Source organism: Chitinophaga pollutisoli, from assembly GCF_038396755.1.
Lineage (GTDB): Bacteria > Bacteroidota > Bacteroidia > Chitinophagales > Chitinophagaceae > Chitinophaga > Chitinophaga pollutisoli.
This window is the reverse complement of the sequence record NZ_CP149822.1, coordinates 2,478,458-2,536,128: the sequence shown is the minus strand read 5'-3', so window position 1 is coordinate 2,536,128 and position 57,671 is coordinate 2,478,458. Positions and strand designations below refer to the sequence as shown.

51 protein-coding genes and 3 pseudogenes (2 of these 54 running past the window's edge) are annotated in these 57,671 nt (G+C 54.9%); 30 read left to right on the top strand and 24 right to left on the bottom strand.

Going from position 1 to position 57,671, the window contains the following annotated elements; translation table 11 throughout:
• The 6 genes from WJU16_RS10300 to dnaA form a co-directional block, all read right to left on the bottom strand.
• Positions 1-1,076: the 5' portion of an alkaline phosphatase gene (locus WJU16_RS10300; protein WP_341838231.1), read on the bottom strand. 736 nt of this gene lie to the left of the window's left edge; only the first 1,076 of its 1,812 coding nucleotides appear in the window; the start codon lies at positions 1,074-1,076; its stop codon lies beyond the left edge, outside the window.
• Between the two features lie 71 nt (positions 1,077-1,147).
• On the bottom strand, positions 1,148-2,662 hold the full coding sequence (locus tag WJU16_RS10295; protein ID WP_341838230.1) for a RagB/SusD family nutrient uptake outer membrane protein: 1,515 nt from the start codon (positions 2,660-2,662) through the stop codon (positions 1,148-1,150).
• A gap of 21 nt (positions 2,663-2,683) precedes the next feature.
• Positions 2,684-6,061, bottom strand: coding sequence for a TonB-dependent receptor (locus tag WJU16_RS10290; protein ID WP_341838229.1), 3,378 nt, complete (start codon positions 6,059-6,061; stop codon positions 2,684-2,686).
• 120 nt (positions 6,062-6,181) lie between these two features.
• Positions 6,182-7,075: a FecR domain-containing protein gene (locus WJU16_RS10285; protein WP_341838228.1), complete on the bottom strand. Its 894-nt coding sequence runs from the start codon at positions 7,073-7,075 to the stop codon at positions 6,182-6,184.
• A 65-nt stretch (positions 7,076-7,140) separates the two neighbouring features.
• Entirely contained in the window at positions 7,141-7,713 is a 573-nt protein-coding gene (locus tag WJU16_RS10280) for an RNA polymerase sigma-70 factor (protein WP_341838227.1), read from the bottom strand.
• Between the two features lie 166 nt (positions 7,714-7,879).
• Positions 7,880-9,313 carry a chromosomal replication initiator protein DnaA gene (dnaA, locus tag WJU16_RS10275; RefSeq protein WP_109694592.1) on the bottom strand — a complete coding sequence of 478 codons (1,434 nt, stop codon included), beginning with the start codon at positions 9,311-9,313 and terminating at the stop codon, positions 7,880-7,882.
• 543 nt (positions 9,314-9,856) lie between these two features.
• Here dnaA and WJU16_RS10270 point away from each other — a divergent pair.
• The 5 genes from WJU16_RS10270 to WJU16_RS10250 all read left to right on the top strand — a co-directional run bounded on the left by WJU16_RS10270 (position 9,857) and on the right by WJU16_RS10250 (position 14,996).
• Positions 9,857-10,252, top strand: coding sequence for a DUF3127 domain-containing protein (locus WJU16_RS10270; protein WP_298707207.1), 396 nt, complete (start codon positions 9,857-9,859; stop codon positions 10,250-10,252).
• 112 nt (positions 10,253-10,364) lie between these two features.
• Complete coding sequence (locus WJU16_RS10265) at positions 10,365-11,951, top strand: FAD-dependent protein (protein ID WP_341838226.1); 1,587 nt, start codon at positions 10,365-10,367, stop codon at positions 11,949-11,951.
• A gap of 66 nt (positions 11,952-12,017) precedes the next feature.
• Positions 12,018-12,944 (top strand): ABC transporter ATP-binding protein, encoded by a 927-nt coding sequence (locus WJU16_RS10260; RefSeq protein ID WP_341838225.1) that lies wholly within the window; start codon positions 12,018-12,020, stop codon positions 12,942-12,944.
• Between the two features lie 5 nt (positions 12,945-12,949).
• Positions 12,950-13,714, top strand: a complete 765-nt coding sequence (locus WJU16_RS10255) for a hypothetical protein (protein ID WP_341838224.1) — start codon at positions 12,950-12,952, stop codon at positions 13,712-13,714.
• Positions 13,707-14,996 (top strand): ABC transporter permease, encoded by a 1,290-nt coding sequence (locus WJU16_RS10250; RefSeq protein WP_341838223.1) that lies wholly within the window; start codon positions 13,707-13,709, stop codon positions 14,994-14,996. Before WJU16_RS10255 ends, WJU16_RS10250 begins: the two co-directional genes overlap by 8 nt.
• Before the next feature lie 480 nt (positions 14,997-15,476).
• On the opposite strand, the gene WJU16_RS10245 is transcribed toward WJU16_RS10250, so the two are convergent.
• Together WJU16_RS10245 and WJU16_RS10240 are read right to left on the bottom strand one after the other, a co-directional pair.
• Positions 15,477-16,427, bottom strand: coding sequence for a DUF561 domain-containing protein (locus WJU16_RS10245; RefSeq protein WP_341838222.1), 951 nt, complete (start codon positions 16,425-16,427; stop codon positions 15,477-15,479).
• Positions 16,428-16,442: 15 nt separating this feature from the next.
• Positions 16,443-17,435: a sugar phosphate nucleotidyltransferase gene (locus tag WJU16_RS10240; RefSeq protein WP_341838221.1), complete on the bottom strand. Its 993-nt coding sequence runs from the start codon at positions 17,433-17,435 to the stop codon at positions 16,443-16,445.
• A gap of 216 nt (positions 17,436-17,651) precedes the next feature.
• Here WJU16_RS10240 and glyA point away from each other — a divergent pair, with 216 nt between their 5' ends.
• The gene (gene glyA / locus WJU16_RS10235) at positions 17,652-18,932 is read left to right on the top strand and encodes a serine hydroxymethyltransferase (protein WP_341838220.1); all 1,281 of its coding nucleotides are present in this window, start codon (positions 17,652-17,654) and stop codon (positions 18,930-18,932) included.
• Between the two features lie 81 nt (positions 18,933-19,013).
• On the opposite strand, the gene WJU16_RS10230 is transcribed toward glyA, so the two are convergent.
• The 4 genes from WJU16_RS10230 to WJU16_RS10215 form a co-directional block, all read right to left on the bottom strand.
• Positions 19,014-19,577, bottom strand: a complete 564-nt coding sequence (locus tag WJU16_RS10230; protein WP_341838219.1) for a PDZ domain-containing protein — start codon at positions 19,575-19,577, stop codon at positions 19,014-19,016.
• The gene (locus tag WJU16_RS10225) at positions 19,562-20,542 is read right to left on the bottom strand and encodes a hypothetical protein (RefSeq protein ID WP_341838218.1); all 981 of its coding nucleotides are present in this window, start codon (positions 20,540-20,542) and stop codon (positions 19,562-19,564) included. Before WJU16_RS10225 ends, WJU16_RS10230 begins: the two co-directional genes overlap by 16 nt.
• A 111-nt stretch (positions 20,543-20,653) precedes the next feature.
• A complete protein-coding gene (locus tag WJU16_RS10220; RefSeq protein ID WP_341838217.1) occupies positions 20,654-20,941 on the bottom strand; it encodes a hypothetical protein in 288 nt (95 codons plus the stop codon).
• Positions 20,942-20,946: 5 nt separating this feature from the next.
• Entirely contained in the window at positions 20,947-21,357 is a 411-nt protein-coding gene (locus WJU16_RS10215) for a hypothetical protein (RefSeq protein ID WP_341838216.1), read from the bottom strand.
• Positions 21,358-21,518: 161 nt separating this feature from the next.
• On the opposite strand from WJU16_RS10215, the pseudogene WJU16_RS26060 reads away from it, so the two are divergent.
• The 5 genes and pseudogenes from WJU16_RS26060 to WJU16_RS10195 all read left to right on the top strand — a co-directional run.
• Positions 21,519-21,656: pseudogene (locus tag WJU16_RS26060) on the top strand (ATP-binding cassette domain-containing protein); the annotation flags it as partial.
• Between the two features lie 35 nt (positions 21,657-21,691).
• On the top strand, positions 21,692-22,354 hold the full coding sequence (locus tag WJU16_RS10210; protein ID WP_341838215.1) for an ATP-binding cassette domain-containing protein: 663 nt from the start codon (positions 21,692-21,694) through the stop codon (positions 22,352-22,354).
• A 12-nt stretch (positions 22,355-22,366) separates the two neighbouring features.
• Positions 22,367-23,227, top strand: a complete 861-nt coding sequence (locus tag WJU16_RS10205) for a hypothetical protein (RefSeq protein ID WP_341838214.1) — start codon at positions 22,367-22,369, stop codon at positions 23,225-23,227.
• Between the two features lie 12 nt (positions 23,228-23,239).
• On the top strand, positions 23,240-23,617 hold the full coding sequence (locus WJU16_RS10200; RefSeq protein ID WP_341838213.1) for a GntR family transcriptional regulator: 378 nt from the start codon (positions 23,240-23,242) through the stop codon (positions 23,615-23,617).
• Between the two features lie 9 nt (positions 23,618-23,626).
• Entirely contained in the window at positions 23,627-24,370 is a 744-nt protein-coding gene (locus WJU16_RS10195) for a hypothetical protein (RefSeq protein WP_341838212.1), read from the top strand.
• 71 nt (positions 24,371-24,441) lie between these two features.
• Here WJU16_RS10195 and WJU16_RS10190 read toward each other — a convergent pair whose 3' ends face one another.
• The 4 genes from WJU16_RS10190 to secA form a co-directional block, all read right to left on the bottom strand.
• Complete coding sequence (locus tag WJU16_RS10190; RefSeq protein ID WP_341838211.1) at positions 24,442-25,617, bottom strand: M20 family metallopeptidase; 1,176 nt, start codon at positions 25,615-25,617, stop codon at positions 24,442-24,444.
• Positions 25,617-26,042, bottom strand: a complete 426-nt coding sequence (locus WJU16_RS10185; RefSeq protein WP_341838210.1) for an SPOR domain-containing protein — start codon at positions 26,040-26,042, stop codon at positions 25,617-25,619. Before WJU16_RS10185 ends, WJU16_RS10190 begins: the two co-directional genes overlap by 1 nt.
• 38 nt (positions 26,043-26,080) lie before the next feature.
• Positions 26,081-26,743, bottom strand: a complete 663-nt coding sequence (deoC, locus tag WJU16_RS10180; RefSeq protein WP_341838209.1) for a deoxyribose-phosphate aldolase — start codon at positions 26,741-26,743, stop codon at positions 26,081-26,083.
• Positions 26,744-26,832: 89 nt separating this feature from the next.
• The gene (gene secA / locus WJU16_RS10175; RefSeq protein ID WP_341838208.1) at positions 26,833-30,168 is read right to left on the bottom strand and encodes a preprotein translocase subunit SecA; all 3,336 of its coding nucleotides are present in this window, start codon (positions 30,166-30,168) and stop codon (positions 26,833-26,835) included.
• A 572-nt stretch (positions 30,169-30,740) separates the two neighbouring features.
• Between secA and WJU16_RS10170 the strand changes: the two genes are divergently transcribed.
• Genes WJU16_RS10170 through WJU16_RS10140 form a run of 7 tightly spaced genes read left to right on the top strand, consistent with a single transcriptional unit; the run spans position 30,741 to position 39,757 of the window.
• Positions 30,741-32,030, top strand: a complete 1,290-nt coding sequence (locus tag WJU16_RS10170; protein WP_341838207.1) for an MFS transporter — start codon at positions 30,741-30,743, stop codon at positions 32,028-32,030.
• Between the two features lie 24 nt (positions 32,031-32,054).
• Positions 32,055-33,218, top strand: coding sequence for a Gfo/Idh/MocA family oxidoreductase (locus tag WJU16_RS10165; protein WP_341838206.1), 1,164 nt, complete (start codon positions 32,055-32,057; stop codon positions 33,216-33,218).
• Between the two features lie 58 nt (positions 33,219-33,276).
• Positions 33,277-34,329 carry a sugar phosphate isomerase/epimerase gene (locus WJU16_RS10160; RefSeq protein ID WP_341838205.1) on the top strand — a complete coding sequence of 351 codons (1,053 nt, stop codon included), beginning with the start codon at positions 33,277-33,279 and terminating at the stop codon, positions 34,327-34,329.
• Positions 34,330-34,378: 49 nt separating this feature from the next.
• Entirely contained in the window at positions 34,379-34,777 is a 399-nt protein-coding gene (locus WJU16_RS10155) for a c-type cytochrome (protein ID WP_341838204.1), read from the top strand.
• A 25-nt stretch (positions 34,778-34,802) separates the two neighbouring features.
• Positions 34,803-35,525 carry a DUF1080 domain-containing protein gene (locus WJU16_RS10150; RefSeq protein WP_341838203.1) on the top strand — a complete coding sequence of 241 codons (723 nt, stop codon included), beginning with the start codon at positions 34,803-34,805 and terminating at the stop codon, positions 35,523-35,525.
• Positions 35,526-35,528: 3 nt separating this feature from the next.
• A complete protein-coding gene (locus WJU16_RS10145) occupies positions 35,529-36,260 on the top strand; it encodes a ThuA domain-containing protein (RefSeq protein ID WP_341838202.1) in 732 nt (243 codons plus the stop codon).
• Positions 36,261-36,295: 35 nt separating this feature from the next.
• The gene (locus tag WJU16_RS10140; RefSeq protein WP_341838201.1) at positions 36,296-39,757 is read left to right on the top strand and encodes a ThuA domain-containing protein; all 3,462 of its coding nucleotides are present in this window, start codon (positions 36,296-36,298) and stop codon (positions 39,755-39,757) included.
• A gap of 369 nt (positions 39,758-40,126) precedes the next feature.
• On the opposite strand, the gene WJU16_RS10135 is transcribed toward WJU16_RS10140, so the two are convergent.
• The gene (locus tag WJU16_RS10135) at positions 40,127-40,537 is read right to left on the bottom strand and encodes a transmembrane 220 family protein (RefSeq protein WP_341838200.1); all 411 of its coding nucleotides are present in this window, start codon (positions 40,535-40,537) and stop codon (positions 40,127-40,129) included.
• Between the two features lie 570 nt (positions 40,538-41,107).
• Between WJU16_RS10135 and WJU16_RS26055 the strand changes: the two are divergent.
• The 6 genes and pseudogenes from WJU16_RS26055 (at position 41,108) to WJU16_RS10100 (ending at position 47,933) form a co-directional block, all read left to right on the top strand.
• A pseudogene (locus WJU16_RS26055) lies at positions 41,108-41,985 on the top strand (EboA domain-containing protein).
• 62 nt (positions 41,986-42,047) lie between these two features.
• Positions 42,048-43,034, top strand: a complete 987-nt coding sequence (locus WJU16_RS10120) for a TatD family hydrolase (RefSeq protein ID WP_341838197.1) — start codon at positions 42,048-42,050, stop codon at positions 43,032-43,034.
• Positions 43,035-43,080: 46 nt separating this feature from the next.
• Positions 43,081-43,989: a UbiA-like protein EboC gene (eboC, locus tag WJU16_RS10115; protein ID WP_341838196.1), complete on the top strand. Its 909-nt coding sequence runs from the start codon at positions 43,081-43,083 to the stop codon at positions 43,987-43,989.
• A 137-nt stretch (positions 43,990-44,126) separates the two neighbouring features.
• Positions 44,127-45,281 (top strand): annotated as a pseudogene (locus WJU16_RS10110) (3-dehydroquinate synthase); the annotation flags it as partial.
• A 40-nt stretch (positions 45,282-45,321) separates the two neighbouring features.
• Positions 45,322-46,530 carry a metabolite traffic protein EboE gene (eboE, locus tag WJU16_RS10105; RefSeq protein ID WP_341838195.1) on the top strand — a complete coding sequence of 403 codons (1,209 nt, stop codon included), beginning with the start codon at positions 45,322-45,324 and terminating at the stop codon, positions 46,528-46,530.
• Positions 46,531-46,571: 41 nt separating this feature from the next.
• Positions 46,572-47,933 carry a nucleotide pyrophosphatase/phosphodiesterase family protein gene (locus tag WJU16_RS10100; RefSeq protein WP_341838194.1) on the top strand — a complete coding sequence of 454 codons (1,362 nt, stop codon included), beginning with the start codon at positions 46,572-46,574 and terminating at the stop codon, positions 47,931-47,933.
• 130 nt (positions 47,934-48,063) lie between these two features.
• Here the strand turns inward: WJU16_RS10100 and WJU16_RS10095 are convergent, their stop codons facing one another.
• Positions 48,064-49,425, bottom strand: a complete 1,362-nt coding sequence (locus WJU16_RS10095) for a DUF1080 domain-containing protein (protein WP_341838193.1) — start codon at positions 49,423-49,425, stop codon at positions 48,064-48,066.
• Positions 49,426-49,702: 277 nt separating this feature from the next.
• On the opposite strand from WJU16_RS10095, the gene WJU16_RS10090 reads away from it, so the two are divergent.
• The 6 genes from WJU16_RS10090 to WJU16_RS10065 all read left to right on the top strand — a co-directional run bounded on the left by WJU16_RS10090 (position 49,703) and on the right by WJU16_RS10065 (position 54,246).
• Positions 49,703-50,284, top strand: a complete 582-nt coding sequence (locus WJU16_RS10090) for a DJ-1/PfpI family protein (protein WP_341838192.1) — start codon at positions 49,703-49,705, stop codon at positions 50,282-50,284.
• A 125-nt stretch (positions 50,285-50,409) separates the two neighbouring features.
• Positions 50,410-51,294: an ATP synthase F1 subunit gamma gene (gene atpG, locus WJU16_RS10085; protein ID WP_341838191.1), complete on the top strand. Its 885-nt coding sequence runs from the start codon at positions 50,410-50,412 to the stop codon at positions 51,292-51,294.
• Between the two features lie 106 nt (positions 51,295-51,400).
• Positions 51,401-52,624, top strand: coding sequence for an SMC-Scp complex subunit ScpB (scpB, locus tag WJU16_RS10080; protein WP_341838190.1), 1,224 nt, complete (start codon positions 51,401-51,403; stop codon positions 52,622-52,624).
• Positions 52,625-52,706: 82 nt separating this feature from the next.
• A complete protein-coding gene (locus WJU16_RS10075; RefSeq protein WP_341838189.1) occupies positions 52,707-53,147 on the top strand; it encodes an antitoxin Xre-like helix-turn-helix domain-containing protein in 441 nt (146 codons plus the stop codon).
• Between the two features lie 15 nt (positions 53,148-53,162).
• The gene (locus WJU16_RS10070; RefSeq protein ID WP_341838188.1) at positions 53,163-53,633 is read left to right on the top strand and encodes an RES family NAD+ phosphorylase; all 471 of its coding nucleotides are present in this window, start codon (positions 53,163-53,165) and stop codon (positions 53,631-53,633) included.
• 133 nt (positions 53,634-53,766) lie between these two features.
• Positions 53,767-54,246 carry a LytTR family DNA-binding domain-containing protein gene (locus WJU16_RS10065; protein ID WP_341838187.1) on the top strand — a complete coding sequence of 160 codons (480 nt, stop codon included), beginning with the start codon at positions 53,767-53,769 and terminating at the stop codon, positions 54,244-54,246.
• 78 nt (positions 54,247-54,324) lie between these two features.
• Here WJU16_RS10065 and WJU16_RS10060 read toward each other — a convergent pair whose 3' ends face one another.
• The 6 genes from WJU16_RS10060 to rny form a co-directional block, all read right to left on the bottom strand.
• A complete protein-coding gene (locus WJU16_RS10060; protein ID WP_341838186.1) occupies positions 54,325-54,933 on the bottom strand; it encodes a DUF1080 domain-containing protein in 609 nt (202 codons plus the stop codon).
• Positions 54,930-55,370 carry a MauE/DoxX family redox-associated membrane protein gene (locus WJU16_RS10055; protein ID WP_341838185.1) on the bottom strand — a complete coding sequence of 147 codons (441 nt, stop codon included), beginning with the start codon at positions 55,368-55,370 and terminating at the stop codon, positions 54,930-54,932. Before WJU16_RS10055 ends, WJU16_RS10060 begins: the two co-directional genes overlap by 4 nt.
• The gene (locus WJU16_RS10050) at positions 55,367-56,380 is read right to left on the bottom strand and encodes a hypothetical protein (protein ID WP_341838184.1); all 1,014 of its coding nucleotides are present in this window, start codon (positions 56,378-56,380) and stop codon (positions 55,367-55,369) included. The genes WJU16_RS10055 and WJU16_RS10050 overlap by 4 nt, the downstream gene beginning before the upstream one ends.
• Positions 56,381-56,493: 113 nt before the next feature.
• Complete coding sequence (locus WJU16_RS10045) at positions 56,494-56,688, bottom strand: hypothetical protein (RefSeq protein ID WP_341838183.1); 195 nt, start codon at positions 56,686-56,688, stop codon at positions 56,494-56,496.
• 34 nt (positions 56,689-56,722) lie between these two features.
• Complete coding sequence (locus WJU16_RS10040) at positions 56,723-56,911, bottom strand: hypothetical protein (protein WP_341838182.1); 189 nt, start codon at positions 56,909-56,911, stop codon at positions 56,723-56,725.
• Between the two features lie 437 nt (positions 56,912-57,348).
• Positions 57,349-57,671, bottom strand: partial view of a ribonuclease Y gene (gene rny / locus WJU16_RS10035; protein WP_341838181.1) — the 3' portion only. 1,240 nt of this gene lie beyond the right edge of the window; the window shows 323 of its 1,563 coding nt (coding positions 1,241-1,563); its start codon lies off the right edge, out of view — the gene reads right to left on this strand; it ends in the stop codon at positions 57,349-57,351.

Below are 57,671 nucleotides of genomic sequence, written 5' to 3'. Positions count from 1 at the left end.
ATGGCCGGAATGGCCACGCCGGTATGATCCACGCCTACCGATCTGTTCTTCGTTTTTTTACCCGACGCCATGGCCGTTCCCCCTGCGGCGGAATCGGTGATGTAACTGTCGGAGGATGCCGTTTTGCTGAAGCCGATGTTCAGCATCCCGAAGAGATTCAACTGTCCGAAATTGGCGGTATAACCCGCGTACACCTGCGCCAACCCCATCCCGTCGCCAATCAGCAGGATAACATTTTTGACTTTGCTTTGCCGGTCGTTATTGCGGTAGGCGGGTTTATAAACCTTGTGCGCCGTATCCCCCTGGAATTGCGACTGTACGCGGTTGCGGAGGTATGCGGCAAGTTCATCGGTTTTGTCGGTATTGATGTAATCTACACCCAGCTTCATCATCGTCTTCCAGGCGTTTACATCGTCGGGTGTGGCCCAGAAGCGGAACTTCTTGCCCGCGGCATGCGCCTGGGCGATGACTTTCTCCATCTTCGCGAGATCTTCCGCTACAGGGATTCCTTTTCCATTCCACTGGCTATAGTTCCGGAAATTGTCGCTGATGAGCGCGACTTTGTTCAATTCTTCCGCGGCATAGGGCACGCCCGGCCGGCCGTCGAAGGCGATGCAGGACGGGTATGAAGGCCATTGCGCCTGCGGTGGACGGTTACCGCTGATGGCGAACGTCAGTTTGGGATGGTTCATCAGTTCCGGGAAATCGCGGAGCTGGCGTAGGAGTGCGTCCATCGTGGGAGCCGCTTCCGTTTTGAAATCGATCAGGATCTGCAATTGCTGTTTCGTTTCTCCGAACACGCCGGCTTTTGCACGGGCTTTTTCGCGGAGCGGTTCCAGGTAGAATTTGCGCAATGTCTTCGCAGTATCGATCTCGCCTGGCGTATGCGCCACATATAGCTCGCCGCCTTTCAGGAATACATCTGCCTCTATCGATCCGAAGTGCAGCGAAAAAGCTTTCTCGAATGGGATGGCCTGCAGGTAATCGTTGTGGGAATGCGCGTTGCCTGCGGTGTACTGCGCCTTTGCACCCGCGAGGCCGCAGCAAAGCAGGAAGCATGTGATAATGTGTTTCATCGGTCTTTTAAAAATAGCAAACTCCCGCTAATAACGGGAGTCTGCAGTAAATGGTAATATTCAGGTTATAGTTATTTCCAACCGGCGTTCTGGAAGATGAGGCCGCCGCTGTTGTCGATTTCGCTTTGCGGAACAGGCCAGATGTGGTGCTTCGCGGGATCGAAGGCGCGTGCCGGCCAGATTTCTACGCCGCCCACGCCATGAAGCGGTTGGGCATATGCGGCCTGTGCATCGCCCCAGCGTACCAGGTCGTAGTGGCGGTTCGCCCATTCGCCGGCCAGCTCCAGCCTGCGCTCTTTCTTAAGGTCGGCCAGGGTAGCGTTATGCAGATCGCCGAGCCCGGTGCGTTTACGCACTGCATTCAGTTCGGTGTCAGCATTCTTTCCCTGCATGAGCCGCGCTTCGGCCTTGATGAGATAAATCTCGGCGTAGCGCAGCAACGGCAGGCAAAGGTCCGTGGTAGGATGGTCGCCGTTGTTGCTGGCGTGGTCGCCACCGGGATAGGAAAACGGTTCCATGTATTTATTAAACTGGTAACCGCTCAGGCTGTTCAGCGAATTGTACGTCATGGAATCGCCCCAGAACTTGAAACGGTCGCCGGGCGCCAGGATGGTAGCGGCGCGGCGCTTGTCTGCCGGGTCATAGCTGTCGTACAGCTCTTTGGTGGGCATGTAATATCCCCAGCCATTGTATTTGCCCCAGCCTTTATTTTCAAGCATCACGCCCGGCAAAATGCTGCCGAAGCCGCCCTGGCCCTGGGATGTGGAGTATGCGCTCCAGATGTACTCGGAAGTCCAGTTGTTGGCAATGGTAAACACATCGGAGAATTTACCGAGCAACTGGTGGCGCCCGCTCAGGATCAGTGAATCGCAATAAGCTTCCGCTTTGGCCCAGTCTTTTTTGTAGAGGTACATTTTGGCGAGATAGCCAAGGGCCGCTGATTTGTGCGGACGGCCGTAATCCGCCGGCTTCAGGTCGGCAAACCAGGGCAGGTAGCCGGAAGCCTGTTTCAGCTCGTTTTCAATGTAATCCCAGTTGGCGGCAATATTGGCGGCCCGGGGGATAGGCTTCTCGTCGAGCGGAACATCGCGGCGTACAATAGGCACGCCCGCCTTATCGTCGGCATACGCATATGCCAGTTCAAAGTACATCAGCCCGCTCATGAAATAGGCTTCGCCAATGACGCGGCGCTTGGTCGTTTCATCCATGGTAATGGCGGGTACGCGGTTGATCACGTCGTTCGCGCGTTTGATCACCGTGTAACGCATGCGCCATTGGCCTTCTGTATATGAACCGCCAATGAAGCTGCGGTTGAAGTTCTTGATGTTGTCGCCTTCGGCTTTGATACGGCCTGTTACCATATCATCGCTGGCATTGATGAACCACCAGTACCCCCGGCCGTAGAAGTTCTCGTCGTCCATCGGGAGATACATGGCATTGGCGCCGGAGATGGCGTCCAGCTCGGATTTCCAGAAGTTGTTGGTGGTGGGTGTGCCTTCCGGCGAGATTTCCAGTTCTTTGGTGCAGGAAGTGGCCAGCCCCAGCACTACAGCCCCTGCGAACATATATCGGATCAATGATTTCATGATAGTCCGGAATTTTTTCGGTTAAAAGTTTACGTTCAGACCAACGGTTACGTTTTTCGCCTGCGGGTAACGGCCTTTGTCGATGCCGTATTCATCCAACCCCACTTCGGGATCGAAGCCTTTGTACTTCGTAAACGTGAGCAGGTTGTTGCCGGTTACGTACAGACGGATCTGGCCGATGCCGTAACGGGTCAGGATATTTTTGGGTACGGTGTAGCCGAGGGTTACGTTCTTCATCCGCAGGTAGCTGCCGTCCTCCACATACCAATCGCTGGTGGTGCCGAAGTTGCCGTTCGGGTCGCCGCCGTTGATCCGGGGGATGTTGGAATTGGAATTCTCCGGCGTCCAGGCGTTGAGGATGTCTTTCAACATGTTATAATTCTGCCCGTTGCCCGCATTCAGCGCGGTGAACTTCAGCGCGTTGAACAGCTTGTTGCCATATACGCCCTGGAAAAACACGTTCAGGTCGAAATTCTTGTACCGTGCGTTGGCACTGAACCCATACGTGAACTTCGGGAACGCATTGCCCACCACCACGCGGTCGTCGTTGGTAATCTTACCATCGCCATTGTGATCGATGAACTTCAGGTCGCCGGGTTTTGCCTTGTCCTGGATCATGTTCCCGTCTTTGTCTTTATACGCGTTGATTTCCTCCTGCGTTTTGAAGATACCGTCGGTGCGCACCACGTAGTACGAATACAGCGGCAAGCCTACTTCCTGGCGGAGCGGGGCGAGCGTGCTGCGAATATTGATATCGTTCAGCGGCATCACTTTTTTGCCGTCGTGCAGCGACAGCAGTTTGTTGTTGACCCGGGTCAAAGTCAGGCCGAGGTCGTACTGGAAATCGCCGGCACGGTCTGCCTGGAAATTCAATCCCAGTTCGAAACCTTTGTCCATCGCAACACCAGCATTCTTCCACATGCCGTCCGGCACGCCGAGCATACCCGGTACGTCTACGTGCACCAGCATGTTGTTGGTGGTCTTTTCGAAGTAATCGGCGTTGATGCTGAGGCGGTTATTGAACAGGCCGAAGTCGAGCCCTATGTTGTTGATCTTCGTGCTGGCCCATTTCAAATCTTTATTCGGCAAAGCGGTTTCCTGGTAGGTAGGTACCTGCTGCGGATCTCGTCCGATCCAGATCTGCCCGCTCGACATTGGCGCATCTACGCCGGTCGCCACCAGTGAGCCCAGGTTGCCCTGGATGCCATGGCTGAGGCGCAGCTTCAGGAAGTTGAGCCACGACGAGCCTTTTAAAAATTCTTCTTCTGTTACCACCCAACCGGCGGTGATGCCATAATAAGGCTCCCAGCGGTTGTGCTTCGGCAGCATGCTTGACCCGTCGTAACGGCCAATCAGTCCCAACAGGTATTTGCTTTTATAATCGTAGTTTACACGGCTGAACCACGACGTCATCGCCCATTTGTTCAGGCCGCTCCACGGGCGGAAAAATTTGGTAGCGTTATCGAAATACCGGTAGGAGGGCAGTTCGTTATAAAAACCCTGCGCGTTAACGCCCAGCCAGGTGCCGCGGTGCTTCTGGTGCGAGAAGCCGCCCATAGCAGTGAGGTTATGCCCGCCTTCGAACTTCCGGTCGTAGGTAAGTGTTTGCTCCGCTAGGATTTCGGTGAGGTTGTTGATATCCTGCCGCAGATCATTGTAATCGAAGATTTTCCCGATCTCCAGTACTTTGGCGTTGTACGTTTTCGCGTCGCGGAAAGATTTGGTGAGGGAGAAGTTCGAACGGAAATTCAGTCCCTTCGCGAGATTCATCTCCACGTAGGGGTTGAAGAAAATCTTCGTTTCAGGGGCGCGGGAATCGATCCGCTGCAGGTAAGCCACGGGGTTGATAACATCACCGTATGCGCCGGCGTATTGGAGCGGCAGTCCGCTGAAGGAGCCGTCGGGATTGTAAGGGCGGATATGCGGCGGGTAGAAGATCGCGGAGATGATGGCGCCGGTATAGGCGCTGGTGGTGTTGGCGCCGTTGCCGTCGGTCATGGTCAGCGCCATGTTTTCGCCGATCTTCAGCCAGGGCTTCAGCTGGAAATCGGTATTCATGCGGATGGAGTAGCGCTCGCTGTAGGTATTGAGCAAGATGCCTTCTCCCTTGCGGTACCCGAAACTGAAATAATACCGCCCGTTATCGTTGCCCCCTTTAATGTTGGCGTTGTAATCCTGGATACGACCGGTGCGGAAGATTTCGTCCATCCAGTTGGTGCGGGTGATCTGTCCATCGGGGTATTGCACCGGGTCGAACGCGGGCTGGCGGGCCTTGCCGGCCGCATCATATGCTTTGTTGGTAACGTCCGCGAATTCTTTTGCATTGAGCGGTTCCAGTTTTTTGATGGCCGACTGCCAGCCTTGCTTTACGTCCAGCTCCACAGCGGCTTTGCCCAGCTTGCCTTTCTTTGTGGTAACGAGGATTACGCCGCCGGCAGCGCGGGCGCCGTAAATGGAAGAAGCCGCATCTTTTAACACGGAAATGCTTTCCACATCATTGGGGTTGATGGGGCCTCCTGCATAAATCGCACCGTCTACCACATACAAAACGTTTTCTCCGTTGATGCCTCCCATACCGCGGATGTTCACGCGGGGATTCGCGGTAGGATCGCCACCTTCGTTCTGTACGATCACGCCCGGCGCTTTGCCCTGCAGCGCTTCGTTGAAATTGGCGAGCGACCGGCTGGTGAGCTTGTCGAGCTGTACATCGGCTACCGCGCCCGTCACTTTGGCCTTACTTTGCGAACCATAACCGATCACTACGAGCTGGTTGAGGTTGAGTGCGGAAGATTCCAGCGATATGGTGAAATCGCGCCGCGCGCCTACCACTACCTCCTGTGTGCCGTAGCCGAGCATACTTACCACGAGCGTCAGGTTGGGGGATTCGTCTACGGACAGCCGGAAACGCCCGTCTACCGAGGTGATTGTGCCCAGGGAAGTGCCTTTCACCATTACCGACGCGCCGGGAATGGGACCATTCTTTTCCGTCACCACGCCCGTCAGCGTAATCTTATCTGCCTGCACGCCGCCGTTGATGGTGACGGCGGACGGCTTTGGGCCTTCATAAATAAGGATCGTGTTATGGCGCTCTTCAAAGCGCAACCCGGAAGCGGCGAGCAGTTCCGAAAGAATGGATTCCACCGAGCGGGAGCTGTAGGAAACGGCTTTCACTTTTAAGTGGCGGAGCGCCGCTTCGTCATAAGCGAGGCGCACGGCGGCGGATTGTTCCAGTTGCTTGAGGGCGGAAGAAAGCGGCCCTGCGGCGATGTCGACTTTCTTCACGACTTTCTGAAGATCCTGCGCTGAAAGGGGGAGCGCAAGCGTAGTTACCGTGGCGGCAAGCACGAGCATGCAGGCCATAACGGTCCGTACAAAAAAATGCTGTCTGATTTTTTGCATCTTTGTAAGATTAAAGGTAATGACTGAACAGGCATAAACGCCTGTGCGATTCACATTGCGGTTGTTGTTACTTTTCGGCCGGTACTTGTTTGCAGCTTGGACCGGCTTTTTTGTCAGTGGTTAGTGGATAGTGAGTTGAGTTTTGTTCATCGTAAAAGTGATTTTTGGTTTATAACTGATTTTCTGAAGGATATCCAATACCTGCGGCAAAGGCATGGCCGCGGGAAGCCGGAGCGTGTAGCTGCCGGCGTTTGTGTTCAGCTTTGTGGAAACGGTGATGCCGTACTGGTCTTCCAGTGTCCGTATAACTTCCGCCAGCGGGGCGTTCTGGAGCAGTATTTCGCCCTGCGCCCATGCCAGGGCGTCGTGCTGCGTTATTTTCTCGATTTGTTTTCGCGGATAGGTGATGCGCTCGCCGGGCGTCAGGAGGCCGTGGCCGCTGGCTTTTACTTTGCCGGAGAGGAGCGTGATGCGGCGGTAGGCGCCGTCGCCCGGGAGCTCCGTGGTAAAGGCGGTGCCTAACACGGTAGCGGTATCAGTATCCATGATCACCGTGAAGGGCTCTTCCGGCGAAGCTTTCACTTCGAAGTAGGCTTTACCTTGTAATAACGTTACCTGGCGATGGTCGCAGGTCATTTTTGTATTGGGCCCCGCGGTCACGCGCGATTGGTCGGGCAGGGTGAAGGTGCGTACTTCGCCGGGCCTGGTGGCCAGGGTGATGGTGCGGGGCGCTTCCGGTCGGATGAGCCACGTGGCGGCCAGCGCTGCCACGCCGATAATGGAGGCCGCCACGGCCGCGTATGGCCAGATGCGGCGCTGCCGGCGGGGCGCATGCGCGGAGATGTGCCGCCACATGCTGTCGTGCAACCGGGTTTTATCTGTATCCCCCATCACCGGGTCTTCCCCGGATGCGGCCAACCCGTCGAGCCAGCGGTGCAACAGGCGTTCCTCTTCCTGTGTAGCCTGGCCGGCACGGAATTTTTCCAGTAATGCGCGTATGTCTTTCGGATCCAAGTAGAGGTGCTTTCCCAATAGACACGCTACAAAACCCAGATAACCATTGCGGCGGGAAATATTTTTTAACGGAGGATAAAGAAGAGCAGAACGGAGACGGCATGCCATTGCAGCCGGATGCGCCGCAACGCGGTGTTGATCTGGTTGCGGATGGTTTGCTCGCTGCTGCCCAGCTGTTCGGCGATCTCGGCCACGGTGAGGTGCTGGATGCGGTGCATGTAGAAAGCGGTCTTCATGCGCGCCGGCAGGCGGTCGATGGATTGCAAGAGCGCCGTTTCGGTTTCGCGGAGATGGATGGCGTCGAGCAGGGAGTCGTCGGCCGAAGCGGTGGCGGCGCCGAAGTTGCCGACGTGCTGCTGGTAGAGCTGCTCGTCGCGGATGACGTTGAGGAGGCGGTTGCGCAAAGCAGTGCGGAGATAAGCGGGCACGGAAGTGACGGAAGGGAGCTCCGAATGGCTTTCCCACAGGTGAACGAACAGGCCCTGGATGGCGTCCTGCGCGGCGGAGCCGTCTTTCAGCACTTTAACGGCGTAATGGTACAGTTCTTCCCAGTACGTGTCGAACAGTGCGCGGAAAGCGGTGTTGTGGCCCTGGCGGACCATCTCCCATATTATATCTGGCTGTGGTTGCTGCCGCATATCGGCTTCAAAATTAGTCAGGTTCGTGTGGAATTATCTGGCTGCCCTATTTATGAAATTGTTAAGTAAAAATTAGGAAGAATTACGGAGATAAAAAACAGCATGCAAAAAAATGCCGGGCGATGTTGCCCGGCATTTCAAATAAGGTGTTGCATTGCAGGAGGGGTTACATAGCGGCGAGTTGCACTTTCTGTTGCAATTCTATTACGCTGTCCCGGAAAGAGTTGTCGGTGTCCATAAGGTCTTTGACCGTTTGGCAGGAGTGGATCACGGTGGTGTGGTCGCGTCCGCCGAAATGTTCGCCGATGGTTTTCAGGGAATTTTTGGTAAAGCTTTTGGCCAGGTACATGGTGATCTGGCGGGCCTGGACGATTTCGCGCTTGCGGGTTTTTTGCAGCAGCTTGTCGTAGGCGACATCGAAATATTCGCAGACCATTTTCTGGATGCTTTCGATGGTGATTTCTTTGGAAGAAGTTTTAACGAAAGACTTGAGGACGCGTTTGGCCAGTTCCAGGTCGATTTCTTTCCGGTTGAGGGAAGATTGGGCGAGCAGGGAAATGAGGGCGCCTTCGAGTTCGCGCACGTTGCTTTGGATATTGTAGGCAACATACTTCACAACTTCTTTGGGCATTTCGAGGCCGTCGTTGCGCATCTTCATTTCCAGGATTTCCATGCGGGTCTCGAAGTCGGGCAGCTGGATGTCTGCGCTGAGGCCCCAGCGGAACCGGCTCAGCAGGCGCTCCTGCACGCCGTCCAGGTCTTTGGGCGGTTTGTCGGAGGTGAGGATGAGCTGTTTGCCGCTTTGATGGAGGTGGTTGAAGATGGCGAAAAACGCGTCCTGCGATTTTTCGGCACGGGCGAAGAACTGGATGTCGTCAACGATCAGCACGTCGATCAGCTGATAGAAGTGGATGAAGTCGTTGATGATATTATTCTTGGAGTGGTCGATGAACTGGTTGATGAACTTTTCCGCGCTCACGTAGAGGACGGCTTTGTTCGGGTTCTGCCTTTTCACCTCGTTGCCGATGGCTTGTGCGAGGTGGGTTTTGCCCAGGCCTACGCCGCCATATATAACAAGGGGGTTGAAGGAAGTGCCGCCTGGTTTGTCGGACACGGTTTTGCCGGCCCGGCGTGCCACGCGGTTGCAATCCCCTTCGATGAAAGATTCGAAGGTGTAATTGTGGTTCAGTTGCGAATCGATCTGAACGCGTTTGATGCCCGGGATTACAAAGGGATTCTTAACCGGGTTTTGTATGGTAAGCGGGAAATCAACTTCACTGTCCTTCTGGGGCTTGGTAAACTGCGTGGGCATGTTCACCGTTTTAGGATGCTGGTGGGGGGTGCTGTTCTCCACAACGATCCGGTACTCCAGGCGTGCTTCTTTGCCGAGCTCGCGCTTGATGGTTTTACCTAACAGGCCCACATAATGTTCTTCCAGGTATTCATAGAAAAACTGGCTGGGTACTTGAATGGTTAAAACGTTGTTCTCAAGCTTTACGGGTTTTATCGGCTCAAACCATGTTTTGAAAGGCTGCCACTCCACTATATCCCTGATTATATTCAGACACCTATCCCAAACTTGTTCGCAAGTTTTATTCATTTAGAAAAAAATAATTTGTCGTGTTATTAATTTGGGTGTTCTCGAATACTAAAGTCTTCAATGCGGGCAGTTGAAGATCTTTTTGACAGGACGACGAATATCTGTAGAAAATGTTGAAAAAAAAATAAATCTGCCCTTGTTTTTATTCCTACAAATACAGTGTGCCGGACCTGTTTTATTCGCATGAAAATCGGCTAAAACACCCGTTTAGCCTGCAATTCGACCACTACGAAAAGTGCTAAACCGTACAAGCATGATTAACAGGTAATTTGTCAAACTGTTTACTGATTAACGCACAAAACGACTGCTTATCAGGTAAAATAACATTGCCCTTTGCTTGCTTTAATAAGCAAGCCCTGACGGGCGGATTGTCGGCTCTTCGGTGTTTCACTTTTTTGGTAACGCTTTTACTGTTTCTCGAATCGGCTGCAAATTTATGATCTTGTTTCTAATAAATGCGAATAACTTGTGTAAAAGTTGTTGACTAATCCTGTTGTGAAAAACTTATCTTTGGCGGAATTGAAATTTTTAAACTAGTTATATATGAGCTTTGAAGTTACCGGCAAACTGGTAGTGAAGTACAATACGGTACAGCGCAGCGAATCTTTCAAAACCCGTGAATTCGTTATCGAGAAATCTGACGATATCAACGGCCGGGTAATTACCAATTATATCAAGTTTCAGTCAGTTCAGGATCGTACCGCCATCGTCGACCGTCACAATGAAGGCGAAATGGTTAAGGTTTATTTTAATATAAAAGGCACCCGCTGGGAGAAAGACGGTAAAGTGAACTACATCACCAACCTCGATGCATGGCGTATCGAGTCCATGATGCAGGGCGCACCCGGCGCTGATCCCATGCCCAACTACAACACTTCCCAGGAAGGTTCCTTCGGTGGTGGCAACAGCGGCAACAGCGGCGACGATCTTCCGTTCTAATATAATAATATACAGGCCGTAAAGCCTCACCATATTTCAGGCGCCCCGCAGCTGCGGGGCGCCTCCTTTTTTATGCCTATCTTTGCCCCGGTTTTTAGGATAAATACCTAACATGGTCAAACAAATCTCACTCAAGCTCCTCCCGCAGGAAGCCGCACAGCACCGCGCCATCACGCGCCATGCCGCCGAATCCCTCGGCGCCAAACCCTCCGACATCACCGGGTTCAATATCGTCAAACGCTCTATAGACGCGCGCTCCCGCCAGCCGTACTTCATGCTCACCATCGAAGTATACCTCAACGAGCCTTTCCAACCCAAAAAGCTGGAAACATTCCATTATGAGCCTCTGCCACCCGGCGCCCAACCCGTCATCGTCATCGGCGCCGGCCCTGCCGGCCTCTTCGCCGCCCTCCGCCTCATCGAACTCGGCCTCCGGCCCATCGTCCTCGAAAGAGGTAAAGACGTGCGCGCCCGCCGACGAGACCTCGCCGCCCTCAATAAAACCGGTATCGTCAACCCCGAATCCAATTACTGCTTCGGTGAAGGCGGCGCCGGCACCTACTCCGATGGTAAACTTTACACCCGCTCCAACAAACGCGGCAACATACAACGCATCCTGCACATCTTCCGCCAATTTGGCGCAGATGATGCCATCACTACCGACGCGCACCCGCACATCGGTACCAACAAGCTCCCCCACATCATCACCGCCATGCGCGATCAGATCAATAACAGCGGGGGAGCCGTGCACTTCGAACAGAAAGTTTCCGGATTCATCCTGGAGAATAACCAGATCACCGGCGTAAAAACCGCCACGGGCGACGATTTCCATGCGAAGCACGTCATCCTCGCCACCGGCCACTCCGCCCGCGACATCTTCGGGCTGCTCCATGCGAAAAATATACACATCGAACGCAAGCCCTTCGCCCTGGGCGTGCGTGTGGAACATCCGCAGTCGCTGATCGACAGCGCCCAGTACCATTGCGCCCTCCGCGGCGATTACCTCCCTCCCGCCAGCTACAGCCTGGTGGAACAGGTGAACGGCCGCGGCGTATTCTCCTTCTGCATGTGCCCCGGCGGCATCATCGCACCTGCTGCTACTTCGCCGGGAGAACTCGTGGTGAACGGGTGGTCCCCCTCGAAGCGCAACAACCCCTACGCCAACTCCGGCATGGTCGTAACGGTGGATGAGGAGGATTTCGCGCCATTCGCCAAAGCCGGTCCCCTCGCCGCCATGCTGTACCAGCAACATGTGGAGCGCACGGCCTTCGAAGCCGGCGGCGGCAGATTCGTTGCCCCGGCGCAACGGATGACCGATTTCGTGAAAGGGAAAGTCTCCGCTACGCTGCCCGAATGCTCGTATATCCCCGGCGTCCGCCCCACGGATCTGCGGACCGTTTTGCCCGCTGCCGTACACTCCAGGCTGGGAGAGGCTTTCAAGGCTTTCGGGAAGAAGATCAGGGGGTATTTTACGGAAGACGCGATCCTGGTAGCCACGGAATCGCGGACCTCCAGCCCCGTGCGCATCCCGCGCAACGATCATGACCTGCAACACCCGCAGGTGAAAGGACTTTATCCCTGCGGCGAGGGCGCAGGCTATGCCGGGGGGATCGTATCGGCCGCGATGGACGGCGAACGCGTGGCCGAAGCCATCGCCGGGATTGGTCCAGCGAAACCGCCGGTTGGTGTATCAATATGAAAATTCGTTCTCATTTCTTTGGTGCGCATAGGGTAAATGGGTAATTTCCATCTGTCAATCACCCTTATGAACGTACTGGAACTCCAACACCTCAAGAAGTATTACGCCACCCACAAAGCGGTGGACGATATCAGCTTCTCCATCCCGAAGGGCAGCATCTTCGGGCTGCTGGGCCCCAACGGCGCGGGCAAGACAACGCTCCTGCGTATGATCACCGGCATCTTTTACCCCGACGCCGGAGAGATTCTTTTCGACGGCCGCCCTTTCGATCCCCGCAACGATATACAATATATCGGGTACATGCCGGAAGAGCGCGGGCTGTATAAAAAGATGAAAGTCGGCGAACAGGTTATGTACCTGGCGCAGCTCAAAGGCCTTTCGGCGCAGGAAGCCCGCCAGAAGATCGACTACTGGTTCAGCCGGTTCGAAATCACTTCCTGGGCCAACAAGAAAATCGAAGAGCTTTCCAAAGGCATGCAGCAAAAGGTGCAGTTCATCTCCACCATCATGCATCAACCCAAACTGCTCATCCTCGACGAACCTTTCTCCGGCCTCGATCCCATCAACTCGCAACTGATCCAGGACGAGATCTTCCAGCTCGCCAAATCCGGCACCACCATCATCTTCTCCACCCACCGCATGGAACAGGTGGAAGAAATCTGCGATCATATCGTGTTGGTGAACAAGGGCAGGAAGGTCCTCGACGGCCCCGTGAAGCAAATCCGCCAGGATTTCAAACATCACCTCTACCGCATCGGGCTGGATACAATGCCGAACCCCGCGCAGATGGCCACTTATCACTTCACCATCGTGAAAACGCATGAAAAAGGCTTCACAGTGAAGATCAACGAGCATAGCAGCACCAACGACATTCTCGGGCACTTCATTCATCAGGGCATTCAAATCAATTACTTCGAAGAAATCCTCCCCACCATCCACGAGGTATTCATCCAGCAGGTGAAAACGACGGATATGGAGGTGGCGGCCAACTGATACCCATGAAATACTGCATATTCTTATTCATGATTTTCGCCGCCGGATGCGCAGGCGCTTCCGGTACGCAGCACAATGCAGACAGCACGGCCGCGCCGGCAGACAGTTCGGAAGCCCTCCGGCTGGCGCAGGGCGAAGCCTTCCTGCAGCTGTTCCCGCAAATACAGCCGAACGAAATAGCCATCGAATCGCCAAGATATGACTCCAACGGCACGATGTTGGGCATGGTGGGCAAATGGATCGACAGCATCTACCTGAAAACGCTTCCCGCCGAACGGATGCATATCTACGAGTACGCATCACCCGATAACCCGCACGGCGGCTATCATGCCGTCGGCCGCTTCACACAGGGTGATTACGAAATGTTGCTGGTCAGAGGGCCCGGCGAATACGCCAGCACCCGCATCTTCCTCTGGGCATGGCACAAACCCACCGCACAAATACACGACCACATCATGGTGGCCGACAACTGGGGCGACGCGGGCGATGCCCAATATACCTACAGCTGGCTCAATTCCGGGGAAAAAGAACTGGAAGTGAGAATGGCGGTACTTGAAAGCCATCTGGATCTCGAGGATACCACCGGCCGCGAGGAGTCTTTCAACGATTACGCCATCTTCCTTTTCCGGAACGGCGCCTTCGATACCACCGGCATGAAACAACGCCGCAATGAAGCCTTCTTCCGGTCGAAACTCAAAGATAAATACCTGGAACCCGATTCCGTTTACGTTGCATATCACCCAAATTCTAACTCCGAGTCCCATGAATAAAATCTGGATCATCATTAAAAGAGAATTCCTCACCCGGGTACGCAAGAAGTCGTTCATCGTGACCACCTTGCTGTTGCCCGTCTTTTTCGCCGCCATGATCATTTTGCCGGGCGTGTTCATCAGCTCCGACAACGATGAGAAAGTGGCCGTGGTGGATGAAAGCGGCTACTTCGCCGGCAAACTCCCCGACGAAAAAGGCATTCATTATACATTTGTCGACGCGAAAGTGGACACTTTCAAGAAATCTTATCGCAACCAGGGGTATACCGGCCTGTTGCACATCCCGAAATTGGACCTGAACCGCCTGCCCGCCTTCGTTTACTACAGCAAAGGCCAGATGCCCTTCTCGCTGAGGGGCAGCATGGAAAAGCGGCTGGAAAGCGTGGTGGAAGACAAGCGCATGGAAGCGGCCGGCATCGATAAATCAAAACTGGACGACATCCGTGCCGATATCAGCATCGAAAACCTCGCGGGAGACGCCGAGAAGAAAGGCAGCTCCACCGTGGCCTACATCGTTGGCTGGGTCGCCGGGTTTCTTATTTATATCGTGTTGCTCGTGTTTGGTATGATGGTAATGCGGGGTGTGATGGAAGAAAAAACCAACCGCATCGCAGAAGTGATGGTGTCCAGCGTGAAGCCGTTCCAGCTGATGATGGGCAAAATCGTGGGTATCGCGGGCGTGGGCCTGGTTCAGTTCATCATCTGGACGGGTATCATCATCTGTCTGCGCCTGCTGTTGCTGCCATTACTGGGCGGCGACGCGGATATGAGCGGAGCGGGTGACATGTCGGCCAGCGCCAGCGCCAAATTCAGGGAGCAGATAGAAGTGGTCATCAACAGCATCGACTGGTGGTCGCTGTTGCCGTTGTTCCTCTTCTATTTCCTGGGCGGTTACCTCTTTTACGCGGCGTTGTTCGCGGCGGTGGGCAGCCTGGTGAACGAGGATCCCAACGATGCGCAGTCGCTTACTTTCCCCATTACGCTGCCCATCATCGTAGCGATCATCATTATGATACAAGCGGTGGTGAACCCGACGAGCCCCCTGGCCGTGTGGGGCAGCATCATCCCCTTCACGTCGCCGGTAGTAATGATGGCGCGGATCCCGTACGGCGTGCCCGGCACGGTGCCGCTCTGGCAACTGGGGCTGTCGATGTTTTCGCTGATCGCCGGTTTCCTGGGTACCACCTGGGTGGCGGCGAAGATCTACCGCACGGGGATTCTCATGTATGGCAAGAAAGTGACACTTGGTGAAGTGGGGAAGTGGATTTTTAAGAAGAGTTAGTCAATCATAAGTTTGATAAAAGTAAAGGGCCGTTGACTTGAAAAAGTTAACGGCCCTTTACTTTTTTAGCGGGTGGAAACGCTGCCCAACCTACTGACATCCTACAGACATCCTTCGTTCATCCTTCGAAGGTGTTCGCTCGTGGTACGGGTTTGAGTGTGTTTGGACGAAGGATGGACGAAGGATGAACGAAGGATGAGCGAAGAAAGATAGGGGTGGCGACCGTACTGACATCCTGCTGACATCCTTCAGTGATCCTCCAAGTGGCTCCAATGCTGGCTTGGATTTGAGGGTGTTTGCCTGAAGGATGACTGAAGGATCATTGGACGATGGATGAAGCATCTGCATTTCACCCCACGTTTTATCGAAGCTCACCCCATGATTTACCAATGGTGGCCACATTTTTTCCGGGCGCGTGGGAATTCTGCCTACATTCGAAGGGCATGCAGGGAAATTGGGGTTGGTGGGAAAGCATGTTGATCAGTGCGCACCAAGTCGTGCACAGGTGGCGCGGAACTCGTTCCAGATGTCGTGGAGGACGTCGGCCGCGGGTTGGATCTGGTGGATGAGGGCGCTGACCTGGCCGATTTCCAGTTCGCCTTCTTCGAGCTGTCCTTCGAACATCCCTTTTTTAGCACGGCCCCGGCCCAAAAGATCTTTGAGAGATTGTACATCTGCACCTTCCGCTTCGGCTTTCTTCACCGCGTCGGAGAACGCGTTTTTCAGCAGGCGCACGGGCGTCAGTTGTTTGAGCGACAACATCGTATCGCCTTCTCCGGCTTTTACGATGGCTTGTTTGAATGCTTCGTGGGAAGAAGCTTCCGGCGTGGCCACGAACCGGCTGCCCACCTGCACGCCCGAGGCGCCCAGCGCGAAAGCCGCAGCCATGGCGCGCCCTGAGCTGATGCCACCTGCGGCGATCACGGGAATCTTCACCATATCCGCCACCGCGGGGATGAGTACCATGGTGGTGGTTTCCTCGCGGCCGTTGTGCCCGCCGGCTTCAAAGCCCTCGGCCACCACCGCGTCTACACCTGCTTCCTGGCTCTTTAGTGCAAACTTGCTGCTCGACACTACGTGCACCACTTTCACCCCGTTTTCTTTCAGCAGCGGCGTCCAGGTTTTGGGATTGCCGGCGGAAGTGAATACCACCGGCACTTTCTCTTCCAGGATGATTTGGATGTGTTGGTCGAGGTCGGGATAGAGAAGCGGCACATTTACGCCGAAAGGTTTGCTGGTCGCGGCTTTGCATTTCTGAATATGCTCCCGGAGCACATTTGGGTACATGCTGCCGGCGCCAAGGAGGCCTAGGCCGCCCGCGTTGCTCACCGCACTGGCGAGGCGCCAGCCGCTGGCCCAGATCATGCCGGCCTGGATAATGGGATATTCGATGCCGAATAGGCGTGTAACTGGATTCTGAAATGCAGCCATCTGTTGAGAGTGGGTTTAGCCGAGATCGATTTCCGTGTTGTCGCCGATATTGAGGCTCTGGCTGAGCCCGCGGATATTGGCGTCGCTCCCGATGAGGGAGGATTTCAACACCACTTCGTACAGGTTGCTGAACGAGCCGATGATGGAATCTTTCACGATGGAATAACTGATGACGGTGTTATCGCCGATGGCCACATTGGGGCCGATAATGCTGTTCTTGATATTGCAGCCTTCGCCGATGCTCACGGGGGGAATGATGATGGTATTCTCGTAAGGGAGCACCGGGCTGGCGGAAAGCTTGTATTTCTTCAGCAGGGTGGCGTTGGTTTCGAGGAGCGTTTCCTTGCGGCCGCAGTCGAACCAGTTATTCACCTTGAAGGCATTGAACTGCACGCCGTGCTGGATCATGCATTCGAGCGCATCGGTGAGCTGGAACTCGTCATGCGAGCGTACCTGCATGCGGATATTATCTTCCAGGCATTTGTACAGCTGTTCCGTTTCCCGGATTTTGTACATGCCAACGAGGGCGAGGTTGGATTTGGGGATCTGGGGTTTTTCGATCACCCGGGTGATGGACAGGTTATCCGTGATCTCGGCGACGCCGAAGTTGCGGGGATCATCAACCTTCTTCACACCCAGCACCGACACCGGCGAGTTGATCACTTCCCTGAAATCCACTTCCACGATCGTATCGCCCAGTACGATAAGCACTTCGTCCGTCCCTACAACGTCTTTCGTGAGCAGGATGGCGTGGCCGGTGCCTTCGCGGGAGTTCTGCTGCACGAAGTGCATGGTGAGGTCAGGATATTTCTTTTCTACGTAATGCTGGATCTTTTCCCCGAGATAACCGACCACGAAAACGAATTCGCGGATGCCGGATTCCACCAGCTGGTCAACGATAATGCTCAGGATCGTTCGCCCCGCCAGCGGGATAAGCGCTTTCGGCTGCGTATATGTATGCGGTCGCAGTTTGGTGCCTGCTCCCGCGACTGGAATAATTGCCTTCATGAATCGGTTTTGAAATGGTCCACTGCTACAGTTAACCTAATCACTTTGCTTCAGCGGGCAAATTACGGAATAACAGGGAATAAAAACATGACAAGGATCTGAGGCTGAAAAAGATATTAAGCTTTTAGTAAATATGGCTGTGACAGTCTTTTCGTCAATTCCAAGTTTATAATTAGTGGGAAGATGATTAATTTTGCGTCTTAAATTTTCTTTCACATGCAAAGAGACCAGCAGATTTTCGATATCATCCGCCAGGAACTGGAAAGGCAGCGCCATGGCATTGAACTGATTGCTTCTGAGAATTTCACGAGCCACCAGGTAATGCAAGCGATGGGCAACGTTATGACCAACAAGTACGCCGAGGGCTACCCCGGCCGCCGTTATTATGGCGGTTGCGAGATTGTGGACCTGAGCGAACAGCTGGCCATCGACCGCGCCAAACAGATTTTCGGCATCGAATACGCCAACGTTCAGCCCCACTCCGGTGCGCAGGCCAACGCGGCAGTGCTGCTGGCCATCCTCCAGGCGGGCGACAAGATCCTGGGCCTGGATCTGAGCATGGGCGGCCACCTTACCCACGGTTCCGCCGTTAACTTCTCCGGAAAGCTTTACCAGCCGCTATTTTACGGTGTAAACAAAGAAACCGGCCTGGTAGAATACGATAAAATGGAAGAGGTTGCCCTCGCCGAAAAACCCAAACTGATCATCTGCGGCGCCTCCGCTTACAGCCGCGACTGGGATTACAAACGCATCCGCGAAATCGCTGACAAAATCGGCGCCTTCGTCATGGCAGACATCGCGCACCCCGCGGGCCTCATCGCCAAAGGACTGCTGAACGCTCCCTTCGCACACTGCCATTTCGTAACCACCACCACCCACAAAACCCTTCGCGGCCCCCGCGGTGGTATGATTATGATGGGCAAGGACTTCGAAAACCCCTTCGGCCTCAAAACCCCGAAAGGCGAAATCCGCATGATGTCCAACCTGATCGATATGGCTGTATTCCCCGGCATCCAGGGCGGCCCCCTCGAGCACGTGATCGCTGCCAAAGCGGTTTCCTTCTTCGAAATCCTCTCCGACGATTACGACCAATACGCCCGCCAGATCATCAAAAACGCTCAATCCATGTCCCGCGCGTTCGTGGAGAAAGGCTACCAGATCATCTCCGGCGGCACGGATAACCACCTGATGCTGATCGACCTTCGTAACAAGAACATCTCCGGTAAGAAAGCCGAGAACGTACTCGTACAAGCCGACATCACCTGCAACAAGAACATGGTGCCCTACGACGATAAATCTCCCTTCGTTACCTCTGGTATCCGCGTTGGCGTTCCCGCCATCACCACCCGTGGCATGCAGGAAGACCATATGCCGCAAATCGTTGAGTGGATCGACAAACTCCTCATGGACGCCGACAACGAAGGCCTTCAGCAGCGCATCCGCGGCGAAGTGAACGAATTCATGAAACAATTCCCCCTCTACCCCGATATGGGCTGAGAACAGGAAGGTTTGTAATGTATAAAGGCCGGTCCGGAGCGTTATCGCTGCCAGACCGGCCTTCTTCTTTAATTGCTTTTGCTATTTCAGTACGATCTCCTGTTCGCGCTGGTTGCGGAACACGACCACTTTCAGGTTTGTGCGCCAGGCGATGGGCTGGTACACGGAAAAGAAAGCTTTGGCGGATGCGATCTGTTGCCCGTCGAGCTGTAACACGACGTCATTGCTGCGCAGGCCGGCCTTGTGAGCCTCGCTGGATGTTGGCACCTCCACGAAATACGCGCCTTTTTCATCGGGCAGGCCCGTGGCCGAGCGCTCGCCCAACCCTTCGATGTTCTTCACTTTCGCGCCTTTCCATTCCATCATATCGCCTTTGCCTGTAGCCGCAGAAATGAGGATGGCGGGCAAGGGAACAGGTGCGGCCAGTTTTTTATACGCGGCTATCCTCGTACCAAAACCGCTGACCGGGAAATCGCGGTAAGTGAAGTATTTTGGTTTGCTGGATGGTTTCAGCCGGTAATCTCCTTTTTTGAAATCCACGAATTGCAGATCGATTACGATGGAATTCGAATCCGTGCCGCGCTTTTGCGCCGCTGCCAGAGATACCTCGTCCGGGAAGAAATTCACATCTACTTTTTTCCCCACGATTTCACTTGTATTGGCTTATAATCGGTGGTCACGACGTTTGCCGTGAATTCATCATTGCTGTTGGCGAACCACACATGCGGGTGGAAGGTGTTGTTGATCATCAGGTTGTGATGCACCCGCCGGAAGAACCCTTCCCGCAGTTTCAATCCGCCGTTCAGGCATACGTTGTCGTAAATGTCGTAGTAGGAAGAACCGTCGTCCAGGTCGATGTCCCAGCCGTGATCGCAGCGGAAACGGTTTTCACGGATGATGGTAGTGCCGGTGATGTCGAGTTGGGTGAGCGCGAGATTGTTGATGGTGGCGCTGTCCATGGCCCGGCGGTTGGGATGCCAGAACCTGTCGCGGCCCCAGCTGTTGAAAGCGCCGTGGTCGCCGGTTTCCAGTACGGTGTTGTATACGTCGTTGCGCTCAATCAGGTGCCCGCCGAAGGTGCCCTCGCTCACATTGATCCCCGCGCGCGGCACGTTGTGGATCGTGTTATGGGCCACGCGGATCTTTGCGGCAATGCTGATCTGCACCCCGGCCGATTGCTTTTCGATTTCACCGGAGAACTGGATGAGGTTGTCGCTGGCGCTGCAATCTTTCGGATAATCTTCCGATTTCGGGCCCGGCGTCATGTCCATTTCGGTGTAAGGTACAAACGCGTTGTACTCGAACGCGGGAGAGCGCACAGCGTCGGGATTGCCAACGAACGCGATGCCGGAAGCGCCGGCGAGGTAAATGAGGTTGCTGTCGGCCCGCACATGACGGTTATAGTTGTTGATGAAGATTGCATTGCCGCCCACCGCATCGAAGAAGCAATTGGTGACGGCGGAATTCTCCGCGCCTTCCACCAGCACGGCGCCGCCGCGGTAGATAGTCCAGTCGCTGCGCAGGAGCGGTTCCCTGGTCTTCATGAACGTCCGCGCGTTGCCTGTGAACGTAATGCCGCGAACGGTGATGTTTTTGACGGGCTGCGCCATGCCGCCTTTTAGCGCGAGCAGTTCCGTCAGTTGCGCGTAAGCGATATCTGCGGCGGGTTTGCGGCCATCTGCAGGCTGGAAGTATAATGTTTTTTCGTGGGTGTCGTAATATCATTCGTCGGGCGCGTCGAGTTCTTCCCGCACATTTTCCACGAAGCGGTGTTCGGGGTGGAGGCCCATCTGGCGGTTGTTTTGCCATCCGCCTTCGAGTACGGCATTTCCTTTATCGTTGACGCCGGTTACGATGTAATGATAACCGCCCCATTCCGCCCGGTGGAGCGCATGCACGATGGCGCCTTCGGGCTTTTTCCAGGTTTTGATGCGCGCGGGAGACAGCGCGTCCGCGGAGGTTCCGTGGTAGAAGCGGGCGGAGGAATCGTAATTGGGAAAGCGGGCCATAATTTTCAGTTTGCCGCCGATGTAGAGCCGGTCGATGGAATCGGGGGCGCGGGCACGGCGGCTTTCCAGATGCCTTTTCCATCTTCCCGCCAACTCACGGATACCTTGCGGGCGCCGCTGAGCACGGGTTTTTCGCCGGGAGCGGCGCAGATGGTAAAGGGCTGGCCGGACGGATTATCCGCAGGCGTGAGTTCCCAGGGCGCATCCAGGTAATACGTGCCTCCGCGGAGGATCACTTTAGTGGGTTTGCCGGGAGATTGGCGCCAGACTTCCCGGGCGCCGCGGAACGTGGCTTTAGGTTGGGCTTTGGTGCCGGGGTTGGCGTCGTTGCCGGAAGGAGAAAGGTAGATGAGGGTTTCCTGGGCCTGCGTTGCCATCGGCAGCAGCAGACCGAAGGAGAATATCCATTTCAGCATATCATAACATTATACTTCCCAAGATACCACGGTGGTTTAACGCCCGGTGGTAGTAATTGATCAAATCCTGACAAAATTATTTGGTGATACCGAATTAATCTATACATTTGTAGTGTACTAGTTGAGTAGTACACCTGTCCATTACCCAATAACAGATTTTCATGGTATCCCTTCAAAACATTACCTATTCCTACCGCCGCGGCGCGCCCGTGCTGGACGGGCTGAGCCTCACCCTGGAGCCCGGCCGGATCTACGGTCTGCTGGGGCAGAACGGCGCCGGCAAAAGCACGTTGCTGTACCAGATGGCCGGGTTGCTATTCCCGGATCAAGGCGAATGCCGGGTGCTGGGCTTCACACCAGCGCGCCGGGAGCCGGCTTTTTGCAGTCGGTGTACGTGGTTCCGGAAACTTTCCAGCTGCCCGACCTTTCTGCCGCTGCATACCTCCGCCTGCATGCGCCTTTCTACCCGGCGTTTGACGCGGCACTTTGCCATTCCCTCCTGCAACAATTCGGCATTGCGCAAACCGACCGGCTCTATCAACTCAGCCACGGGCAGCAAAAGAAATTCCAGATCGCCTTCGCGGTGGCTACGGGTGCGAAGCTGCTCTTGCTCGACGAGCCCACCAACGGCCTCGACATCCCTTCCAAGCAACAATTCCGGAAAACCATCGCCGGCAGCCTGGCGGGCGACCAGGTGATGGTGATCAGCACCCACCAGGTGCGTGACCTCGACAGTCTCATCGATGAGGTCCTGATCCTGGATAAAGGGGGCATCGTGCTACAGGCGCCGGTGGCCCGCATCACCGAAAGGCTCGTGTTCAAAAAAGTGAAAGACCGTTCCGAAAGCGGACAGCCGCTTTATACGGAAGAAGCCCTGGGCGGTTATGCCGTCATCGCCCACAACACGGGCGACGAAAATTCCCGCCTCGATATGGAACTGCTCTTCAACGCCGCGCTGTCCGGCAATGCATCCATCCTTCCCATCTTACAAGACTAAAACAACCCCGCTATGAAATTTTCTTTTCAAAGGTGCGTGCTGCTGTTTAGGATGCAGCTCGTTACGGACCGCAAAATATTCGGCTACGGCGCACTGGCGCTGTTTGCCATCCTGTTGTCGTTTTTGCTGTATAGTGTTTATACCAACGACGATGGATTGTATTACGACAAGCAGAAAGAAGTGGCCGAAACAGGATTGATCCTCTTCATTTTCACAATGGCCGCCTGGTGTTTCAGGAGCCTGCACAGCAGGTCCACACGGCTACAGGCGCTCATGCTGCCGGTAACGGCGGTGGAAAGGTTCGCGGTGGGTATTTTCTTTTCCGTTGTCATTTTCCCCATCGTCTATTTACTTGTGTATTTGCTCAGCGCAGGCGTGGCCTTTTACATAGACGACCAGGTTTTTCAGAGTGGTAACCGCTTTTTTTACTTTCAACCCGGCCCGATGGGCTTCGATTGGCGGGGCTTCCTGAGCATCTGTTCACCGCTCCTAGCCATCGGATGGGCGGCCAGCGCAACTTACCGGAGGCTGGCGATACCCAAAGCCATTGCCACGTTCGCGCTGTTGTTCATTACTATTAACTTTTTCGGTGACGTCTTCGGGAAATGGTTGCTGGAAAGCCTGCCTATCACAGAAAGCATGAGAGCGCCGTTGGCCGACGGCCGCTTGCCGGAAGCCATCCGGTCCTATTCGCACGGGGCGTTCTCGACCTGGTCTTTTGCAACAGTCGATGCCAACAACTGGCCGGTACGGAACTACACGCTGGAGGTGCCTGCCTGGCTCCAATGGGTGGAAAAGGGCTTCGGCATACTGATTCCGCTGGTGTTGCTGGTCGTAACGGTTTTAAAACTCAGGGAACAGGAATTGTCCTGACAAACGCAAGCCATGGAATTTAATAATCAACTCTCCATCTACCTCCAGATTGCGGATCACGTCTGCGACCGCATCCAGTTGCTGGAATGGGCGCAGGATGAAAAGATCCCCTCGGTCAGGGAGCTGGCGGTCAGCCTGGAAGTCAATCCCAACACGGTGATGCGCTCCTACGAGTATCTCCAGCAGCTGGGCGTCATCTACACGCGGCGCGGCCTGGGCTATTTCGTGAGCCCGGATGCGGTGGCAAAAATAGCAGCACTGCGGAAGGAGCAATTCCTCCGGGAGGAGCTGCCGCAATTTTTCCGGAAGATTTACCTCCTGGGCATCGGGCTCGACGAGCTGAAAGACCGGTTTGAAAAATTCAAGAACCGCCAGTCAAAGGCGCAATAATATCAACATATGACAAAAAGCAATCTCTTTATACTTCTCCTCCTTCTGATTATCCCGGTGGGTTTGCTGTTGCATACCCTGGCGCTGCGGGCCGCTTACCGGGATGCCAAATCGCATCCCATGGCGAAGTACGAGGGTGATTTCCGGTACCATCGCACCTTGCCGCCGTACAAACACATCGCAGTGGATGGTACCGTGCGGCTGAAAAGCAAGCGGAAAAGCCGGAGCAGCATGTATCATGTAAGCGCGCAGATCTGGGTAGGTCCGGATCAGCAGGGCGGGCTCACCTACCGGCAGGATATGAAGCCCTTCCTGAAAACAGAGGTCCGCAATGATACCCTGTATTGTTGGTTTGAAGCGGATAATTCCCGTGACTGGTTGGCAGCAGTACGGTCGTACCGCGAACTGGAAATCAAGGTGCCGCAGATCGAAAGCATCTCGGCCGGCAACCTGAACATGGAAATTTACCAGCTGGCGCAGCAAGCCCCGGTAGCATTGCGTTTCGCGCACATGAATGTTGCCGGCATCAGTTATGTGGACGTGCCCTTCCTGGATGTGAAAAGCAACAGGGCGTTGGTGCACATCAGCGGCGGCAGGGCAGACACTTTGCGATATGAACTGGAGGATGAATCGTACCTGACGGTGAACCGGTTTGTTGCGATCCGGGAGAAAGAATTGGTTCGTGCCGGCAAGGGCGCCAGTTTTACGCTTAGCGGCGTAACGGCGGATCCGGCGATGCCGCAGCAGAAATAATTCTATAACGTATAAAATGAAAACCGCCCGGGTGTTGACCCGGGCGGTTTTTTTATGCAACTATTTAAAAATCAAAATTGGGTGGCGAGGTATGCCATGGTGCCCGCGCCAATTTCCAGCGCACGTTCGTCGATATCGAATTTGGGTGTATGCACGCCAGCCGTGATGCCTTTGGCTTTGTTGCCGGTGCCGAGGCGGAAGAAGCAGGCGGGGATCACCTGGGAGTAGAATGCGAAATCTTCCGCGCCCATCCGCAGTTCGGTATCCACGACGTTATCCGCACCCATATAATCTTCAGCCAGTTTGCGGGCGTTGGCGGTCACGGCTTCGTTGTTGTATAGCGTGGGGTAGCCGACGAGGATGTCAATGTCGATGTCCGCTCCCATGGCGTGCACCAGTTCGGTCGCCTGTTTGCGGATCAGCTCGTGGGCTTTGAAGCGCCAGGTTTCGTCCATCGCCCGGAAGGTGCCCATGAGTTTCACTTCGCTGGGGATCACGTTGGTGGTGAAACCGCCGTTGAAGGCGCAGATGGAAAGCACGGAGGGGGAGAAGGGGTCGTTGTTGCGGCTGATGATTTGCTGCAGGCTCACCACGAGGTTAGACGCGATGAGGATCGTGTCTGCCGTGAGGTGCGGGGCGGCGGCGTGGCCGCCTTTGCCTTTAATGGTGATATAGATCTCATCGGCGCTGGCCATGTATTTGCCGGCGCGGAATCCCAGGAGCCCTGTTTCCATCGCGGGGAGCACATGGAGGCCGAGGATGGCCTGGGGCTTCGGATCATCCAGTGCGCCGTCCTGGATCATGAGGCTGGCGCCACCGGGATGTTTTTCCTCGCCGGGCTGGAAGAGGATCTTGACAGTGCCTTCGAATTCGTTGCGCAACTCCTGGAGGATGCGCGCGGCGCCGAGGGCAACCGTGGTGTGCACATCATGGCCGCAGGCGTGCATGATGCCTGCGTTTTGCGATTTATAAGGAACGTCGTTGGTTTCTTCGATCGGCAGCGCGTCGATGTCGCCGCGGAGAGCGATGACCTTTTTGCCGGGGTTCTTCCCTTCGATCAGGGCTACCACGCCGGTGCCGGCAACGCCCGCGCGGAAGGGGACGCCCCAGCTATCCAGCTGCTGCTGTATGAATGTCGAGGTTTCGAATTCCTGGAAAGATAGTTCGGGATGGGAGTGCAAATGTCTTCTGCAGGAGATCAGGTCAGGGGCGTACGCACTGGCCAGGGCTTTGATCCGGTCTTTCATTAATCTTCTTTTTCCGGTGATACGTTGATGATGGTAGGCACTACGAATGCGCCGTTGGGGAAAAACTCCGCCAGCTCCTTACGCAGCTCGGTGGCTTCATCGCGGGATCTGAAATCGCCGACGCGCACCTTGAAATAAGGCGCTTCGAAGTCGATATAGGTACGGTAATCGGGATAGCGCTGCATCACGCGGGTTTTGGCCTCATTGGCTTCATTGCGCTTGTTGGTGGTAAGCACCTGCACCCGGAAGCCCGGCTGGTTGCGGATGGCCAGGTTGTTGATGTAGACCTGTTTACGGATCAGGATGTCGATCCGGCTGTCTTTGGTTACTTTGACGTTGCCATCCTGCTGCACCGATTCCTGCGCGCGCAGGGCGGTAGCGGCGGTTAACAGCAAAAGCATCAGGCAGCCTGTTCTTAACATCATATTTTTTTTCGTTTGATGGCAAATGGATAAGCGAGGTCCTATTGCAGGGAAGCCGCTTCTTTCATGATCGCTACGCCGGAACTGGTGCCGATGCGGGTGGCCCCCGCCGAAATCAGCTCCTTGGCAAAGGCAAAGGTACGAATCCCGCCCGAAGCCTTTATCTGAATATTGGCCGGCAGGTGCCGCCGCATCAGGGCCACCGCTTCCACGGAAGCGCCCTTCTCGGCGTAGCCGGTACTGGTTTTAACGAAATCGACCCCGTAACGCCCGTACAGCTCGCAACAGCGCACGATTTCATCCTCCAATAATATGCCACTTTCTATAATCACCTTGATCTTCCGCTGCTTATTGCGGACAATGGGCATCACCGTCGCGATTTCCTTTTCCAGGTAAGCCCAGTCGCCCCCGCGGATAGCGATGAGATTGGCGACCATATCCAGCTCATCCGCCCCGTCGATGATTGCCAGAACAGATTCCGCCACCTTGGCTTCCAGGGCGGAATAGCCGAAGGGGAAGGCGATAACGGTGGCAACGGCGGTGCTGGTGCTGCCCAGGAACGTTTTGGCTGCGTTCACGAAGGGCGGCGGCACGCAGACGGCGGCGAAATCGAATTCCACGGCTTCCATACTGAGGCGTTTTACGTCGTCGAGCGTGGTGGTGGGCTTAAGGGTGGTATGGTCGATGTAACGGTTGATATTCATTTTTGGAAGGGTGTTTTGCAAAAATAAAAAAACGGAGTTACGCAGGGTGGTCCCGGGTAACTCCGTTGGTTATTTTACGCAGCGGGTGATTATTGGTCTTTCCCGTGACAGTTTTTGAATTTTTTGCCGGAACCACAGGGGCAGGGATCATTTCTGCCGACTTTGGGGCCTACGCGAACGGGCTCTTGTTTGGGCTCGTCCATGGCGGGGGCGTATTCTTCGCGGCGGGCGGGCCCTGGCTGGGGAGCGCCGTGGCCGTTGCCGGCGTCGGGGTCCTGGTGCGTGGCGCGCATGCGGCTCATGTCGGTTTTTTCTTCATGCCCTTCGGTAATTTGCGCTTCTTCTTCGGCCTGCTGACCGGGGATGCCGGCTTTACAAAGGAAGGAAACGATCTCCTTGGAGTTTTCGGCGCTCATCTGCTTGAACAGTTCGAATGCTTCGAATTTATAGATCAGCAGCGGGTCTTTTTGTTCGTATACGGCGCTTTGAACAGACTGCTTCAGGTCATCCATGGCGCGCAGGTGCTCCTTCCAGGCGTCGTCGATGAGGTTGAGGGTGATGGAGCGCTCGAGTGCGGAGATGGTTTCCCTGCCCTCAGTTTCCACCACTTTGCGGAGCGGCGCCAGCACGTGGAGGCCACGGCGGCCGTCGGTGAACGGGATGGAGATGTTCTCGATATGCTGCCCCTGCTCTTCGAAGATTTTCTTGATGACAGGATAGGTGCCGGTCACTACTTCGTTGGTTCTGCGGTGGTAATTCGCTACCGCTTCGCCATACAGCTTCTCGGATATTTCCTGCACGTTGCCTTTCTGGAATTCGTCTTCTGCAATCACGGTATCGATGGCGAAATTCTTGATCACATCCAGTTTGAAGGCTTCGTAGTCGTCGGTGGCGCGGTGAGTGGTCACCAGGTTTTCGGCTACTTCGTAGAAAGAGTTGTCGGTATCGATCGCGAGGCGCTCGCCGAAGAGGGCGTGGTTGCGGCGGGTGTAGATCACCGTGCGCTGCTTGTTCATCACGTCGTCGTATTCGAGGAGGCGTTTACGGATGCCGAAGTTGTTTTCTTCCACTTTCTTCTGGGCGCGCTCGATGGAGCGGGTGATCATGCTGTGCTGGATCACTTCGCCTTCTTTATAACCCATACGGTCCATCAGCGCGGCGATACGGTCGGAGCCGAACATGCGCATCAGGTCGTCTTCCAGGGATACGAAGAACTGGGAAGTGCCCGGGTCGCCCTGGCGGCCGGCGCGGCCACGCAGCTGGCGGTCTACACGGCGGCTTTCGTGGCGTTCGGTGCCGATGATGGCAAGACCGCCCGCTTCCTTCACGCCGGGCCCCAGCTTGATGTCGGTACCACGGCCGGCCATGTTGGTGGCGATGGTCACGGCGCCGGGCATACCTGCTTCGGCCACGATCTGGGCTTCACGGGCGTGTTGCTTGGCGTTCAGTACGTTATGGGGGATCTTTTCGAAAGTCAGCATTTTGCCGAGGAGCTCGGAAACCTCTACGGAAGTGGTACCTACCAGTACGGGGCGGCCGGCTTCCTTCAGTTTCTTGATCTCTTCGATCACGGCGCGGTATTTATCGCGCTTGGTTTTATATACAAGGTCTTCCGCATCTTTACGGGTAATCGGCAGGTTGGTGGGGATGGTTACCACGTCCAGCTTGTAGATTTCCCAGAATTCGCCGGCTTCGGTGGTGGCCGTACCGGTCATACCACCCAATTTGTGGTACATGCGGAAGTAGTTCTGCAGGGTAATGGTGGCGAACGTTTGGGTGGCAGCTTCCACTTTCACGTTTTCCTTCGCTTCGATCGCCTGGTGCAGGCCATCGGAGTAACGGCGGCCATCCAGGATACGGCCTGTCTGTTCATCTACGATTTTCACTTTCCCGTCCATTACTACATACTCCACGTCTTTTTCGAAGAGTGTGTAGGCTTTAAGGAGCTGCTGAACGGAGTGGATGCGCTCGGATTTCACGGCGAAATCCTGGAGGAGCTGGTCTTTCCGGGCCATTTTCTCCTCAGGGCTCAGGTCCATCCTTTCGAGGTCGGCGATTTCGGAACCTACATCGGGCATCACGAAGAAAGCGGGATCTTCGCCGGCGCCGGTGATGAGGGCGATACCTCTTTCGGTGAGGTCTACACTGTTGTTCTTTTCGTCGATATGGAAGAGCAGGCCTTCATCTACTTTCGGCATTTCGCGTTGCTGGTCGGCGATGTAATAGTTTTCCGCTTTCTGCTGGAGTACTTTCATGCCGGGCTCGCTGAGGAATTTGATGAGGGCGCTGTTTTTGGGAAGCCCGCGGTGGGCGCGCATGAGGGCGAGGCCGCCGGACTTGGGATCGTCTTTTCCTTCCGCGATGAGTTTCTTGGCTTCGAGGAGGCTGGAGGTCACGATTTTACGTTGCTCTTCCACCAGCCGCTGGATGCGCGGCTTCAGGGCGTGGAACTCCTGTTCGTCACCGCGCGGGATAGGTCCAGAGATGATGAGCGGGGTACGCGCATCGTCGATCAGCACGCTGTCCACCTCATCCACCATGGCGAAGTGATGCTTGCGCTGCACCATTTCTTCAGGGCTGTGCACCATGTTATCGCGGAGGTAGTCGAAACCGAATTCGTTGTTGGTGCCGTAGGTAATGTCTGCCTGGTAAGCATTGCGGCGCTCGAAGGAGTTCGGCTGGTGTTTGTCGATGCAATCCACGGTGATGCCGAGGAATTCGAACAGGGGGCCGTTCCATTCGGAGTCGCGGCGGGCGAGGTAATCATTGACCGTTACGATATGCACGCCTTCGCCGGTGAGGGCGTTGAGGTAAGCGGGGAGCGTGGAAACGAGGGTTTTACCTTCACCCGTCGCCATTTCTGAAATCTTACCCTGGTGCAGCACCATACCGCCGATCAGCTGAACATCGTAATGCACCATGTTCCAGGTGACTTCGATGCCGCCCGCAACCCAGGTATTCTTCCAGGCCACTTTGTCACCTTCGATGCTCACGTAATCGCGGAGCACGGCCAGGTGGCGGTCCATATCAGTGGCGGTGGCGGTGATCACCGGATTTTCCTTCAGCCTGCGCGATGCTTCCTTCACTACGGCGAAGGCTTCGGGCAGGAGCACGGCCAGTATTTCTTCGATTTTCTTGTTGCGGTCCTTGCGGAGCTTATCGATATCCCGGTAGGTGAGATCTTTGGTATTTACATCCTCTTCGGATTCTGCAGCCGCTTTCTTGTCGGCGATCTCCCGGTCTATTTCAGCCAGGTGATCCTTGATGCGGGAACGGAAAACCTGCGTTTTGCCACGCAGTTCGTCGATAGGCAGGGATGACAGTTTTTCATACTCCTCGTTAATCTGCTTCACCATAGGCAGGATCAGCCTGATGTCTCGCTCAGACTTGTTTCCTCCGAAAAGCTTTGTTAAAAAACCTAGCATGTTAAAATTTTCGATGTCTAAAAGAATAAAGGAACCTGGTTGCGGGTGAAATATAGTCAAATATTACGCCCGGATGCCAGGTTGTGACAAGGTGGCAGGGCGGGGCTCTGCGGACCAAGGCTGGTAAAATTAGGAATTTTTGGTCGATGGCCCTATGAAATATGGGAAAAATTGGGCATACCGCTGTATTTCTGCCGTTGGATGGAATTTTCCACTTGCTAAAGATCCCCGCATCCCGGCAGTCATTGAACGGCAACTTGTTGGTTGGCTTTTTTAAAAATTTTAAATGTCAACCAGACACTATCCCGCAAAAAATCAGCAAATTCGCGCCCGGCTTTTTGCAGTAATGTTTTGGATTCCCGGCGTTGTAAAATGCAAAAGATAGGGTCCGCCAAACTATCAGCCACACCAATTGCGGCCTGCTGCTGCCTTGACAGTAAGGGTTTCCCGGGTTTCCAGCCGTTTTGTTAATCCGGGGATTTATTGTCACAAAAATTAAAAAATATGGAAATACTTTTTATAAATTTAAAGGTTTTAATTACAGTTTTAGATTTTTTACAAACAACACGTCTATGAAGCAGATACAGCCTAAGAGTCTTTTCGTTGCCAGTTGCCTGGCGCTGCTTGTCACTTCCTTATCCTTCGGAATTCGCGCCGGTATCCTCGGACAACTGGGTGTGCAATTCCATCTGAATGCCCAGGAATTATCGATCATCGCCGGAACTGCGTTCTGGGGCTTCCCGCTGGCCGTGGTTTTAGGCGGGTTCATCGTAGATGCCATCGGTATGAAACGTTTGCTCATCGCGGCTTTCGTACTGCACTTGCTGGGCATCGTCCTCACCGTTGCCACGCCTTATTTCAGCTCCGGCTTCTGGCCGCTGTTTATATCCACACTGTTTATCGGTATGGCGAACGGTACGGTGGAAGCGGCTTGCAACCCGCTTGTAGCCACCATCTTCCCCGATAACAAGACGACCAAACTCAATCACTTCCACCTCTGGTTCCCCGGCGGTATCGTTGTTGGCGCGCTCGTGGTATTCCTCTTTAAAGAAATAGGCATGGCCGATCTTTGGCAGTTGCAGGTTGGTTTGATGATCATCCCCACACTGCTGTATGGTTACCTGTTTTCCAAGCTCGAATTCCCGGTTACAGAGCGTGTGGCGGCCGGGGTATCCAATGCGCAGATGTATCGGTCCGTTACCAGCGGCCTGTTCATCTTCATGTTCATCTGCATGTTCGGCACCTCCATCACGGAACTTTTTACTAACCAGTGGATAGAAATCCTGCTGAAGAACGTAACGGAAAACGGTATCCTCATCCTGGCGCTCACAGCCGGTGTGCAGGTGCTGGGCCGTGCGGTGGCAGGGCCTATCGTGCATCGCCTGTCGCCTTCGGGAGTGCTGTTTATTTCGGCGATCCTGTCGGCCCTGGGGCTTTACCTGATGGGCAGCCAGTCGGGCAATATGCTCTTCGTGGCGGCGGTAGTGTTCGGTTTGGGCATCACTTACTTCTGGCCTACCATGCTCGGCTTCGTATCTGAAAATATCCCGGAGTCCGGTGCGTTGGGGATGAACCTGATGGGCGGCGCGGGCATGTTTGCCGTGTCGATCTACATGATGTTCATGGGTGGATTTTACGACAACATTATTGGTAAGAACCTCCCGGCAGGCGCTACTATGGACGCATTCCGTTCCGCCGCTCCCGGTACTGCCGAAGCAACTGCCTACGCTCAGGCGCAAGCGGTAGCGGGCCCCGAGATCATCAACGTAACACTCGTGATCCCCATCGTTCTTATCGTAGCCTTCGGCGGCCTTTACTTCTATATGAAGGGCAGAAACAAACAACTTTTACAAACCGCATAATCGAAAGCATTAATATAGTATAGTATGAACAGGAAACTCAGAATGGGAATGATCGGAGGCGGCAAAGACGCCTTCATCGGCGCCATCCACCGCATCGCGGCGAATATGGACGGCCTGATTGAACTCAAAGCAGGTGCGTTAAGCATCAACCCCGAAGTGGCAGAAGACTCCGGGCGCTCGCTCTTCCTGGAAAGCGACCGCATCTATACGGACTTCAAAACCATGCTGGAGAAAGAAGCGGCCATGCCGGCAGATAAGCGGCTGGACTTCATCACCATCGTGACCCCCAACTTCGCGCACTTCGAGCCGGCGATGATGGCCCTCGACAAAGGGTTTCACGTAGTGATCGAAAAACCGATCACCTTCACCCTCGACGAAGCCAAACAACTGAAAGCGAAAGTAGAGCAGACCGGCCTCAGCCTCCTGCTCACACACACCTATACCGGTTACCCCATGGTGAAACAGGCCCGCCAGATGGTGGCCGAAGGCGCACTGGGCAAGATCCGTAAAGTATGGGTGGAATATCCCCAGGGCTGGCTCTCCAAGATGAGCGAGCGCGAAGGTAACGCACAGGCCGCATGGCGCACCGATCCCAAACGCTCCGGTAAAGCCGGCGCCATGGGCGACATCGGCACACACGCCTTCAACCTGGCAGAATATATCTCCGGCGATACTGTAGACAAGCTCTGCGCGGATAACCACATCATGGTACCTGGCCGCCTGCTCGACGACGATGGCGCCGTACTCCTCCGCTTCACCCAGGGCGCCGCGGGCGTGCTCATGGCATCCCAGGTAGCCGCAGGGGAAGAGAACGCGCTCAAAATCCGCGTATACGGTGAAAAAGGCGGCCTCGAATGGGCACAGCATGAGCCCAATACCCTCACAGTACGCTGGCTCGACAAACCCGCCGAGATCCTCCGCGCAGGCGCGGGCAATCCCCATCTCAGCTCTTATGCCACGCATAACTGCCGTACGCCGGGCGGCCACCCCGAAGGGTATCTCGAAGCATTCGGTAACCTCTACCGCAACTTCGCCCTCACCCTTCAGGCTCGTATCGACGGTACCGAGCCCGCCAAAGAAGCCCTCGATTACCCCTCCGTAAACGAAGGCGTACGCGGGATGGCATTCATTGACAATGTGGTGAAAAGCTCCGCCAGTAACGAAAAATGGACGACCTTCGAAATTTAGTCCCTTTTTTGGGCCGAATTCCGGATATTGAATTTTTAAATCTGATAAGGAAAAGCATATGAAGACGATTAAAGGACCCGGCATTTTCCTCGCACAGTTCCTGGACGACAAGGCGCCTTTCAATACCCTCGAAGGCATCACCAAATGGGCGGCCTCCCTGGGCTTCAAAGGCGTGCAGATCCCCACCTGGGACCCCAGGATGATAGACCTGAAGAAAGCCGCCGAAAGCCAGACTTATGCAGACGAGATCAAAGGCATCGTGCAAAGCGCAGGCATGGAAATCACCGAGCTGTCGACCCACCTGCAGGGCCAGCTGGTAGCTGTTCATCCCGCCTATAACGATATGTTCGACGGGTTTGCGCCCAAAGAACTGCATGGCAATGCCAAGGCACGTACCGAATGGGCCGTGCAACAGCTGAAATACGCCGCCAAAGCCAGCCGCAACCTGGGTCTCAACGCCCACGCCACCTTCAGCGGCGCGCTGCTCTGGCATACGGTATACCCCTGGCCCCAGCGCCCCGCGGGGCTCGTGGAAACAGGGTTCAAGGAACTGGCCGCCCGCTGGCTGCCGATCCTTAATGAGATGGACGCCAACGGCGTGGACCTCTGCTATGAGATCCACCCGGGCGAGGACCTGCACGACGGCGCCAGCTACGAACAGTTCCTGGCGGCCACCGGCAACCACAGCCGCGCCTGCCTCCTCTACGATCCCAGCCACTTCGTGCTCCAGGCCATGGATTACCTCGCCTACATCGACATCTACCATGAGAAAATCAAGATGTTCCATGTGAAAGACGCGGAATTCAACCCCACCGGCCGCTCCGGCGTGTATGGCGGTTACCAGGGCTGGATCGACCGGCCCGGGAGGTTCCGCTCCCTGGGCGACGGACAGGTGGATTTCAAAGCGGTGTTCAGCAAGCTGACCCAATACAATTTCTCCGGATGGGCCGTGATGGAATGGGAATGCTGCATGAAACACCCTGAAGACGGCGCCCGCGAAGGGGCCCCCTTCATCAAAGACCATATTATCCGGGTGACCGAGAAGGCATTTGACGATTTTGCCGGTACCGGTGCGGATGAGAACCTGAACAGGCGTATATTAGGACTCTGATAAGTTAAGCAAAAACGATTTTCTAAAGAATTCTAAAACTATTCAAACAATGAAGAAATCATTCTGGATGCCTTTGTGTATCAGTGCAGCAGTGTTAATGGCAGCGTGCGGCGGTGGAGAAAAGAAAGCCGAAGAGAAGGCACCCGAAGAAACGGTAGCTCCTGCGGCAGACAATTCCATGGTAGCCGACGTGAGCGGTAAAGGTAAAGAATTGATGGCCGCACAGGATTGCGCCACCTGCCACAAGGAAACCGAAAAAGTAATCGGCCCCTCCTTCAAGGAAATCGCCGAGAAGTATCCCAACACCCCCGAAAACGTAGCCACGCTGGCCGACAAAATCATCAGCGGCGGTTCCGGCAACTGGGGTGAAATTCCCATGGCTCCGCACGCCGGCATTTCCAAGCCCGACGCGGAAGAAATGGTGAAATACATCCTGACCGTCAAATAACTGACAACCCTATAAACACTTCAACATGACCAAACGTATATTCTCCGCCGCCCTCGCGCTGGGACTCCTCGCCGGCAGCGCGAGCGCCTTCGCGCAGGCGCCTTCCCTCTCCAAAAAAGAGAAAAAAGAAGGCTGGAAACTGCTGTTCGACGGCAAAACCACCAATGGCTGGAAAGGTTATAAACAAGCCGCCGCTCCCGATGCCTGGAAAGTGGTGGACGGTACGCTCTTCTTCGACGCCGATGCCAAGAAAGCAGGCGCCAAAGGCGGTGATATCATGACCGCCGAAGCTTACGAGAACTATGAGCTGCAAATGGAATGGAAAATATCCGAAGGTGGTAATTCCGGTATCATTTTCGGCGTTCACGAAGACCCGAAGTTCGGCGCCACTTACCAAACCGGCCCCGAAATGCAGGTGCTCGATGACGATAAGCATTCCGACGGCAAAATCCACAAACATAACTCCGGCGACCTCTACGACCTCATCGCTTCCCCCGCCCGCTACGCTAAACCCGTTGGCGAATGGAACACGGCGAAGATCACCAAGAAAGACGGTAAGCTCACCCTCACTTTCAACGGCCACAAAACCGCTGAAGTAGTAGTAGGTTCTGAAGAGTGGAACAAACTCGTTGCCGGCTCGAAATTCAAATCCTGGGATGGCTTCGGCAAATACCAGAAAGGCCACATCGCCCTGCAGGACCATGGCGATAAAGTTTGGTACAGAAATATCAAGATCCGCCAACTGTAATCCATGATGCGTTATAAATATCTCTTCCTGCTCTGCGCAGTGGCCGCCATCGCCGGGCTGGCAGCCTTTCAGAAGGCTAAGCCCCGCCTGCTCGTCTTCTCCAAAACAGCCGGCTTCAGGCACGATTGCATCCCCGATGCCAAAATCGCCATGCTGAAGCTGGGCGCGGAAAACGGTTATGAAGTGGATACCACCGAAGACGCATCGAAGTTTACAGCCCAGAACCTGTCGCGCTATAAAGCCGTGGTGTTCCTTAATACCACCGGCAACGTCCTCGACGATGCACAGCAATCCGCACTGGAAGGCTACATCCGTAAAGGCGGCGGCTATGCGGGCATTCATGCGGCTACGGATACGGAATACGACTGGCCCTGGTACAACCAGCTGGTAGGCGCGTATTTCCTCAGCCATCCGCACCAGCAAACCGCTACCCTTCACGTGGTGGACAGGAAGCACCCCGCAACGGCCCACCTGGACCCGACCTGGGTGCGCAAGGACGAATGGTATGACTTCAAAAGCATCGTTCCCGGTCTCAATATCCTCATCAAAATCGATGAGAAATCGTACCAGGGCGGCAAAAACGGCGATAACCATCCCATGAGCTGGTATCGCGAGTTCGACGGCGGCCGCACCTTTTACACCGAGCTGGGGCATACCAAAGAATCGTACCGTGAACCGGCTTTCCTCAAACACGTGCTCGGCGGCATCGATTATGCCGCTGGCAGAAAGAAATAGCCGGGAAATGCATAAATTTCAGTAGAGACGCAAACATGCGTCTCTACTTGCTTTTAAATACCACGTTTACCGAACAACAGAACGATACCATGAAGCATATCACTTACCTCCTCGTCTTTATCGTAGCCGTAGCCCTGGCCGGCTGCAGCAAGTCCAGGCCCGGAAAGGCAAAGGTGCTCGTCTTCTCCAAGACGGCCGGTTTCCGCCACGCCTCCATCCCCGCCGGCATTGAAGCCATTAAAAAACTCGGCGCGGAAAACAATTTCGATGTCGATGCCACCGAAGATGCCGAAAAATTCACCGAGCAGAACCTCGGCCAATATTCCGCCATCATCTTTCTCAACACTACCGGCGATGTGCTGAACACTGCGCAGGAAGCGGATTTTGAGCGTTACATCCAGTCAGGCGGCGGCTTTGTGGGCATCCACGCGGCAACCGATACGGAATATGACTGGGCCTGGTATGGCAAACTGGTAGGCGCCTACTTCGGCGACCACCCGCCCGGAACCGCCAAAGCCAAACTCAACGTTATCGACAAATCCCATCCTTCCACCGAAGAGCTCCCCGATACCTGGGAGCACACCGATGAATGGTATAACTTCAAATACTTCAATAAAGAGACGAAAGTGCTCATGAAAGTAGATGAAACTACCTACACCGGCGGCAAGATGAATAACGACCATCCCATTTCCTGGTACCACGATTACGATGGCGGCCGCGCCTGGTACACCGAACTGGGCCATACGGATGAGTCGTACAAAGAAGAAAATTTCCTGAAGCACGTTTTGGGCGGCATCCAATACGCCATTGGCAAGAACCTCGAACTCAATTACGCAAAAGCCACCACGCTACGCGTACCGGATGGCGACCGCTTCACCCGTCAAACCCTGACCAGCGGCGAATTCTTCGAGCCTACCGAAATGGCCATCCTTCCCAACCTCGATATCCTCGTTGCGCAGCGCCGCGGCGAACTGCTGCTCTACAGCGCTTCCCGCAAAAACCTCACCCAGGTGGGCGCCCTCAACGTTTACCATAAAACACAAGTGCCGAACGTAAATGCGGAAGAAGGCCTCATGGGCCTCGCCGCGGATCCGGCTTTCGAAAAGAACAACTTCATCTACCTCTTCTATTCCCCCGTTGACACGTCTGTGAACAGGCTTAGCCGGTTCAAGTTCGAGAACGGACAGCTGAATATGAAGAGCGAGAAAGTCATCCTCCAGTTCTATTCCCAGCGCGATATCTGCTGCCACACCGGCGGCTCCATCGCTTTCGGTCCGGATGGCCTGCTGTATCTTTCCACCGGGGATAATACCACGCCCTTCGACGAAGCCGGGCAACCTTACGTAAGCAAAGGCTACGGACCGGTAGACGACCGTCCCGGCCACCTGCAGTACGATGGCCGCCGCACTTCCTCCAATACCAACGACCTCCGTGGCAAGGTGCTCCGCATCCGCGTGAAGGAAGACGGCTCCTACGAAATCCCCGACGGCAACCTCTTCCCGGTGGGTACCGAGAAAACGAAGCCTGAAATTTATACGATGGGCACACGCAACCCTTACCGTATTTCCATCGACCGCAAAACAAATTATCTCTATTGGGGCGAAGTAGGCCCTGATGCCGCGAACGACGACTCCACCCGCGGCCCGCGCGGGTACGACGAAGTGAACCAGGCAAAGAAGGCCGGCTATTACGGTTATCCGCTGTTCATCGGCGACAACAAGCCCTATCGCGCGTACGATTACGAAACGGGCGTTTCCGGTGCGTATCACGATCCGAAGAAACCCATCAACAACTCCCGCAATAATACCGGTCTTACCGAACTGCCGCCGGCGCAGCCCGCGTTCATCTGGTACCCTTACGGCAAATCCGACGAGTTCCCGCTGGTGGGAACGGGTGGCCGCAACGCAGAAGCAGGGCCGGTGTACTACAGCGAATTTTATCCGAAAGAAACCCGCCTGCCGGAATACTATGACGGCAAACTGTTCATCTACGACTGGATCAGGGGATGGGTGATGGCGGTTACCATGGATAAAGACGGCAATTACGTGAAGATGGAACGCTTCATGCCTTCGCAGAAATTCAACGCCCCGATCGATATGGAACTGGGGCCGGATGGAAGGTTGTATATTCTCGAATACGGCAACGGCTGGTTCTCCAAGAACGCCGATGCCGGGCTGGTTCGCATCGATTACAACGGCGGCAACCGCGCACCGAATGTGAAGTTGCAGGTGGATAAGCTGACAGGAGCACTGCCATTTACGGTGAAGGCTTCCGCGGAAGGTACCAACGACCCCGACGGCGATCCGCTGACCTACACCTGGAATTTCGGCAACGGCAATAAAAAAGAAACGACGACGCCTACGGCGGAATTCACCTTCACGACCGCAGGGGAATTCCCCGTGTCGGTGGAAGTGACCGACGATAAAGGGAGCCGTACCGCAAGCCAGGTGATCCAGGTGTATGCGGGGAACGAAACACCGTCCGTCAACATCAAACTGACCGGCAACAGCATGTTCTATTTCCCCGGCAAGAAGGTGGAATATGCTGTGGAGGTGTCCGACAAGGAAGACGGGCAATCGTCCCCCGGCGGGTTCGATCCCGCGAACTTGTATGTGAAGGCGTTGTATATGGAAGGGAAAGACAAGGCGGGCATGTCCCAGGGGCACCAGATTATTTCCGGGGCTATTGCGGGCAAAAACATCATGGAAACATCCGATTGTAAGACTTGCCACAAGCCGAATGAGAAATCCATCGGGCCGAGTTTCGTGGAAGTGGCCAACAAATACAAAAGCGATCCGAAGTCGCCGGATTACCTCGCGGAAAAGATCATCAAAGGCGGCGGCGGTGTTTGGGGTGAAACGGCGATGGCCGCGCACCCCGGTATTTCCACCGGCGAAGCGAAGCAGATCGTGGAGTACATCTTCTCACTGGCAGGCGGCGCGAAACAGGATCCTTCCCTGCCTGCCACCGGCAGCGTGAACGCTACGCTGGGTAATGAAGTGAAAGACAGGGGGATTTTATACCTCATCGCGACTTATACCGATAAAGGCGGCGCGGGCATTAAGCCGATCACGGGCACCGCCATGGCAGAACTGCGCAATCCGAAGATCCAGGGCGAAAGCTTCAAGGATTCCGACGGGGCGAGCGCCGTGGAGGTAGACGGCATGAAGCTGCTGGTGCCGGGCGCCAACAGCTGGGCGGCGTATCCCAACCTCGACCTCACGGGCGTAAACGGCATTGAACTGACCTACTTCGTGCGGGAGATCCCCGCGCACGGATATGTGGTTACCGCGCACCTCGACAGCCAAACGGGCCCCGTGCTGGGCAGCGTTACCATTGGCAAGGGCGCGAAGGCGGGCCAGCCCAACCTGGCTACGATTGCTTTCCCGGCCATCAGCGGCGGCAAAAAGCAGGCGCTGGTGCTGGCGGTGAAGGCGGCAGACCCCGCGGAGGCCGCTCCTGTAGCGATCGATTATTTCAGGTTGCTGGCTAAATAGGCTGCAAAAGCATATAGGAAAGGGCCGTCTCGTTGCGAGGCGGCCTTTTTCGTTTTCCGGGAGGTGTGTGCGGGTGCGGGGGACGTGAGGGAGGGGCAGGGTATGCCTGAAATGACGGTAGGGCTAATGCGGTGGTGAGGGTAGGATGTCTTACCCATATCTTACCCATATCCCATACATATCTTACCCATGTCTTACCCTCATATAAGGGGTAAGACATGGGTAAGATATGGGTAAGGTAAGGGAGTGTTAAGCCTGGTAAATACGGGAGATAGGCAGGCAGGGAGCGGGGAGCAGGGGGGACGAAAAAGGGGCTGTATCGTGCGATACAGCCCCTTTTTGGGTATGTTGGGTGGTAATTGGTGGGGATTACCCGATTTTCATCATTCTTTTGCGCATTTTCTTGGCTTTTTTCTGGCTGGAGTGCACGAAATTGACAAGCATGGCGATGATGAGGATGAAAAGCCCGAAGAATTCGCGGGTGTCTTCGATCCAGGGGGTGGATGCTTTCATGGAGCCGGCGATGTTTTGGGCCTGGTGTTCCGTTACCCAGCTGAGCACGCCGTCTTTTTCAAAGAAAAGGAAGGTGGCGTAGGAGAGGAATGCCAGGATGCCGAAAAGGTACCAGCCGCGGTAGTAGCGGCGGGTAGCGGCGAGGCCGCAAAATACGGCGCCGTACAGGTAGATGGGAATCCAGATGTAGGGATCCGGGTCGTTCCACTGCAGCGCAGCGAACAAGACGAACATCACACAGAAAAACACATTGAAAATCTTCATCATGCTAAAAGGTATATCCGTTAAACTTACGGAAAATACGGGTATTAACCTTCCGGAGCTAGATAAACAGGTTAAAAAAAGTGCCCCTGATGTTTGTGGTTGTTAAATTAATGTTATAATTTTAGAACGTAAGGATGTACCATCGGTCACAACACAGTATGAGCACGGATTTACGCTGACACAGGGAAGCCAACAAACTTATTTGCCTTTATAAATTCCACCCTCAGCTATAGAAAAATTAATGCCGTCGCCGGCTTCCCGCAGTAAGTGTTCATGCAAAATCGTTTTTCCTGAAGGGAAAGTTAAAATTTTCACACATTCAGGTGAGTGCCGATCAATATTTAATCCTTATATTGCAAAAGAATTAAGGCCGGAACCGGAAACCTCCGGCCATTTTTCCTGCTAACCCTGACAAAAATATTGGGGCACCACCCCTGAAGAATATCCTGGTTACTAATCAGGTTTTAGAATGGCGGAAGGAGAGGCACTAGTTGCCTCTCTTTTATTTTTGATCAATGGCAAGGCTGATTATTGTCAGCGGCGGGATCGCCGATTATTATTTATTTTCGCTGCATGGGATACGCATACGAAGCACCAGGAACCACCTTAGTTTTAGCCGATATCATTCAACAGCAGATCTCCGAAAAGGGCCGTCAATGGATAGCCGGCCAACTGGAAGCCTGGCAATCGAAGGGCACACTTCAGACATTCAATATCGCATTCACCGCCGCGCCCCGGTTCCTGGGACGCGACGTTATTTCCGTACCCGCCGCCGCCCGGGAAGCCCTGCTGCCCCGTTCGGTGGAGGGCTATACCGCCGACCGCCTCTTCCGCGTATGGTGGCTCCTGCAGCTGCCCGTGAACGATGAGGCTGCGTATGTGCAGGCCATTGAAAACCTGTTCAATGCCGGTGAAATGAACGAGCTGGCCGCCCTCTACGGCGCCCTGCCTTTCCTCGCTTTCCCCGAAGCCTGGAAACTCCGCACCGCCGAAGGCGTCCGCTCCAACATCGGATCCGTTCTCGAAGCCATCATGGTCCGTAACCCGTACCCGGCGCAATACCTCGGTGAGCCCGCATGGAACCAGCTGGTCATGAAAGCTTTTTTACCGACAAACCCGTGCACCTCATCACCGGCCTCGACGAACGCGCCAACCCGGAACTGGCCCGCATCCTGCGTGACTTCTCCCGCGAACGCCGTGCCGCCGCCCGCCCCGTGCCGCCCATGCTCTGGAGGCTCGTGGGCCCCTTCCTGGACGAAGACAACTTCGAAGACCTCGAACGCGCCTGGTTCTCGGAAGTGCACGCCGAAAGAGAAGCCGCCGCACTGGCCTGCCACTCATCCGCTTACCCGCCAGCTGCGAAACTGCTCGAAACACGCGCCGACATGGCTGCGGAAATAGAGCAGGGACTGCTGACCTGGGAAACGGTTGCCGCCCGTGTAAATGGCTAATAGGTGTTAGTGCGCAGAACGCGCCATTCCGTAATTTAATCGCAATGTAATTCGTACTTAATATGTGTTGTAATGCTCAGTTGACGGAAAAGGATCTTGTCCCGCAATCATTTGACCCCGCCTTTATAGACACCATCAAAGGCATGCGGTTCTTCGACCCGCACGTGCATATGACTGCCCGGACCACAGACGATTACCAGGCCATGGCCGATGCCGGCGTGAAAGCCATCATCGAGCCTGCCTTCTGGCTCGGCCAGCCGCGCACCGGCGTGGATACCTTCCGGGATTATTTCGCCAGCCTCGTTGGCTGGGAGCGCTTCCGGTCCTCGCAGTTCGGTATTAAACACTACTGCACCATCGGGCTCAATTCCAAAGAAGCCAATAACGAAAAACTCAGCGAACAGGTCATGGAAATCCTGCCGCTCTTCATTTACAAGGAAGGCGTGGTAGGCGTAGGCGAAATCGGGTTCGACGATCAGACCGCGCTGGAAGAAAAATACTATCGCGCACAGCTGCTGCTCGCCAAAGAGGCGGGCCTGCCCGTGCAGATCCATACGCCGCACCGCGACAAGAAGCAGGGTACCACCCGCAGCATGGACATCGCGCTCGAAATGGGGCTCGATCCGCACATGGTGATCGTTGACCACAACAACGAGGAAACCGTGAAAGAAGTGCTGGACCGTGGCTTCTGGGCCGCCTTCACCATCTATCCATTTACCAAAATGGGGAATGAACGGATGGTAGACATCGTGAAACAATACGGCACCGAACGCATCATGGTGAATTCCGCGGCCGACTGGGGCATCAGCGACCCGCTGGCCGTTCCCAAAACCGCGGCGCTCATGCTCGACAGGGGAATATCCAAAGCGGATGTGGAACTGGTGACGTACAGCAACGCCATCGCGGCGTTTGCGCAAAGCGGCCAGATCAACGTAGCGGATTTTGAAAGCCCGGCCGACATCGACCAGAGTCTGAAATTCAATGGCAGCACCGTTCTGAGAGGCGGTCAGCAGCCAAGACCCAATAAACAATCCACGATCATACGATAAATTCCAACCAGCTTTTGTCGTATCGTATTGAAAACCTGAGAAGCGCGTGAACTATATCCTGAGCAAGCTGCTGGGCTACCTAAGGCTCATGCGGCCCGCAAACATACTGACCGCCATTACCGACATTATCGCCGGGGCTGCCATCGTAGGCTTTTTCGCACATGGGCTCGACGACCTGCAATCCATTTTGCAACTGATCTGCCTGATCATCGCCACCATCGGCCTGTATGGCGGAGGCGTTGTTTTCAATGATGTATTCGACGCAAAGCTCGATAAGCTGGAGCGGCCCGAAAGGCCTATTCCCAGCGGCATCATTTCCATCACGGAAGCGAGCGTGCTGGGCGGGTACCTGCTGGTGGTGGGGATACTCGCGGCCTTCACGGTCAGCGGTTTTTCCGGCTGGATAGCGGTGCTCACGGCCGCTTCAGCGCTGGTGTACGATAAATGGGCGAAACACCATTCCGTGCTCGGGCCTTTGGTGATGGGGCTTTGCCGCGGGCTGAACCTTTCGCTGGGGATGAGCGTGTACCTCGTTTCGCTGCAGGGCGATTACCTCTGGTGGATTGCCGTGGTGCCGGTGGCTTACATCGCCGCCGTAACGATGATCTCGCGCGACGAAGTGCATGGCGGCACGAAAACGCCGCTCGTCCGCGCCGCTATCACGTACGCGCTCGTTATCGGTGTGATCGGCGTTTTCAGTTTCATGACCGGCCAGATCACCACCGTTCCCCTTTTCCTCGCCTTCTTCGCCTGGCTGATATACAAACCATTGCTCCGGGCCATGAAAGCGCCCACCGGCCCCAATATCGGGAAGTCCGTGAAATGGGGCGTCCTGGGCCTGATCGCCATGAACGCCGCCTGGACGGCCGCCTTTGCCGGCCTGCCCTTCGGCCTGGTGGTGCTCGCTTTTCTCCCGCTTTCCATCCTCCTGGGCAAGCTCTTCGCCGTTACCTGATACAAACTTAATTGCGTAAGTTTCCGGGGTTTCTTCCGTTCATGGAATACGGCAATTTGTTGTTGTTCCGCTGACCCTGTTTTCGTACTTTTAACCGTTTAAAATCGTCCCGGCACCACCGGGACCACAGGGACTTTGCTATGGCATTTATTCAACAATCATTCAGCGTTGCATTCGAGTATAAGGTTTTTTTCACGGAGCATCTGTTCGCTTCCACAAACCCGGTTTTTGCGCAATTCCTTGAATCCCGTTCGGAGAAAGGATTTCGGAAGAAATTATTATTCATTGTAGACGAAGGGGTAACGGCCACGCACGATTACCTGCAGGAACAGATTACGGCTTATTGCTCGGACATCGAAGGGTTTGAACTGGTGGAAGACGTGATTGTGGTGCCCGGCGGCGAAGCGGCCAAGAACGATCTGCAATTGTTCCATTGGCTCGTGAACGCGGTAGACCAGCATGCGATCGACCGCCACTCATACATCATCGCCATCGGCGGTGGCTCCGTCCTAGACCTCGTAGGGTACGTGGCGGCGGTGAGCCATCGCGGCGTCAAACACATCCGTATTCCCACCACTGTATTGTCGCAGAACGATTCCGGCGTGGGCGTGAAAAACGGGATCAATTATCACGGCAAAAAGAATTTCCTCGGCACTTTCGCGCCGCCCGCGGCCGTTTTCAACGACGCGCATTTCCTCACCACGCTCGACGAGCGCGACTGGCGCAGCGGCATGGTAGAAGCGGTGAAAGTAGCGCTTATCAAAGACGCGGCGTTTTTCTCCTGGATGGAGGAAAAAGCGGCGCAACTGACGGAAGCGGAGCCCGCGGCCCTCAAATACCTCATTCACCGTTGCGCCGAACTGCACATGCAGCATATCGGCGGGGCGGGCGATCCGTTTGAAAGCGGCTCTTCCCGTCCGCTCGATTTCGGCCACTGGAGCGCCCATAAACTCGAACAGCTCACGGACTTTGAACTGCGCCACGGCGAGGCAGTGTCTATCGGCATCGCGCTGGACAGCGTGTATTCCTGGCTCACGGGCCTGCTCGATCCGGAAAGCCTGGAGCGCATCATTCAGCTGCTGAAAACGTTGCGCCTGCCGCTGTACCATCCGTTGCTGGAGATCGAAGATGACGAAGCGCCCATCGTAGCCGGCCTGCAGGAGTTCCGCGAGCACCTGGGCGGGCGCCTCACCATTTCCCTGCTGGAAGCCATCGGCAAAGGGAAGGAAGTGCACAGCATCGATATCAATACGCTGCGCAAAGCGGTGAACATGCTGCGCGACAAATGGTAGCCGATTCAATTTTATCCCGAACCCGCCAACAGCATACAACATGGAAACACCCTTCGGGCATCTGACCTATTGCACCAATATCCATTCCGGGGAAAGCTGGCCGGATCACTTCGAACAGCTCCGCCGGTATATTCCCGCCGTGAAGGCGGAAGTATCGCCCGATAAGCCTTTCGGCATCGGGTTGCGGCTCAGTAACCTGGCCAGCCTGGAGTTATCGAAAGCGCCCGCGCTGGAGGAGTTCCGGCAATGGCTCCGGGAGAACGATTGCTACGTTTTTACCATGAACGGTTTCCCATACGGAGGCTTCCATCACGAGCGCGTGAAAGACCAGGTGCATACGCCGGATTGGTCCACCGCCGAGCGCGCGGCTTATACCGGCCGGCTATTCCGTATCCTCGCGGCGTTGTTGCCGGAAGGGATGGAAGGCGGGATCTCCACTTCGCCGTTGTCGTATAAATTCTGGCACCGTTGTGAGGAGGAAAGGAAATCCGTGACCGAAGGGGCTACTTTTAACATGTTGCTGGTGGTCGAGCAGCTCATCCAGGTGCGCAGGAATGGCGGACCGTTGCTGCATCTCGACATAGAGCCCGAGCCCGACGGGCTGCTGGAGAATTCCAAAGAGTACCTCGACTGGTATTTCCAATATTTACTGCCCGCAGGCGTGATGCTGTTCACGGAGAAGTTCGGCTTCACCGAAGAGGAAGCCACGCTGGCGATCAAGGACCATGTACAGCTTTGTTATGACGTGTGCCACTTCGCCGTGTCTTACGAAGATCCGCAGGTGGTGCTGGAACGTTTGCAGTTTTTCGGGTTGAAGGTGGGGAAGATACAGATCAGCGCGGCTTTGAAGGCGCTGTTGCCGAAAGGCGGCCGCGAAAACGTGATCGCCGCTTTCCGCCAGTTCAACGAAGCCGTGTATCTCCACCAGGTGATCGCGCGGAAAAGCGATGGCGAAAAGATCCATTATCCCGACTTGCCGGAAGCCCTGGCGGAAGCCGGAAGAGAAGATGTGGAAGAATGGCGCGCGCATTTCCATGTACCCGTTTTTACCGGGGAATTCGGGGCGCTCAGCTCCACCCGCGACGATATTTCCCGTGTGCTCGCCCGGCAACAGGCGCGGCCGTTTACCACCCATCTCGAAGTGGAAACTTACACCTGGGAAGTGCTGCCCCCCGGCTTGAAGCAGGAAATGAGCGCTTCCATCGCCCGCGAATTGCATTGGGTGCTGCAGCAGTTGGATATCTCCTGACCGGGATATAGTTTTGATACGCAATAAGAGAAGCCAAGAATATGAGAAAAACCGTAGTGCTGGATATTGTAGGATTGTCGGGCGCCCTCATTGGGGAGCATACGCCCTTCCTGAGCGCCTGGGCAAAGCAACATCACCAGTCCTCCATCCGGCCCATGTTGCCCGCCGTTACCACGGCTGTGCAATCTACCTACCTCACCGGGTTATGGCCCAGCGAAACCGGCATTGTCGGGAATGGCTGGTACGACAGGACCGACAGCGAAATCAAATTCTGGAAACAATCCAATAAACTCGTTCACGGGGAAAAAGTATGGGAATCGGCCCGGAGAAAGTATCCCGGGTTCACCTGTTCCAAAATGTTCTGGTGGTACAACATGTATTCCAGCGCCGATTTTTCCGTTACGCCCCGCCCGCAATACCTTTCCGACGGCCGGAAGATGCCCGACTGTTACGCGCACCCTTCCGACCTGCGGGATAAACTCCAGCAGGAACTGGGCACTTTTCCACTCTTCCAGTTCTGGGGGCCGGGCGCCAACATCAAATCCACCCAGTGGATCGCGGATGCATCCATCCTCACCGATCGCTGGCATAACCCCCATCTCACCCTCATCTATCTTCCCCACCTCGATTACTGTCTGCAGAAGTTTGGTCACGACTACACGAAGATCGGACCGGAGCTGCGCGCGGTAGACGGTGTGGTGAAGCAGTTGGTGGAATATTACGAACAGCAAAACGCGGAGATCATCATTCTTTCCGAATACGGCATTACGAATGTAAACCGCCCCGTGCATATCAACCGCCTGCTGCGCGGGCACGGGCTGATTAACGTACGTGTGGAACGCGGGCTGGAACTTTTGGATGCCGGCGCTTCCAAAGCATTCGCCGTGGCGGATCACCAAATCGCACATATTTACCTCAACGACCGCAGCGTGGCCAAACAGGTCCGCGACCTGGTGGCGCAATTGCCGGGGGTAGGACAGGTGCTCGACCGCGAAGGTATCCGCGCGCACAACCTGCACCACGAGCGCTGCGGCGACCTGGTGCTCGTAGCCGATAAAGATAGCTGGTTCACCTACTACTACTGGCTCGACGATGCGAAAGCGCCCGATTTCGCGCGGCTGGTAGATATCCATCGCAAGCCGGGATACGATCCGGTGGAGATGTTCCTCAACCCCGCCGATCCGCTGGTGAAGGTGAAGGTGATCGGGAAAGTGCTGAAGAAGAAGCTGGGATTCCGTTACCTCATGAACGTGATCCCGCTGGACGCCACGCTGATCAAAGGCTCGCACGGCAGGCTGGCGGAAGACCGGAAGGACCATGCGGTGCTGCTGACCACCCGGCCCGTGCCGGAATCGGTGCAGGCCACGGATGTGCGGGACATCATCCTGCAGCATATCGGATAAACTAAAAATAACATAACGGAAGCCGGTATAACAACCGGCTTTTTTTATTTGGGGTAGGGGCAAAAAAAAGACATCCCGAAGAATCAGGGATGTCGGTTTGAAAAACAGTGAACAATGAAATAGTCGCTGACTACTTCAAACTCTTTATTTTGATACTTCTGAAGCTCACGTAATTGCCGTGGTCCTGGATGAGGATACGGCCTTTGGGCGCGAGTCCGAAGTTCGCAATTTTTTCGTATTTGCTACGCGCCACGAGGGCTTTGTAGATATTGTCTCCACGGGTGTAGGCTACCACTTTGTGCCCGTTGAGCCAGTGTTCCACACGGTTGTCGGGATATACCACAACGCGGCCGTGGTTCCATTCTCCGATTTTGCGGTGGGAGTTGGTGAATTTGTAGGACGGAATAAGGTCGTACAGTGATCCCACTTTGCGGTTGCCGGCTGCGCCGAGCTTGGCGTCGGGATGCTGGTCGTCGTCCAGCACCTGGAACTCCAGGCCGATGGCGGAGCCTTTGTTGCCTTCTGATTCCGTTACAAAATATTTCACGCCGCTGTTGGCGCCCGGCGTCAGTTTGAAATCGAATTCGAGGTCGAAGGCTGCGAATTCTTCTTCGGTCACGATATCGCCGCCGTTGGTGGATTCGCCGCCATCGGAGGGTTGCACGCTGAGGGTGCCGTCCTTGATTTCCCAACCTTTTGCGGGGAAGGAAGTTTTGTAGGCGCCGCGCCATCCCTGCGTAGTGGCTCCGTCCCACAGCAGGCGGATGCCTTGCTGTTTCTCCTGCGGGGAGAGATTGTTGGGGATGTTGTTCACCACGTAAACATCATCATACTTCGAATACTGCGATGCGGCAGGGTTCTCAATGATGCGGATATTACGCCAGCGGATTTTCTTACCTGCGTCTTCTTCTTTTTTACCGATGCCATGCACCTGGAGGGCGATGAAACCGGAAGGAAGTTCACTGTCAATCAGATGGGCGGCCGATACTCCGTTGATAAAGGTACGGATTTCGTTGCCACGGCACTCAATTCTGTATTTATTCCAGTCGCCCTGTTTATAGGCTTGTTGTGCAACCGGGTTCAGGTCGAGCGGATAGAGCCATCCGCGGCGGGCTTCTTCGTACACGCCGCCGCTCCATTTGCGGGGGGAGGGATCTACTTCCATCTGGTAACCGTATACACGGCCGTTCTGGTATTCCGGCTTGCTTTGGGAGCGGAACTGGATGCCCGAGTTGAAGTCTTTTTCCAGTTTATACTCCACTTCAAAGATAAAATCACCGTAATCCTTTTCCGTGGCCAGGAAGGAATTGGGCTCGCTGAGCACGGTGGTGCCTACGATCTCGCCGTTTTTCGCTTCATAAATGGCTTTCCCGTTAAGCTGTTTCCAGCCTTTCAGATCTTTGCCGTTGAACAGATGCTGCCACTTGGCCGTCTGCCCAAAGGAGGCAGACATAATAAGAACCCCGCAACCCAGGAGGAGATGCTTCTTCATCTAATGCGTTTTGTATCAGTAAAGCGGAGCCGGCATTCCGGGCTGTATGCCACCTCGCCTTTACGTGTTGTAGTTGACCGTTATTTGCGCCTGCTGCCCGTGTCACCTGCGCCCAGATCAGCGCACTGCCGCTGCCTGGCGAAGCCAAGATAGCCATTCTGCCGGATAATTGCAATCGTTTGCAAAAAGATTCTCCCGCTAGTTGGCCCGGGAGCAGGCATGGATTCCGGGGGACAATATAATACCTTATCTTTATAACCACCTAAAAAATTACGACATGGCAATTAAGAAGATCGTGTTCCTTACGGGGGACTATGCAGAAGATTACGAGACGATGGTGCCGTTCCAGATGTTGCAGATGGTGGGGCACAACGTGCACGCGGTTTGTCCGGACAAGCAGGCGGGGGAGAAGGTGATCACGGCGATCCACGACTTTGAGGGGCAGCAGACGTACAGCGAGAAGCCGGGGCATTTTTTCGTGCTGAACGCTTCGTTTGCCGACATTCATCCGGCGGAGTACGATGCGCTGGTGCTGGCCGGCGGGCGGGCACCGGAGTATTTGCGGCTGAATAAGAAAGTGATCGACCTGGTGAAGCATTTCGCGCAGGCCGACAAGCCCATTGCGGCGATATGCCATGGTATCCAGATACTTACGGCGGCCGACGTTGTCCGGGGGAAGAAGCTGACGGCTTACCCGGCCGTGGAGCCGGAAGTGACTATGGCTGGTGGGACGTATGTTTCGGTGAATGTGTATGAAGCGGTAACTGATGGTAACCTGGTGACGGCCCCGGCATGGCCGGCCCATCCGCAGTGGATGGCGGCTTTCCTGAAGGTATTGGGGACGCAGATCGTGCCGTAACGGGAAACCTGACCAGAATCAGGAGAAATTTATGGCCGGGGTATTTCGCAATGCTGACGCCATTACTTACCTTTGCGCCCAAAATAAGGGGGCGGATGCCCTTTTCTATAAATATTTTATAATATATGTCTGGACAGCTTAAAGAAGTTCGCAACCGTATTAAATCCATCCAGTCTACCCAGCAGATCACCAAAGCCATGAAAATGGTGAGTGCTGCCAAGCTGCGCCGCGCGCAGGATGCTATCGTTCAGATGCGCCCGTATGCGGAGAAACTGCAGGAAATGCTGCAGAACATTGTCAGCAATACCGAGGGAGACATCGACATGGCGCTTGCCGCCAATCGCCAGGTGGAGAACGTGCTGATCGTAGTGATCACCTCCGACCGCGGGCTTTGCGGGGCGTATAACACCAACGTCATCAAGCTGGCCAAGCAGACCATCCGCGAAAAATACGCCGCGCAATACGCGAAAGGCCATGTGGAAGTGCTCCCGATCGGCAAAAAAGCCTGGGAACATTTCGTAAAGAACGGCTATAAAGTGAACGAGCGCTTCTGGAACCTCTTCAGCCACCTCACCTTCGACCAGGTGAAAGCCGCCGCAGCCGTAGGGCTCGAAGGTTTCGTGAAAGGAGAATTCGACGCAGTGGATATCGTGTACAGCGAATTCAAGAACGCCGCTACCCAGCGCTATAAAGTAGAGCAATTCCTCCCCATCGCCAAGGTGGAGAGCGTGGAAGGGAAAGGCCGCAAGGCTGATTTCATCTACGAGCCGGAGAAAGACGCGCTGATCGCCGAGCTGATGCCTAAGATCCTTAACACCCAGTTCTTCAAAGCCGTTCTCGACGCCCACGCTTCCGAGCATGGCGCGCGCATGACTGCGATGGACAAGGCGACCGATAACGCCGGCGAACTGCTCCGCAGCCTCAAAATCGAATACAACCGCGCCCGTCAGGCAGCCATCACCACCGAGCTCACCGAGATCGTGTCTGGCGCCGCAGCGCTTGTGGGGTAATGTTTTCAACAATTCATCCACAGCTAAGTTTTTATATTTTATAAAGAATGTCAAAGGTCTTATTTTCGGCCTTTGACATTTTTATTTGACCTAAACTGCATTTCCCATGGAAATCTCACAGCTCATCCCGCACGTTGAAGCCCTGATCTTCGCCGCCGACAGGCCCCTGCCTGCCGCCGACATCCTGGAGTTGCTCAACAATGCGCTGGCTTTCCTGGAAGACCGCGCCACGCCTGAGCAGGTGGATGCCGCTATCGAGGCCATCCAGGAAAAGTACAGCTCCGAGTTTTATGCTTTCAGCGTGCGCCAGAGCGGCGGTGGTTACCAGTTCCTCACCAAAAGGGAATATTACCAGACCGTGGCGCAGATCAATGGCGAGAAATTCCTCAAAAGGCTGTCTACCGCCGCGCTGGAAACCCTGGCCATCATCGCATACAAACAACCCATCTCCAAAGGAGAAATCGAACATATCCGCGGCGTCAGCACCGATTATTCCATCACCAAGCTGCTGGAAAAGGAGCTGATCGTCATTTCCGGCCGTTCTGAAGAATTACCCGGCAAGCCACTCCTGTATTCCACATCCAAGGCGTTCATGGATTATTTCGGCCTCAATTCGCCGGCCGATCTGCCCAAGCTGAAGGAAGTGTTCGAAGAAGATTTCGTACCGCCCACCCAGCTTACCCTCGAAGCCGTGGAAACCCTGGAAGTGGACGAAGAAACCCTGCCCGACGGGCACCTCATCGTGACCGAATCCGGCGAGCTCACCGAAACCACGACCATCGTCATGGAAGATGAGCCATCCGAAGAACATATCGCATCTCCCGATGCAACTACCGGCGACGGCGGTGGCGACGATAACGGCGGGGAGGAAGAAGATGATCCGCACGCGGCGGGCAACAGCGCCGGCGGCGATCCTGAAATGGCCGACAGCGGGGAAGATTCCGAAGACGAACTGGACGAAGACGGCGAGATTGAAGCCATGCTCAGAGGAGATGAGAAAGACGGGGAAGATGAGGAAGACGATGAAGACGAAGAAGAAGAAGAAGAAGAAGAAGATGATGATGATGATGACGATGAGGAGGAGGAGGACGACGACGAGGATGAAGACGATGATGACGACGATGATAATGATGATGATGAGGACGACGACGACGACGAAGAAGAAGAGGAAGAGGCGCCGGGTACCGTGCCGTACAAAGACGACGCTTACGACGATAATGATACCGAGAAGGCGGACGACGCTGAACAGGAAACCGAAGACGCCGACGATCGTCTGAACGATGAAGAGGATGAAGACGAGAATGAGGAGGGTAAAGAAGGGAATTATTGACAGTCAATTACCTGGTTGTTGAATAATTTCTTTTTTAGAATGGAAAAAATTCCTAAATTTGTAGAGGAATAAATTGCAACGTATGCCTCATGCCATCGCTTTACAAAAGGAAAAGTACTCCGTGCTGCACCGCTTTATGGGCCTGGAGCTGGGGAACCTCTACAGATTGGTGACTTCCGCGCACAAAGGCGTCAAAACCAAGGTGTTTTACGACTTCGCGGAAACCATCAAAATGCCGGAAAAGGAACTGGCAGGGATTATTAACCTGTCGGCCCGTACCATCAGCAATTACAAGGATCAGCAGAAAGTGCTGGAACCCATATACAGCGAGCATCTGCTCAAACTCATCTCGCTATACGAAAAAGGAGAAACCATATTCGGCACCGTGGATGAATTCAGTTACTGGTTGAAGAAACCGTTCTGGAGCGCCCGCGAAACACCGATGGACTGGCTGGTAACCCCCGGAGGCGTGGATATTATCGCTGAAGAGCTGGACAAGCTCGCCGAAGGATATCCGGTCTGATCCTGAAAACCATACATGCTACTATTCCGAATCACCCATAAGAAATTCAGCCAGGAACTCTATGCCTCGGGCATTAAAGGTCGCTGGAACGGCCCCGGCCGCAAGGTTATCTATTGCGCCGAGTCTATCTCCCTCGCTTTCCTCGAAAACATGATCCGCCGCCAGGGCGTGGGCTTCAACGATGATTTCAAGATCATGATCATCGAAGTACCCGACGACCTGGAAATCACCGTCATCAACCCCGACGATCTGCCCGCCCAATGGCGCGACTTCAAAGATTACAGTCATTGCCAGCCCCTAGGCAACAAATGGTACGATGAGGGGGAAACCGCCATTCTCAAGGTGCCTTCCGCCGTATTGCCGGAATCCTCCAACTACGTGCTGCATTCCCTCCATCCCGATTTCCGCCGCATCCGGCTGATCGAGACCACCGACCTGGTGCCCGACGAGCGGATTGAGGATATCCTCAAGAAATACCCGCACTAACCGTCCGCCTTTGAATTTCATCGGCGCCAGCTACAGTTCATCGCCGAAATGTGCACTTCATCGATTTATTCCAGCTGCTCAGTGAGCGCTTCCTACATTTGGGAACAATCCATGCTTTTTTAAAGTTCCCATCATGAAAATACTCATCAACGAAACCGAAGCCATTGCAGCGCAAAAGCTGAGAGAAATGATCGCCACGATTGACCCCGACGTGGAAATCCTGCAGTTCAACAGCCAGGTCGACCGCCTGCTGTCGAGCCTCCGCAACACGCAAACCGTACAGCGCTACCTCGTGCGCAGCGGCACCCGCCTCATTTCCGTAGCTATCCAGGACATCGCCTTCTTCTACATCCGCGACCGGATGGCCTGTATCCGCACCCACCAGAACACGGATCATTTCATCGACAAAAGCCTCGACGACATCGCCAATGAGCTGGACCCCCATGATTTTTTTCGCCTCAACCGCCAATGCATCGTGCATTACCGCAGCATCCTCAAGGTGCAGGCCTGGTTCAACGGCAAGCTCAAAGTGCAGGTGAAGCCCGCGCTGGAGGAAGACGTGATCGTGAGCCGCCTTCGCGCCCCGGATTTCCGTAAATGGTTGGGAGAATAATACTGTATTGCCGTTACCCCAAAAAAAGAGCGGCCGCTCCCGGAGGAGCGGCCGCTTTGTTATTTTCCAAGGGAAAGCTTAGCTTTTCAGCTCCTTTACCTTAATGTTTTTCCAACGCACCTTGATACCGCCGCCATCGTGGATCTGCAGGGCGATCTGGCCGCCTTTGGCGCCGATTTTCGCGTCGTTAAGGGTGATCATTTCCACGCCGTTCAGCCAGGTGGTTACCTGGTCGCCTTTCACCACGATCTTCATCGTGTTCCATTCACCCATTTTCAGCGCTTTATCCTTATCAGCCGCCGGTTTGATGAGCCAGCCGCGGCCATAAGATTCGTAAATGCCGCCGCTGTTGTGGCCCGGAGGCGCTACTTCCGCCTGCCAGCCAGCGATTTTGGTGCCTTCGAGGGAAGAGTGGAAGAAGATGCCGCTGTTGCCGTCGGCTTCCTGCTTGAAATCCACCGTCAGTTCGAAGTCTTTGAAAGTCTTATCAGTGGCGAGATAGCCGTATGCTTTATCCGGACCGCTTTCGCAGATGAGTTCACCTTTTTCTACATACCATTTTTCCGTTCCGTGGATCTTCCAGCCATCGAGGTTCTTTCCGTTGAAGAGTTTCTGAGCTTTCTGCCCAAAAGCGGTACCCGCGGAAAGGAGGGTGATGGCAGCCAGCGTCATCAATTTTGTTTTCATGCACCTGTAGTTTTTGTGGAAGGGTAAGATAGGGAAAAATGTTGTAGAAGTATACCCGTAAATGCCAGAAGGGTGAAAGCGATGTTGAACACAATATGGGCGGGATAGCCCATCTGGCCGAGGATGCCCCCGCAGGAACAGGGGATGTTCGTATAAAAGAAATATAAAATGCCCATGTAAAGGGAAAAACAAAGCATAAGAAACGTGGACAGGAACAAACCCGCCTTGCGGGTCCGCGGCAGCGCCACCAGGAGCGCCGCTGCTACTTCCGTGCCGATGGTCAGCCCGCCGGTTACAGCCGGAGGAATGTTGGCCAGGAGCGGCGATTTGGCGATGTCGGCCACAAACTGCCCGAAGTCCAGCGCCTTGGCGGCGGCCGCGTAAAAGAACAGCGTGCATAACAGGAAGCAGATGATCTGCAGGATGGTATTTCTCATGGGAATTGTAGTTGATAAGCGACGATATGATGTTGATAGGAAGCATACAGTAAGCCGTCACCGACTGCAATATGCCGCACGCCGGATTTTTCCATGGCGGGAAGGCGGAAACTGCCGGCATATTCGCCCCCGGGCAACCGGTACAGGTCCACTTCCGGCGCCGTAGTGGGCTGGTGATGGGATACCGCGCGGGACAGCACATACAGGAACTTCCCGTCGGAAGCCGCATCCATATTCACAAAAAGCATCTTGCTGGAAATGCTCCAGGAACCATCAGGGGCCTTCACGACCGAGTTCTCCGCCGGCGTCCGGTCGATCGTCTGGAAGATCTGGTATCCGCCATCCTGCCCGCAAACCACTACATCCGCGTTATGGTTCTGGAGGTAGATAACCGGCCATTCACCGGCGGCTAAAATCAATTGTCCGTCGGACGCGAGGCCGCCGTCATCTGTATGTGGGAATTCGTACAGCAGTTTAGTGTCAGCCCCGGTATGCTGGTAATCCACCTGCCGGAGGGAGGATTTTTTGCTGGAAGCGTCGTACCGGTGGATGTAATAACTGCCGTCTGGCAGGCGGGCGCCGCGCGAGTAATTCAACGAACGGGCCGACACGGAATCGGGGGCGCCGCCGTTATGCGGGAAGATGTAGATCTTTTGCTGGTTGGCCGGATATACGTAGATGCCAGTGGAATCGACCTGCAGCGACGCGGGGATTTCAGCGAAATATTTTCCGGGAATGCAGGCGGTGTCGGTCCGGCCGGACGGCATATCGGTCCTGTGCAACACGCCGGCCTTCTGGTCGAGATGATACACTTTGCCATCGTAAGCAGCTAAAACATGGATGCCGCCAGCGGTGTGCAGGGTACAGGCAGGCGTTGCCGAAAGCCCTTCGTATATCCGCGGGACGGCAGTACGGGTACTGCCCGGTTTGTCGGACCGGGAGATGAGTGCAAAGAACAGGCCTGTAGCGGCCAGGATGAGGAAGATGAATCCTGAAAGCAATTTTTTCATTGTGGGGGAGGAATGAATGGGCCGATGCAATCGCACCGGCCCAGTGATGGAAAACCGGCTTTCGCCGGAGCATTCAGGCGGCGCCCGTGCAAAGCGCCGTTACTGTTACCCGATCACCAGCAATCGCTGATATCGGATACGCGGGGGCCGTAGACCCAGGAGCCGCCGGGGCCGATGGCGCAGCGGGTAGTGGAATAGTCGCAGCAGATGGTTCTGGCTGCTTTGGTCGCGCTTTGGGCTTTCGGGGCAACCGAAATACCGGCGGCCACCATCAGGCTGAGCCCGAGGAAAACGATGGAACGTTTCATGGATTTGGGTTTTTGGGTGAAAAAAATCTTTGGATCAGGGACATTGATCGAACTGATACGCGGAGGGTCCGTACAGTACGATTTCATGGTTGATACGCTGGCAGATGCCGCGGTTCTGGTCGCAGCACACTTTGATAAACCGCTGGCTGCTGGCCTGGATGGCGGTAGTAATGCCGAGCCCGAGGAGCATGCAGGCCCCCAGGAAAAGGATACTTCTTTTCATGTTATATGTATTGATGAGTAAAAGCGTTGCCAGCGTAGCGCCAGCTTCCCGGATACATGGATGCTGAGGCCCGTAAAAAACGGGAGTTCCCGACGCGAATGCAGGGAAAATTCCTGCCGTCCTGTAACGGCGCAGGTCTAATTTTGATGATGATAGTGTTGTAACGGAAGCGTTACACTACGGCATACCGGTTTCTGGGCATGCATTGGGAGATAAGATCAGTTAACAATTATTGCAACACTGCGGGGTATCTCATTTGTCAGTGGATTTGGTTATTTCGTTCTGGATTTATGGAACTGGTTGCACGAGTGGTTTCCATGAATGCTATCGCAATATCGGATTATTGGTATTGCGAGACTATCACATAAATATGTATTTCTTGCAAATGAAAAAAGCCGCCCGTACAGGCGGCTTTTTGAGTATCTGTCATATCCGGATTAGCGGGCGACGTTTACGGCGCGGCGTTCGCGGATCACGGTTACTTTGATCTGACCGGGATATTGCATATCGTTCTGGATCTTGTTGGCGATCTCGAAGCTGAGGCGGTCTGCATCGTTGTCGGTTACTTTTTCGCTTTCAACAATCACGCGCAGTTCGCGACCTGCCTGGATGGCGTAGGCTTTCTCCACACCGTCGTAACCCATAGCAAGGTTTTCGAGGTCTTTGATACGTTGAAGGTAGCTCTGCATGATCTCGCGGCGGGCACCGGGGCGGGCGCCGGAGATGGCGTCGCAGGCCTGCACGATGGGGGAGATCACGT

Coding starts and splice junctions, on each gene's coding strand:
- WJU16_RS10095 (WP_341838193.1), bottom strand. CDS start 49,425: ATGAAGAAGCATCTCCTCCTGGGTTGCGGGGTTCTTATTATGTCTGCC.
- WJU16_RS10255 (WP_341838224.1), top strand. CDS start 12,950: ATGAAATACTGCATATTCTTATTCATGATTTTCGCCGCCGGATGCGCA.
- WJU16_RS10290 (WP_341838229.1), bottom strand. CDS start 6,061: ATGCAAAAAATCAGACAGCATTTTTTTGTACGGACCGTTATGGCCTGC.
- WJU16_RS10225 (WP_341838218.1), bottom strand. CDS start 20,542: ATGGCGCAGCCCGTCAAAAACATCACCGTTCGCGGCATTACGTTCACA.
- dnaA (WP_109694592.1), bottom strand. CDS start 9,313: ATGAATAAAACTTGCGAACAAGTTTGGGATAGGTGTCTGAATATAATC.
- WJU16_RS10205 (WP_341838214.1), top strand. CDS start 22,367: ATGAAATTTTCTTTTCAAAGGTGCGTGCTGCTGTTTAGGATGCAGCTC.
- WJU16_RS10100 (WP_341838194.1), top strand. CDS start 46,572: ATGAGAAAAACCGTAGTGCTGGATATTGTAGGATTGTCGGGCGCCCTC.
- WJU16_RS10295 (WP_341838230.1), bottom strand. CDS start 2,662: ATGAAATCATTGATCCGATATATGTTCGCAGGGGCTGTAGTGCTGGGG.
- deoC (WP_341838209.1), bottom strand. CDS start 26,743: ATGAATATCAACCGTTACATCGACCATACCACCCTTAAGCCCACCACC.
- WJU16_RS10060 (WP_341838186.1), bottom strand. CDS start 54,933: ATGAAAACAAAATTGATGACGCTGGCTGCCATCACCCTCCTTTCCGCG.
- WJU16_RS10040 (WP_341838182.1), bottom strand. CDS start 56,911: ATGAAAAGAAGTATCCTTTTCCTGGGGGCCTGCATGCTCCTCGGGCTC.
- WJU16_RS10090 (WP_341838192.1), top strand. CDS start 49,703: ATGGCAATTAAGAAGATCGTGTTCCTTACGGGGGACTATGCAGAAGAT.
- eboE (WP_341838195.1), top strand. CDS start 45,322: ATGGAAACACCCTTCGGGCATCTGACCTATTGCACCAATATCCATTCC.
- secA (WP_341838208.1), bottom strand. CDS start 30,168: ATGCTAGGTTTTTTAACAAAGCTTTTCGGAGGAAACAAGTCTGAGCGA.
- glyA (WP_341838220.1), top strand. CDS start 17,652: ATGCAAAGAGACCAGCAGATTTTCGATATCATCCGCCAGGAACTGGAA.
- WJU16_RS10160 (WP_341838205.1), top strand. CDS start 33,277: ATGAAGACGATTAAAGGACCCGGCATTTTCCTCGCACAGTTCCTGGAC.
- WJU16_RS10055 (WP_341838185.1), bottom strand. CDS start 55,370: ATGAGAAATACCATCCTGCAGATCATCTGCTTCCTGTTATGCACGCTG.
- WJU16_RS10240 (WP_341838221.1), bottom strand. CDS start 17,435: ATGAAGGCAATTATTCCAGTCGCGGGAGCAGGCACCAAACTGCGACCG.
- WJU16_RS10200 (WP_341838213.1), top strand. CDS start 23,240: ATGGAATTTAATAATCAACTCTCCATCTACCTCCAGATTGCGGATCAC.
- WJU16_RS10250 (WP_341838223.1), top strand. CDS start 13,707: ATGAATAAAATCTGGATCATCATTAAAAGAGAATTCCTCACCCGGGTA.
- WJU16_RS10155 (WP_341838204.1), top strand. CDS start 34,379: ATGAAGAAATCATTCTGGATGCCTTTGTGTATCAGTGCAGCAGTGTTA.
- WJU16_RS10280 (WP_341838227.1), bottom strand. CDS start 7,713: ATGCGGCAGCAACCACAGCCAGATATAATATGGGAGATGGTCCGCCAG.
- WJU16_RS10210 (WP_341838215.1), top strand. CDS start 21,692: ATGCCGGGTGCTGGGCTTCACACCAGCGCGCCGGGAGCCGGCTTTTTG.
- WJU16_RS10120 (WP_341838197.1), top strand. CDS start 42,048: ATGTGTTGTAATGCTCAGTTGACGGAAAAGGATCTTGTCCCGCAATCA.
- WJU16_RS10245 (WP_341838222.1), bottom strand. CDS start 16,427: ATGGCTGCATTTCAGAATCCAGTTACACGCCTATTCGGCATCGAATAT.
- WJU16_RS10165 (WP_341838206.1), top strand. CDS start 32,055: ATGAACAGGAAACTCAGAATGGGAATGATCGGAGGCGGCAAAGACGCC.
- WJU16_RS10185 (WP_341838210.1), bottom strand. CDS start 26,042: ATGATGTTAAGAACAGGCTGCCTGATGCTTTTGCTGTTAACCGCCGCT.
- WJU16_RS10150 (WP_341838203.1), top strand. CDS start 34,803: ATGACCAAACGTATATTCTCCGCCGCCCTCGCGCTGGGACTCCTCGCC.
- WJU16_RS10190 (WP_341838211.1), bottom strand. CDS start 25,617: ATGAAAGACCGGATCAAAGCCCTGGCCAGTGCGTACGCCCCTGACCTG.
- WJU16_RS10170 (WP_341838207.1), top strand. CDS start 30,741: ATGAAGCAGATACAGCCTAAGAGTCTTTTCGTTGCCAGTTGCCTGGCG.
- WJU16_RS10065 (WP_341838187.1), top strand. CDS start 53,767: ATGAAAATACTCATCAACGAAACCGAAGCCATTGCAGCGCAAAAGCTG.
- WJU16_RS10145 (WP_341838202.1), top strand. CDS start 35,529: ATGATGCGTTATAAATATCTCTTCCTGCTCTGCGCAGTGGCCGCCATC.
- WJU16_RS10075 (WP_341838189.1), top strand. CDS start 52,707: ATGCCTCATGCCATCGCTTTACAAAAGGAAAAGTACTCCGTGCTGCAC.
- WJU16_RS10260 (WP_341838225.1), top strand. CDS start 12,018: ATGAACGTACTGGAACTCCAACACCTCAAGAAGTATTACGCCACCCAC.
- WJU16_RS10135 (WP_341838200.1), bottom strand. CDS start 40,537: ATGATGAAGATTTTCAATGTGTTTTTCTGTGTGATGTTCGTCTTGTTC.
- WJU16_RS10265 (WP_341838226.1), top strand. CDS start 10,365: ATGGTCAAACAAATCTCACTCAAGCTCCTCCCGCAGGAAGCCGCACAG.
- WJU16_RS10215 (WP_341838216.1), bottom strand. CDS start 21,357: ATGCTGAAATGGATATTCTCCTTCGGTCTGCTGCTGCCGATGGCAACG.
- WJU16_RS10140 (WP_341838201.1), top strand. CDS start 36,296: ATGCGTCTCTACTTGCTTTTAAATACCACGTTTACCGAACAACAGAAC.
- WJU16_RS10070 (WP_341838188.1), top strand. CDS start 53,163: ATGCTACTATTCCGAATCACCCATAAGAAATTCAGCCAGGAACTCTAT.
- WJU16_RS10270 (WP_298707207.1), top strand. CDS start 9,857: ATGAGCTTTGAAGTTACCGGCAAACTGGTAGTGAAGTACAATACGGTA.
- WJU16_RS10195 (WP_341838212.1), top strand. CDS start 23,627: ATGACAAAAAGCAATCTCTTTATACTTCTCCTCCTTCTGATTATCCCG.
- atpG (WP_341838191.1), top strand. CDS start 50,410: ATGTCTGGACAGCTTAAAGAAGTTCGCAACCGTATTAAATCCATCCAG.
- scpB (WP_341838190.1), top strand. CDS start 51,401: ATGGAAATCTCACAGCTCATCCCGCACGTTGAAGCCCTGATCTTCGCC.
- WJU16_RS10220 (WP_341838217.1), bottom strand. CDS start 20,941: ATGGCCCGCTTTCCCAATTACGATTCCTCCGCCCGCTTCTACCACGGA.
- WJU16_RS10045 (WP_341838183.1), bottom strand. CDS start 56,688: ATGAAACGTTCCATCGTTTTCCTCGGGCTCAGCCTGATGGTGGCCGCC.
- WJU16_RS10050 (WP_341838184.1), bottom strand. CDS start 56,380: ATGAAAAAATTGCTTTCAGGATTCATCTTCCTCATCCTGGCCGCTACA.